The organism is Secundilactobacillus angelensis (assembly GCF_012641075.1).
GTDB lineage: Bacteria > Bacillota > Bacilli > Lactobacillales > Lactobacillaceae > Secundilactobacillus > Secundilactobacillus angelensis.
Genome location: NZ_JAAXLJ010000007.1, coordinates 1 through 57,671 on the forward strand (window position 1 = coordinate 1; position 57,671 = coordinate 57,671).

Annotated in this window: 56 protein-coding genes and 2 tRNA genes; 40 read left to right on the forward strand and 18 right to left on the reverse strand. The window is 43.7% G+C overall.

Annotated elements, in window-relative coordinates; all coding sequences use genetic code 11:
- On the forward strand, positions 1 to 2,017 hold a 2,017-nt coding region (locus HC026_RS05280), incomplete at its 5' end, for an LPXTG cell wall anchor domain-containing protein (protein WP_168924959.1).
- 74 nt (positions 2,018 to 2,091) lie between these two features.
- On the opposite strand, the gene HC026_RS05285 is transcribed toward HC026_RS05280, so the two are convergent.
- Positions 2,092 to 3,096 carry a YeiH family protein gene (locus HC026_RS05285; protein WP_168924960.1) on the reverse strand — a complete coding sequence of 335 codons (1,005 nt, stop codon included), beginning with the start codon at positions 3,094 to 3,096 and terminating at the stop codon, positions 2,092 to 2,094.
- A gap of 115 nt (positions 3,097 to 3,211) precedes the next feature.
- Between HC026_RS05285 and HC026_RS05290 the strand changes: the two genes are divergently transcribed.
- From HC026_RS05290 to whiA, 5 genes are all read left to right on the forward strand, one after another.
- Entirely contained in the window at positions 3,212 to 4,033 is an 822-nt protein-coding gene (locus HC026_RS05290; protein WP_168924961.1) for a LysR family transcriptional regulator, read from the forward strand.
- An 89-nt stretch (positions 4,034 to 4,122) separates the two neighbouring features.
- Complete coding sequence (locus tag HC026_RS05295; RefSeq protein WP_168924962.1) at positions 4,123 to 4,659, forward strand: HdeD family acid-resistance protein; 537 nt, start codon at positions 4,123 to 4,125, stop codon at positions 4,657 to 4,659.
- 130 nt (positions 4,660 to 4,789) lie between these two features.
- On the forward strand, positions 4,790 to 5,668 hold the full coding sequence (gene rapZ, locus HC026_RS05300; RefSeq protein ID WP_168924963.1) for an RNase adapter RapZ: 879 nt from the start codon (positions 4,790 to 4,792) through the stop codon (positions 5,666 to 5,668).
- 2 nt (positions 5,669 to 5,670) lie between these two features.
- On the forward strand, positions 5,671 to 6,681 hold the full coding sequence (locus HC026_RS05305) for a gluconeogenesis factor YvcK family protein (RefSeq protein WP_168924964.1): 1,011 nt from the start codon (positions 5,671 to 5,673) through the stop codon (positions 6,679 to 6,681).
- Positions 6,682 to 6,686: 5 nt separating this feature from the next.
- A complete protein-coding gene (gene whiA / locus HC026_RS05310) occupies positions 6,687 to 7,625 on the forward strand; it encodes a DNA-binding protein WhiA (protein ID WP_168924965.1) in 939 nt (312 codons plus the stop codon).
- A gap of 241 nt (positions 7,626 to 7,866) precedes the next feature.
- On the opposite strand, the gene HC026_RS05315 is transcribed toward whiA, so the two are convergent.
- Together HC026_RS05315 and HC026_RS05320 are read right to left on the reverse strand one after the other, a co-directional pair.
- On the reverse strand, positions 7,867 to 9,249 hold the full coding sequence (locus HC026_RS05315; protein WP_168925086.1) for an amino acid permease: 1,383 nt from the start codon (positions 9,247 to 9,249) through the stop codon (positions 7,867 to 7,869).
- Between the two features lie 190 nt (positions 9,250 to 9,439).
- Positions 9,440 to 10,648, reverse strand: a complete 1,209-nt coding sequence (locus HC026_RS05320) for an RNA-guided endonuclease InsQ/TnpB family protein (RefSeq protein ID WP_240890998.1) — start codon at positions 10,646 to 10,648, stop codon at positions 9,440 to 9,442.
- 252 nt (positions 10,649 to 10,900) lie between these two features.
- Between HC026_RS05320 and mmuM the strand changes: the two genes are divergently transcribed.
- Entirely contained in the window at positions 10,901 to 11,815 is a 915-nt protein-coding gene (gene mmuM / locus HC026_RS05325) for a homocysteine S-methyltransferase (RefSeq protein ID WP_168924966.1), read from the forward strand.
- Between the two features lie 53 nt (positions 11,816 to 11,868).
- On the opposite strand, the gene HC026_RS05330 is transcribed toward mmuM, so the two are convergent.
- Positions 11,869 to 12,462 carry an ATP-dependent Clp protease proteolytic subunit gene (locus HC026_RS05330; protein WP_168924967.1) on the reverse strand — a complete coding sequence of 198 codons (594 nt, stop codon included), beginning with the start codon at positions 12,460 to 12,462 and terminating at the stop codon, positions 11,869 to 11,871.
- A gap of 277 nt (positions 12,463 to 12,739) precedes the next feature.
- On the opposite strand from HC026_RS05330, the gene HC026_RS05335 reads away from it, so the two are divergent.
- Positions 12,740 to 13,456 carry a sulfite exporter TauE/SafE family protein gene (locus HC026_RS05335; RefSeq protein WP_168924968.1) on the forward strand — a complete coding sequence of 239 codons (717 nt, stop codon included), beginning with the start codon at positions 12,740 to 12,742 and terminating at the stop codon, positions 13,454 to 13,456.
- A 62-nt stretch (positions 13,457 to 13,518) separates the two neighbouring features.
- Here the strand turns inward: HC026_RS05335 and HC026_RS05340 are convergent.
- Positions 13,519 to 13,590: transfer RNA gene (locus HC026_RS05340), tRNA-Arg, on the reverse strand.
- 250 nt (positions 13,591 to 13,840) lie between these two features.
- Here HC026_RS05340 and HC026_RS05345 point away from each other — a divergent pair.
- The 11 genes from HC026_RS05345 (at position 13,841) to smpB (ending at position 26,878) form a co-directional block, all read left to right on the forward strand.
- Positions 13,841 to 14,869: a sugar-binding transcriptional regulator gene (locus HC026_RS05345; protein ID WP_168924969.1), complete on the forward strand. Its 1,029-nt coding sequence runs from the start codon at positions 13,841 to 13,843 to the stop codon at positions 14,867 to 14,869.
- Positions 14,870 to 14,935: 66 nt separating this feature from the next.
- On the forward strand, positions 14,936 to 15,946 hold the full coding sequence (gene gap, locus HC026_RS05350; RefSeq protein ID WP_168924970.1) for a type I glyceraldehyde-3-phosphate dehydrogenase: 1,011 nt from the start codon (positions 14,936 to 14,938) through the stop codon (positions 15,944 to 15,946).
- Between the two features lie 118 nt (positions 15,947 to 16,064).
- Positions 16,065 to 17,267 (forward strand): phosphoglycerate kinase, encoded by a 1,203-nt coding sequence (locus HC026_RS05355; RefSeq protein WP_168924971.1) that lies wholly within the window; start codon positions 16,065 to 16,067, stop codon positions 17,265 to 17,267.
- Positions 17,268 to 17,428: 161 nt separating this feature from the next.
- Positions 17,429 to 18,184, forward strand: coding sequence for a triose-phosphate isomerase (gene tpiA, locus HC026_RS05360; RefSeq protein ID WP_168924972.1), 756 nt, complete (start codon positions 17,429 to 17,431; stop codon positions 18,182 to 18,184).
- A gap of 97 nt (positions 18,185 to 18,281) precedes the next feature.
- Complete coding sequence (gene eno / locus HC026_RS05365; RefSeq protein ID WP_168924973.1) at positions 18,282 to 19,601, forward strand: phosphopyruvate hydratase; 1,320 nt, start codon at positions 18,282 to 18,284, stop codon at positions 19,599 to 19,601.
- 147 nt (positions 19,602 to 19,748) lie between these two features.
- Positions 19,749 to 21,155, forward strand: coding sequence for a procyclic acidic repetitive family protein (locus tag HC026_RS12730; protein WP_211089420.1), 1,407 nt, complete (start codon positions 19,749 to 19,751; stop codon positions 21,153 to 21,155).
- 90 nt (positions 21,156 to 21,245) lie between these two features.
- Positions 21,246 to 22,784 carry a ClC family H(+)/Cl(-) exchange transporter gene (locus tag HC026_RS05375; RefSeq protein WP_168924974.1) on the forward strand — a complete coding sequence of 513 codons (1,539 nt, stop codon included), beginning with the start codon at positions 21,246 to 21,248 and terminating at the stop codon, positions 22,782 to 22,784.
- 118 nt (positions 22,785 to 22,902) lie between these two features.
- Complete coding sequence (secG, locus tag HC026_RS05380; protein ID WP_168924975.1) at positions 22,903 to 23,139, forward strand: preprotein translocase subunit SecG; 237 nt, start codon at positions 22,903 to 22,905, stop codon at positions 23,137 to 23,139.
- A gap of 72 nt (positions 23,140 to 23,211) precedes the next feature.
- Complete coding sequence (locus tag HC026_RS05385; protein ID WP_232843655.1) at positions 23,212 to 23,961, forward strand: alpha/beta hydrolase; 750 nt, start codon at positions 23,212 to 23,214, stop codon at positions 23,959 to 23,961.
- 37 nt (positions 23,962 to 23,998) lie between these two features.
- Positions 23,999 to 26,383: a ribonuclease R gene (gene rnr / locus HC026_RS05390; protein ID WP_168924977.1), complete on the forward strand. Its 2,385-nt coding sequence runs from the start codon at positions 23,999 to 24,001 to the stop codon at positions 26,381 to 26,383.
- A gap of 24 nt (positions 26,384 to 26,407) precedes the next feature.
- Positions 26,408 to 26,878, forward strand: coding sequence for an SsrA-binding protein SmpB (smpB, locus tag HC026_RS05395; protein WP_089109553.1), 471 nt, complete (start codon positions 26,408 to 26,410; stop codon positions 26,876 to 26,878).
- A gap of 61 nt (positions 26,879 to 26,939) precedes the next feature.
- Here the strand turns inward: smpB and HC026_RS05400 are convergent, their stop codons facing one another.
- Positions 26,940 to 27,515, reverse strand: a complete 576-nt coding sequence (locus tag HC026_RS05400) for an LURP-one-related/scramblase family protein (RefSeq protein WP_168924978.1) — start codon at positions 27,513 to 27,515, stop codon at positions 26,940 to 26,942.
- Between the two features lie 226 nt (positions 27,516 to 27,741).
- On the opposite strand from HC026_RS05400, the gene HC026_RS05405 reads away from it, so the two are divergent.
- From HC026_RS05405 to HC026_RS05420, 4 genes are all read left to right on the forward strand, one after another.
- Positions 27,742 to 28,464: a uracil-DNA glycosylase gene (locus HC026_RS05405; RefSeq protein WP_168924979.1), complete on the forward strand. Its 723-nt coding sequence runs from the start codon at positions 27,742 to 27,744 to the stop codon at positions 28,462 to 28,464.
- A 34-nt stretch (positions 28,465 to 28,498) separates the two neighbouring features.
- Complete coding sequence (gene pta / locus HC026_RS05410; protein ID WP_168924980.1) at positions 28,499 to 29,473, forward strand: phosphate acetyltransferase; 975 nt, start codon at positions 28,499 to 28,501, stop codon at positions 29,471 to 29,473.
- An 80-nt stretch (positions 29,474 to 29,553) separates the two neighbouring features.
- Positions 29,554 to 30,024: a tRNA (adenosine(37)-N6)-threonylcarbamoyltransferase complex ATPase subunit type 1 TsaE gene (gene tsaE, locus HC026_RS05415; RefSeq protein ID WP_168924981.1), complete on the forward strand. Its 471-nt coding sequence runs from the start codon at positions 29,554 to 29,556 to the stop codon at positions 30,022 to 30,024.
- 1 nt (position 30,025) lies between these two features.
- Positions 30,026 to 30,529: a GNAT family N-acetyltransferase gene (locus HC026_RS05420; protein ID WP_168924982.1), complete on the forward strand. Its 504-nt coding sequence runs from the start codon at positions 30,026 to 30,028 to the stop codon at positions 30,527 to 30,529.
- A 57-nt stretch (positions 30,530 to 30,586) separates the two neighbouring features.
- Here HC026_RS05420 and HC026_RS05425 read toward each other — a convergent pair whose 3' ends face one another.
- Both HC026_RS05425 and HC026_RS05430 read right to left on the reverse strand, forming a co-directional pair.
- Entirely contained in the window at positions 30,587 to 31,120 is a 534-nt protein-coding gene (locus HC026_RS05425) for a 3'-5' exonuclease (protein ID WP_168924983.1), read from the reverse strand.
- Positions 31,121 to 31,148: 28 nt separating this feature from the next.
- Positions 31,149 to 31,913 carry an exodeoxyribonuclease III gene (locus tag HC026_RS05430; protein WP_168924984.1) on the reverse strand — a complete coding sequence of 255 codons (765 nt, stop codon included), beginning with the start codon at positions 31,911 to 31,913 and terminating at the stop codon, positions 31,149 to 31,151.
- Between the two features lie 192 nt (positions 31,914 to 32,105).
- Between HC026_RS05430 and murB the strand changes: the two genes are divergently transcribed.
- Both murB and HC026_RS05440 read left to right on the forward strand, forming a co-directional pair.
- The gene (murB, locus tag HC026_RS05435) at positions 32,106 to 33,014 is read left to right on the forward strand and encodes a UDP-N-acetylmuramate dehydrogenase (RefSeq protein ID WP_168924985.1); all 909 of its coding nucleotides are present in this window, start codon (positions 32,106 to 32,108) and stop codon (positions 33,012 to 33,014) included.
- A 17-nt stretch (positions 33,015 to 33,031) separates the two neighbouring features.
- Positions 33,032 to 35,143: a cation:proton antiporter gene (locus tag HC026_RS05440; protein WP_168924986.1), complete on the forward strand. Its 2,112-nt coding sequence runs from the start codon at positions 33,032 to 33,034 to the stop codon at positions 35,141 to 35,143.
- 63 nt (positions 35,144 to 35,206) lie between these two features.
- Here HC026_RS05440 and HC026_RS05445 read toward each other — a convergent pair whose 3' ends face one another.
- On the reverse strand, positions 35,207 to 35,923 hold the full coding sequence (locus HC026_RS05445) for a DUF1361 domain-containing protein (protein ID WP_168924987.1): 717 nt from the start codon (positions 35,921 to 35,923) through the stop codon (positions 35,207 to 35,209).
- A 198-nt stretch (positions 35,924 to 36,121) separates the two neighbouring features.
- Between HC026_RS05445 and cdaA the strand changes: the two genes are divergently transcribed.
- From cdaA to glmS, 4 genes are all read left to right on the forward strand, one after another.
- Positions 36,122 to 36,976, forward strand: a complete 855-nt coding sequence (gene cdaA, locus HC026_RS05450; protein WP_168924988.1) for a diadenylate cyclase CdaA — start codon at positions 36,122 to 36,124, stop codon at positions 36,974 to 36,976.
- Positions 36,973 to 37,947, forward strand: a complete 975-nt coding sequence (locus tag HC026_RS05455) for a CdaR family protein (RefSeq protein ID WP_168924989.1) — start codon at positions 36,973 to 36,975, stop codon at positions 37,945 to 37,947. Before cdaA ends, HC026_RS05455 begins: the two co-directional genes overlap by 4 nt.
- A 25-nt stretch (positions 37,948 to 37,972) precedes the next feature.
- The gene (gene glmM / locus HC026_RS05460; RefSeq protein WP_168924990.1) at positions 37,973 to 39,322 is read left to right on the forward strand and encodes a phosphoglucosamine mutase; all 1,350 of its coding nucleotides are present in this window, start codon (positions 37,973 to 37,975) and stop codon (positions 39,320 to 39,322) included.
- 217 nt (positions 39,323 to 39,539) lie between these two features.
- Positions 39,540 to 41,357 carry a glutamine--fructose-6-phosphate transaminase (isomerizing) gene (gene glmS, locus HC026_RS05465; RefSeq protein ID WP_168924991.1) on the forward strand — a complete coding sequence of 606 codons (1,818 nt, stop codon included), beginning with the start codon at positions 39,540 to 39,542 and terminating at the stop codon, positions 41,355 to 41,357.
- Between the two features lie 65 nt (positions 41,358 to 41,422).
- Here the strand turns inward: glmS and HC026_RS05470 are convergent, their stop codons facing one another.
- Positions 41,423 to 42,046, reverse strand: a complete 624-nt coding sequence (locus HC026_RS05470) for a flavin reductase family protein (protein ID WP_168924992.1) — start codon at positions 42,044 to 42,046, stop codon at positions 41,423 to 41,425.
- Positions 42,047 to 42,207: 161 nt separating this feature from the next.
- Here HC026_RS05470 and HC026_RS05475 point away from each other — a divergent pair, with 161 nt between their 5' ends.
- The 7 genes from HC026_RS05475 (at position 42,208) to HC026_RS05505 (ending at position 47,478) form a co-directional block, all read left to right on the forward strand.
- Entirely contained in the window at positions 42,208 to 42,354 is a 147-nt protein-coding gene (locus HC026_RS05475; RefSeq protein WP_168924993.1) for a hypothetical protein, read from the forward strand.
- A 104-nt stretch (positions 42,355 to 42,458) separates the two neighbouring features.
- Entirely contained in the window at positions 42,459 to 43,172 is a 714-nt protein-coding gene (locus HC026_RS05480; RefSeq protein ID WP_168925088.1) for a glucosamine-6-phosphate deaminase, read from the forward strand.
- Between the two features lie 209 nt (positions 43,173 to 43,381).
- Complete coding sequence (locus HC026_RS05485) at positions 43,382 to 44,512, forward strand: glycoside hydrolase family 73 protein (RefSeq protein WP_168924994.1); 1,131 nt, start codon at positions 43,382 to 43,384, stop codon at positions 44,510 to 44,512.
- A gap of 154 nt (positions 44,513 to 44,666) precedes the next feature.
- On the forward strand, positions 44,667 to 45,515 hold the full coding sequence (locus HC026_RS05490; protein WP_168924995.1) for a glucosaminidase domain-containing protein: 849 nt from the start codon (positions 44,667 to 44,669) through the stop codon (positions 45,513 to 45,515).
- A 93-nt stretch (positions 45,516 to 45,608) separates the two neighbouring features.
- Positions 45,609 to 46,688 carry an ABC transporter ATP-binding protein gene (locus HC026_RS05495; RefSeq protein WP_168924996.1) on the forward strand — a complete coding sequence of 360 codons (1,080 nt, stop codon included), beginning with the start codon at positions 45,609 to 45,611 and terminating at the stop codon, positions 46,686 to 46,688.
- Between the two features lie 351 nt (positions 46,689 to 47,039).
- Positions 47,040 to 47,348 (forward strand): hypothetical protein, encoded by a 309-nt coding sequence (locus HC026_RS05500; protein ID WP_168924997.1) that lies wholly within the window; start codon positions 47,040 to 47,042, stop codon positions 47,346 to 47,348.
- Between the two features lie 58 nt (positions 47,349 to 47,406).
- Positions 47,407 to 47,478, forward strand: a tRNA-Asn gene (locus tag HC026_RS05505).
- A 125-nt stretch (positions 47,479 to 47,603) separates the two neighbouring features.
- On the opposite strand, the gene HC026_RS05510 is transcribed toward HC026_RS05505, so the two are convergent.
- From HC026_RS05510 to HC026_RS05525, 4 genes are read right to left on the reverse strand one after another with little or no spacing between them, the layout of a single operon-like run.
- Entirely contained in the window at positions 47,604 to 48,587 is a 984-nt protein-coding gene (locus tag HC026_RS05510; protein WP_168924998.1) for a Ppx/GppA family phosphatase, read from the reverse strand.
- Positions 48,587 to 50,758 carry an RNA degradosome polyphosphate kinase gene (locus HC026_RS05515; RefSeq protein ID WP_168924999.1) on the reverse strand — a complete coding sequence of 724 codons (2,172 nt, stop codon included), beginning with the start codon at positions 50,756 to 50,758 and terminating at the stop codon, positions 48,587 to 48,589. Before HC026_RS05515 ends, HC026_RS05510 begins: the two co-directional genes overlap by 1 nt.
- The gene (locus tag HC026_RS05520; protein ID WP_211089421.1) at positions 50,755 to 52,287 is read right to left on the reverse strand and encodes a Ppx/GppA phosphatase family protein; all 1,533 of its coding nucleotides are present in this window, start codon (positions 52,285 to 52,287) and stop codon (positions 50,755 to 50,757) included. Before HC026_RS05520 ends, HC026_RS05515 begins: the two co-directional genes overlap by 4 nt.
- Positions 52,288 to 52,310: 23 nt before the next feature.
- Positions 52,311 to 53,123: a LicD family protein gene (locus HC026_RS05525; protein ID WP_168925090.1), complete on the reverse strand. Its 813-nt coding sequence runs from the start codon at positions 53,121 to 53,123 to the stop codon at positions 52,311 to 52,313.
- A 198-nt stretch (positions 53,124 to 53,321) separates the two neighbouring features.
- Between HC026_RS05525 and HC026_RS05530 the strand changes: the two genes are divergently transcribed.
- Positions 53,322 to 53,774 (forward strand): MarR family winged helix-turn-helix transcriptional regulator, encoded by a 453-nt coding sequence (locus tag HC026_RS05530; protein WP_211089422.1) that lies wholly within the window; start codon positions 53,322 to 53,324, stop codon positions 53,772 to 53,774.
- A gap of 58 nt (positions 53,775 to 53,832) precedes the next feature.
- Here HC026_RS05530 and HC026_RS05535 read toward each other — a convergent pair whose 3' ends face one another.
- Positions 53,833 to 54,261: an OsmC family protein gene (locus HC026_RS05535; RefSeq protein WP_168925001.1), complete on the reverse strand. Its 429-nt coding sequence runs from the start codon at positions 54,259 to 54,261 to the stop codon at positions 53,833 to 53,835.
- 290 nt (positions 54,262 to 54,551) lie between these two features.
- Between HC026_RS05535 and HC026_RS05540 the strand changes: the two genes are divergently transcribed.
- Both HC026_RS05540 and HC026_RS05545 read left to right on the forward strand, forming a co-directional pair.
- On the forward strand, positions 54,552 to 54,728 hold the full coding sequence (locus HC026_RS05540; protein ID WP_168925002.1) for a hypothetical protein: 177 nt from the start codon (positions 54,552 to 54,554) through the stop codon (positions 54,726 to 54,728).
- A gap of 167 nt (positions 54,729 to 54,895) precedes the next feature.
- Positions 54,896 to 55,168 (forward strand): LysR family transcriptional regulator, encoded by a 273-nt coding sequence (locus HC026_RS05545; RefSeq protein ID WP_168925003.1) that lies wholly within the window; start codon positions 54,896 to 54,898, stop codon positions 55,166 to 55,168.
- A 59-nt stretch (positions 55,169 to 55,227) separates the two neighbouring features.
- Here the strand turns inward: HC026_RS05545 and HC026_RS05550 are convergent, their stop codons facing one another.
- The 3 genes from HC026_RS05550 to HC026_RS05560 form a co-directional block, all read right to left on the reverse strand.
- Positions 55,228 to 55,389, reverse strand: coding sequence for a hypothetical protein (locus HC026_RS05550; RefSeq protein WP_168925004.1), 162 nt, complete (start codon positions 55,387 to 55,389; stop codon positions 55,228 to 55,230).
- 131 nt (positions 55,390 to 55,520) lie between these two features.
- Positions 55,521 to 55,673, reverse strand: coding sequence for a hypothetical protein (locus HC026_RS05555; RefSeq protein ID WP_168925005.1), 153 nt, complete (start codon positions 55,671 to 55,673; stop codon positions 55,521 to 55,523).
- A 119-nt stretch (positions 55,674 to 55,792) separates the two neighbouring features.
- Positions 55,793 to 56,980, reverse strand: a complete 1,188-nt coding sequence (locus HC026_RS05560) for a D-alanyl-D-alanine carboxypeptidase family protein (protein ID WP_168925006.1) — start codon at positions 56,978 to 56,980, stop codon at positions 55,793 to 55,795.
- A gap of 281 nt (positions 56,981 to 57,261) precedes the next feature.
- On the opposite strand from HC026_RS05560, the gene HC026_RS05565 reads away from it, so the two are divergent.
- A complete protein-coding gene (locus tag HC026_RS05565; RefSeq protein WP_168925007.1) occupies positions 57,262 to 57,627 on the forward strand; it encodes a hypothetical protein in 366 nt (121 codons plus the stop codon).
- The last annotated feature ends 44 nt before the right edge of the window (positions 57,628 to 57,671 follow it).

Here is a 57,671-nt window from a genome sequence, read left to right on the forward strand (position 1 = left end):
AGCTTCAAGTGCGATTACCGACTTGAAGAAGCAAGCTGACAGTCTGAAGAATTCGGCCATGATCCAGCATGCCGGTGACGACGTCACGAGTGCCGGTTCAAGTGCAACTTCAGCAGCAACCCAAGTTATTGGTGCCAGCTCTACGGCTACGGATGTTTCATCCTTAGCCAAGGATTACACCAGTGATACGGACTTGGGCAGTCTCGCAACGGCAGCTAGTGATTTCGCTCAGCAGGCCAGTGATCAGGCTTCTATAGCCGCAGATCAAGCTAAGACAGCTAGCGACGAAGCCGCTAAGATGAGCGGTTTAGCCGGGTCGGATCAAGCTGGATTCAGTGCAGCCTCAACGGCTGCATCCACCGCATCAGTCGCTGCTTCAACAGCTTCATCGGCAGCTTCCACGGCCATGAAGAGTTTAAACAGCGTGCTGAGTGCAGCTAACAAGCAACACATGACTGATGACACTACCGCTGCCAAAAACTCAGCAACCAGTGCCGGAACGGACAAGACTTCTGCAGCAACCGATAATACCAGTGCTAACAGCACTGCCAATTCAGTTGCCAGTCTTGCCAGCGACTACCCAAGTGATACTAACTTGAGCACCATCGCAAGCACTGCTTCAAGCCTTGCAAGTGATGCTAGTTTAGCAGCAAGTACGGCAAGTTCTGCCGCCAGTGTTGCTTCTAGCGCTGCCTCAGCAGCCAGCTCTGCATCAGTTGCTGGTCAATCAGACCTTGCAAGTTCAGCCTCAACTGCCGCAAATACAGCTAGTGTTGCTGCAAGCACCGCAGCAAAAGCTGCTTCAAGTGCTTCAAGTGCCATCAACAGTCTTGCAAGTTCTGCAGCTGCTGAGCACATGAAGAATGACTTGAGCGTGATTACCGGTGATTCCACTGCAATTTCAAGCATGGCTAATGACTATCCTAGTGATGGCAGTCTTGCTTCTGACAACAGCTTGGCTTCAAGTCTTGCCGGTGATGCAACGGTTGAATCTTCTACAGCAAGTTCAGCATTGACTGACAGTGCAACTTCAGCCTTCAACAGTGCTTCAAGCGCCGTTGCCAGTCTGAAGACCGCAATGGACAGCTTGGCTTCTGCCACAGCATCAACTCATGCAAAGGATGATGCTAGCGCAGCTACTAGCTCAGCCAATGTTGCCAGTTCAGCTGCATCAGCAGGATCAACAGACGCTTCAACTGCATCCAGTGATGCCTCAACTGCTTCTAGTCAAGCAGCCAACCATCCATCTGATGGCAATCTGCAATCCGCTGCTTCTACGGCTTCATCAGCGGCCAGCGTTGCAAGTTCAGCTGCCTCAGTTGCTTCAAGCGCGGCTAGTGTTGCCAGCTCAGCTGCTTCAGTTGCCTCAAGTGCTGCTAGCGCCGGAGATTCTAGTGTTGCAAGCAGTGCCTCGATTGTTGCTTCAAGTGCAGCTAGTGTCGCACTTGAAAATGCTACGACAGCAAGTTCAGCTGCATCAGATGCTTCAAGTGCAACCAGTCTAGCAAGTTCATTGGATGCTAGCGACAGTGCCCACGATGCTTCGGTTAGTGCTTCTGTTGCCGCCAGTGAAGCAGCTGCAAATGCTGCCAACTCAGCAAACTCAAGCAGTACTGATTCGTCTAGTGCAATTTCCGCAAGTAACAGTTCAACCTCGAATGGTGCTAATAATGAGAACAACTCTGAAGGGAACCAGAATTCAAATGCTAGTTCACACAGTACGGCCGTTAAAAAGCCTACTAGACCTTCAAAGACTGGTACTCAAAATAACAGTAACCAATTCGGGACTAACGGAACGGGTTATGATGGAACATCCACTACTGGTCAAAATGCTTCAGTAGATCAGAATCAAAACGATGTAACACCTTCTGATCAAGACAATCTCGCAGGTAACAAGTTGCCACAAACCAGTGACGATAATGACAAGACCGGTGCCGCAATTGGCCTCAGTCTTGCAAGCCTGTTGACCATGCTTGGATTGGCAGGTCGTAAGAAACGTAAGCAAGACGATAAGTAAGTTTTATCGTTAGCAAAAAGCGCTCCAGAATTTTAAATTCTGGAGCGCTTTTTAGATTGTGTAGACATAGCTGGTTAAAGTAAAACGGTAATTAGAATCAACGCACTAGCAACTTGAATGATCAATAAACCACCACCGTATAACGCTAATTTCTTACCGGCTTTAACGAATGCCGCGAAGTTTAAACGCAGTCCAATGGCAGCTAAAGCGGTAACTTCACACCAACCGGATAGGCCATGGGCGAAGCCGGAAATCGCTGGATTAAAGTGGAACCAAGAGTTCAATGCACACAGTACCACGAAACCGACAACGTACCATGGTAACGCTCGCCGCCAACTATTCGAGACGGTGGATTCAATGCCCTTTGCCGATTGATTATGTTGGTGAATCCGGCTAAAGATCACAACCACGGCGACTAACATGATGATCCGCAGAATTTTAAAAAGCGTGGCATAAGTGGTGGTTGGCTGGTTAACCATGGTGGCGCTGGCAATCACTTGACCCACGGATTGAACGGTTCCACCAATCAACGCGCCTCGCAGGAAGTTATTGTGGTGGAAAGCTAATAAACTGATGACTGGCAGAGTCAGCATGAGAACCGTTCCCATGAGATTAACCAGGGTGACTGCCAACCGTTTTTCTTCGTCCTTAGCTTCAATAGCTGGGGTAATAGCAGCAATGGCAGAAGAACCACATACCGCGTTACCGCCGGCCATGAGCAGGGTCATGCCTTCTGAGAAATGGAGTAATTTTCCTAGTAACAGTGCCCCGCAAATCGTGATGGTCATTTGCAATAAAATGAAGCCGACTCCGGTTAAATGCAGTTCACGGATTGTCTGGAAAGTGATAGTGGCCCCTAATAAAAGAACAGAATACTCCAAGAGGCGTTTTTCTGACCAAGCGGTTCCGGATTGCCACATTGGCTGGCGGATGATGGTATTCCCAAGGACAATTCCAATGAGCAACGCCACGGTTGGCGCGCCGATGCCCTTGATGAGGTATGAATTGATCAATTGACTGATAATAGCAATGACGAAGCTTAAAGTGAGTCCTGGTAGGACCGCTCGTTCTGGTTTCATGTAAAGACTTCCTCCCTTATTAATACTTGTTGAAGTATACAGAAATTGGTATCATTAATAAAATATCAATTGGTAATAGTTTCGATTAAGAATATTAATAAATGGGAGTGACGCAATGGATAAACTATTAATGACATTTATGGCAGTCTACGAGACCCGTAACTTTTCACTGGCGGCTAAGCAGCTGTTCATCTCCCAACCCAGCGTTTCGGTTCAGATCAATCAGTTAGAAAAACAGTTGGGAGTGAGCCTGTTTGATCGCAGCGGTCATCGGCAAGTGCAGCCAACGCCAGCCGCGGCCAAACTCTACCAAACCGCTGAACAGTTGCAACGAACCTGGAATCAAGGCTTTGAGCAGCTGAAGCAATCCGTCGAACGACCACAGATCAAGGCGGTGCTGGGCTTTTCGCAAACGACCTCAGTAGAGCTGTTGCCCCGGGTGATCAAAACCATTTTAGCTGATTCCCGGTTCCAATTTGAAATTCAAACCATGAACTCTGAAAATATTCTGCAAGCCGTTGTTGATCGTCAGGTGGCGTATGGCATCATTGAAAAGCCGATTGTGGCCGACTACATTGTGCAGACAGAATTACCCGGTGATCAACTAGTGCTGGCAGGAAAGGATGATGAACGCCTTTGGTTGCTGCGTGAACCCGGTTCAGGTGTGCGCCATTACACCGAGGCATATCTCCATGAACAGGGAATCGTGCCGCAGAAGACCCTGGTAGTGGACAGCAATCAAAGCATTATTGGGTTATTGACCCACGGGATTGGCAAGACGCTGATGTCAGCAGGCATACTGCCGGAAGAAGTTGAACAGCAATCTTTAGGGGAACAGTATCACAGACATTTTTATTTGATTGGTCTGGATCAGCAGCCTAATGTGCAACTGGCGGACTTGAGAGCAGTACTGGCTGAAGCCATGTTGCAACGCTGACTGGAAATTTGTTTCATAGCTTGCCCTGCGGCATCATAATCGCTATGATTGGTGTATATCAAACAGTTTAAAGAGTAGGAGTGACGGATATGTTTAGTATGCGACCTCGATGGGGGTTTGATTGGCACGAATTGATTACGGGGGTTCTAAGCTTAATTGCCGCTTATGTAGTCGTCGGTATGCCACGGGTCAGTTTAACCGCCATGGCCATCATTTTTGGCTTTCTAGCGATACTGAGTGGATTGACCACGCTATCAGGCTTTAGCAAGTTGCGTGACTTTGTTGGTAACTGGGCTAACGCGGCTTTAATTTTTGCCATTATTGATTTATTGATTGGCCTTTTCTTCATTATTAAACCCGCTAGTGGAATTGTTGTACTGGGTTACATGGTGGCCTTCTGGTTCATCATCGATTCCTTTGAGCGATTGGTCGTGGTTGATCATCTACGGGACTTCGGCACTGGCTATTTCATTGTTTCACTCATCTTAGATGTCTTGTCGCTGTTGCTGGGGATTATGTTACTGATTGACCCAATTATTGCCGTGATGTCGATTACTTGGCTGATTGGCTTTTACCTAGTCGTCTTCGGTATCAACGCCATTATTTTGGCCTTTGCACGGAGATAAGCATTAACTTGAAAATCAACTGCCAGTCAATGGCAGTTATTTTTTTGACAAAACACCAGGCTGAAATTAGTAATGACACGCCTGGTGTGTTAGAATGTTTAAATGATTGATTTGATTGGAGATAGAACTTATGAACAATGATGTGCAATTAGTCATTATTTCCGGAATGAGTGGTGCCGGTAAAACGGTTGCCATGCAAGCCTTTGAAGACCTGGGGTATTTTTGTATTGATAATATGCCATCGTCTTTAATGAGCAAGTTCTGGGAGCTGGTTCAAGAAACCGGTAAAATCAAGAAAGTGGCCGTTGTGATCGATTTACGGACAAAAGCTTTCTATGATGAAACAATTCAAATGACGGATGATATTTCAAATCTAAATCGGTCTGACTCGGCCCAAATCGTCTTTTTGGACGCGGATGATGAGACGCTGGTTTCCCGCTATAAGGAAACTCGCCGCTCCCATCCACTAGCACGAAATGGCCGAGTGGTGGATGGCATTAAGGCGGAACGAAAATTACTAGCACCGCTGAAGCAGGCGGCACAATTAGTGATCAACACCACCCAGTTGTCACCACGGAAGTTGCGGGCAGAAATTTTTCATAACTTCGAAGCCGGGGACATTGAGAAGTTTCATATTGAACTGATGTCCTTTGGCTTTAAGTACGGACTGCCGATTGACGCTGATATTGTCATGGACGTTCGTTTCTTGCCCAATCCATACTATTTACCAGAATTAAAGAACTTAACCGGGCTTGATCAACCCGTCTATGATTATGTGATGAAACAGCCTGAAACTGAGTCTTTCTACAACCAGTTTTTAGGCTTACTAAAATCAATTTTGCCCGGGTATAAACGGGAAGGTAAAAATAATTTAACCATTGCCATTGGCTGCACTGGTGGACAGCACCGGTCAGTTGCGTTGGCTGAACGAGTGGGGAATGCCCTGGGGGATAATTACCCGGTACACATCACTCACCGCGATATTTCAAAGCGAAAGGAATCAAATTAACTATGATGGAAGAACGACATCGACCTAAGATCGTCGTGATCGGTGGGGGAACAGGCTTGCCGGTCATCCTGCGTAATCTTAAGGAACAAGATGTAGACATCACTGCCGTGGTCACCGTGGCAGACGATGGTGGCTCATCTGGAATTATTCGCAACTACGTCAACGTGGTGCCACCTGGAGATATCCGAAACGTTGTGGTTTCGCTATCACAGTTGTCGCCAATTGTGTTGCAGCTATTTCAATACCGCTTCGACAGTAAGGATCAATTCTTCGCCGGCCACGCGCTGGGTAACCTCGTCATTGCGGCGTTGTCTGAGATGAAACACGGTATTTTTGATGCGGTCCAAGAACTTAGCGCAATCATGCAAGTCGACGGCCATATTTATCCGGCTGCCAACGAACCATTGGAACTCAATGCTGAGTTCGCTGATGGCACAACCATGACCGGTGAGTCGGAAATTACCGCAGCTCATAAGCTGATCAAACATGTTTGGGTGACTTCCAGCGAGCACAAAGACGCTGCGCCAAAAGCGGTTGATGAAGTCATCGATGCCATCATGGATGCGGACCAAATCGTGTTGGGGCCTGGTAGTTTATTTACCAGTATTCTACCCAACTTGATGATTGAAAACGTTGGCGAGGCACTGCGTAAAACGCAAGCCGAAGTGGTTTATATCTGCAATATCATGACGCAAAAGGGTGAAACAGAAAAATTCACTGATGCGGATCACGTTCGCGTGCTGAATGAACATTTAAAACAAAATTTTATCAATACTGTTTTAGTGAACACGCAAACAGTACCAGACGAATATATTGACTACCAGCGCTGGAACGAAATGTCCCGTCAAGTGGTCCACGATTTTCATGGATTGCGGGAACAGGGCTGTAAGGTAATTTCCGCTGATTTCTTGGAATTACGGGATAACGGCGCCTTTCATAACGGTGAGTTGGTAGTGAACGAACTGATGAACCTGTTGGGACAGGTCACATCGAGGTTTGCTGAGGGGAGGTAGTGCCAATGTCATATGCCAGTGAAGTTAAAAAAGAGCTGACAACACTTGAAGTTCACCGGGACAACGCGAAGGCTGAATTAATTGCGCTGATTCGGATGAACGGTTCCATTGCAATATCTAATCACCATTTCGTACTTAACATTCAAACGGAAAATCCGGCTATTTCTCGTCGCATTTACCAGTTATTGAAACAGTTTTACGATGTGGAAAGTGAACTGATGGTTCGTCGTAAGATGAAACTGAAGAAGAATAATCTCTACATTGTGCGGGTCAACGAGGGGACGGAACGGGTGCTTGCTGATCTGGGTATCTTTAAAGATGGTCAGCTCACTGAAACGGTCTCACCTGAGTTGCTGAAAAATGACGGTCAAGTGCGCTCGTACTTACGGGGAGCCTTTTTAGCTGGCGGTTCCGTGAATAATCCGGAAACCTCCCGTTATCATTTGGAAATCTACTCCGTATACGAGGATCACAACCAAATGATTGCCGAAATGATCAATCATTACGATTTAAACGCCCGGACTACTGCCCGGCGTGGTGGTTTCATTACTTACCTCAAAGAAGGGGAACGGATCGCTGATTTTCTTTCCTTGATTGGGGCTTCCAGCGCCATGCTGAAGTTTGAAGATGTCCGCATTATGCGTGACATGCGGAACTCAGTGAACCGGCTAGTGAACTGTGAAAACGCCAATATGGATAAGGTGGCCAATGCTTCCAGCAAGCAGATTGCTAACATTGAGTTTATTCAATCTACCGTTGGTTTAGATCAGTTACCACCAAAGTTGCGAGAAGTCGCGGAGATTCGGTTGGCCAATCGTGAAGTCAGCTTGAAAGAACTGGGTGCCATGTTGCCTAGTGGTGCGATTTCAAAGTCTGGCATTAATCACCGGCTGCGTAAAATCAGTGATTACGCGGATAGTCTTCGGACGGCTAAGGCTGTGTAAGAGCAACAAAAAGAGTGAGTGACAAAACTCGGTCGATTCCAGAGTGTAACACAAATAAGACTAATCCCGGTGCACTTTATCGGGATTAGTCTTATTTGTGTTACATGGCCGGAATCTGAGTTTTGACACTCGATTAGGCTATATTGAAGTCGAGAGCAAAGAGAAAATGATAACTCGTTTAATCTAATTGATTGGTTTAAATACTTACCAATCTTGACTTAAGTCTCAGCCTCTTTTTTGGTTACAGATTATCTTCCTGACGGTCTTCTGCTTTTGCGCGGGCATGCCGCTTACTCCAGGCTTCTTTACCGTAATAAACCACATAGCAGAGAATCAAAAACGGTACCATGTAGAATAGTGCCGGCCGCTGAGTGGGGTCGAACACAATCAACACGCAAGAAAGCAAGCACATGATAAATGCAATCCACGGTATCACAGGATACCACGGCGTTTTGAACTTTAGTTCGGCCACAGTATGGCCATCTTTCAGCCATTGTTTTCGAAAATTAATTTCAGATACGGTAATTGCCATCCAAACGATGACGACGGCTAAGCCTGAGATGGAAACTAAGACCAAGTAGACGGTGGAAGCCGCTACGACGCTAGAAATCAAGGCTAAGATGCCGCCCACCATACTGAGACACAGTGCCAGCATCGGTACGCCACGCCGGTTGGTTTGAGCAACCTTCAGGGGAATAGTCCCTTCATTTGCCAGCGACCACAGCATTCTCGTCGACGCGTATAGGCCTGAATTGGCAGCTGAGAGAATAGCAGTCAAGACCACGAAGTTCATTAAATCGCCCGCGAATGGTAAGCCAATACTGTTGAAAACTAAGACGAAGGGACTCTGATTAACGCCGGCTTTCTGCCACGGAATTAATGCAGACATTACAGTGATGCTACCAATAAAGAAGATGATTAACCGAAACAGCGTGGTGTGGATGGCTTTAGGCAAGGTGACTTCAGGGTCTTTGGTTTCACCAGCAGTCACCCCGATCAGTTCGGTTCCAGAAAAGGCGAAGTTGACGGTAAGCATGGTGGTGAAGACGGCTTTAAAACCGTTGGGAAAAAGACCGTCTTTGAAGAGGTTAGAAAAATAGGGTGCATGCTGGTAGCCCTTGATGTGAATAACGCCGAAGATGGCTAAACCACCTAAAATAATAAATAAAATGATGGCAATCACTTTGATACTTGAGAACCAAAATTCTGTATTGGCAAAGAACTTTACCGACAAGGCATTGGAGGTGAAGATAACGATCATGAATAAGGCGCTCCAGATCCAAGTGGGGGAGTTGGGAAACCACTTGCTCATGATGAGACCGGCTGCGGTGAATTCAGATCCCAACGCCACCGTCCAGGTCAACCAGTATAGAATGGCAACGGTGAATCCCGTGCCGTGGCCGATAAAACGGTCAGCGTAGACGTGAAAGGAACCGGTCTGCGGCATAGCAACCGATAGTTCGCCCAGACAGAGCATGACCAAGTAAACAACTACCGCACCGATTCCATAGGCCAAGATTGTCCCAATTGGTCCTGCTTCATGAATCGTATAACCGGAACTTAAGAAGAGTCCGGTTCCAATGACGCCACCCAGTGAAATCATAAATAAATGGCGAGCTGTCATTTTACGTTCCAGGGTAGTATGTGTCTTATTCTCCAATTTGTGATACCTGCTACTGATAACTTATAAAAAGTTATAGATTGTTCTTGCTTCTCCCTATCCTGCCTCGCACAAAGCTCGCTAATACAGTTGATATGATAGTCCACAAGCGTTAATTCCCGGCTAGCCACCGGTACATACTTTGAAGCCTGTTTTAGTAGGCTAATTCAAAGTTTTTAGTATCCCTAGTATTCAGGGCCGCATTAATATCACGATCTGCGGTATAACAACATTTAGGACATTGATAGGTTCGCTCACTTAGCTTTAAATCAATTTTTTTATAGCCACATTGGTGACATAACTTAGAAGTTGGCTCAAAACGATTGGTTAAGTGCACCGGAATGCCTAATTGCCGGCATTTAGCAATCAGTTTAACCCGAAAGTTGTAGAAGCCTAGGTAACTAACTGCTTTAGCTAAATGCCGATTTTTCATCATACCTTTAACATTCAAATCTTCTAAGGCTACCCACTGTGGCTTGGTTCTCACCACGGTGGCGATAATCTTATTTTGATAGTCTGACTGGATGTTGGTTAATCGTTGATACAAGCGTTGCACCTTCCGCTGAGTTTTAGCTAGATTTAAATCAGTAGCAGATTTCCCTTCCTTCTGTCTTTTAGCTTCCAGTGCGTAATACTGACGGGACATTTTTCTTTGCAGACGTCTAAGACGTTTTCTGATCTGTCTTCCCCGACTGCTTTTATTCTGATTAGGATACAAAGTGCCATCATTTAGAATGGCAAATTTTTTTAGGCCAAGATCAATACCAATTGGGTCGCCGGTTAATTCTAAACTGGGCAGTTCGGCCTGTTCCACTAAACAGGTCAAATAATAACGACCAGCCTTAAATTTGATTCGGCCTTGTTTAATCACAAAATGCTCGGCATCAGTGGGAATATAACCGAATTCTTTGAGGCGTACCCAACCAAGCTTTGGTAGCTTGATTCGATGACGTTCGCAGGTAATCACTTGTAATTTACCATTCTTCACAAAATAATAACTACCTTGACCGCGCTTAAACGAACGCCAATGCGGGAAACCACTCAGTTTCTTAAAGAAACGTTTCATAGCTGTATCCGCATCGATAAAAGCCTCTTTAACCGATTTGGCATATAAATCCTTAACCCACAGGTCATCAGGATTTCCCTCAAGGTACTCATGATTAAACCACTTGCCGAACTCATAAGCGCCCCTATAGTGGTAACCGCATTCGTAACGTTGCCGGTTGATATCCAAAAATAGGTTATAGGCCCAACGACTACCACTGATGTGAGAATCAATCTGCCAAGCCTGTTTTTTAGTCGGCTTAATTTCGACTTTATAGGTGAGTAACATCAGTTGTTCCGCCTTATTGAATTTAATCACCAAGGTGAGGTGCCCCTCATATTATACGGGATGGCTTTATCCCAAAAGCCCTTTTAATGAAATTCATATAAATCACTACTTATAAGCTATCAGCCAAAATGGAATAAGATAGAAGCACCACTTTACAAATATTTATATGCTTTTACAGCAAAACAGTTACCGTTCATTCCTCCATAATTGCAAATCAACGAGAATTAGAATAACATTAAAAATTATGAGTATGCAAGTCTAAATATGAGAGGATTATCATAAATGAGTAGAATTAACTTTGATCAGCCGATGGTTGTTGATGGCGCCATGGCAACGGAACTTGAGAAACGGGGTGTCGAAACCGATAATGCATTGTGGTCGGCCATGGCCCTAATTCATGATCCGGATGCAGTGGTAGCAGTACATAAAAGCTACTTCGAAGCGGGGGCTAGCATCGCTATTACGGACAGTTATCAAGCTAATTTGCCTGCCTTTGAAGCTGCTGGATTAACAGTTACGGAAGGGAGTCGGTTGATTTCCGAATCGGTGAAATTGGCCCAGCAAGCGAGGGATGAGTATCTAAAAAAATCCCAATCGCAGCGGCCGCTATACGTTGCCGGCAGTGTTGGCCCGTATGGTGCATACTTGGCTGATGGCAGTGAGTACACGGGAAACTACCATTTAACTGAAAAGCAGTATCAAGACTTTCACCGGGAACGGATGCAGTTATTGGCGACAGCCGGTGTCGACTTATTTGCCTTCGAGACCCAACCTAATTTTGAAGAGACCAAAGCGTTGGTGGCCTTATTAGAAAATGAGTTTCCAGAGCTTTCCGCCTGGGTATCCTTTAGCGTGAATCAACACGGCGAACTCTGTGATGGTACACCGTTGACTGAAGCCGTGGCGTACTTTGAAAACCATTCTCAAGTGATTGCGATTGGAGTAAACTGCACCGCAATGACGAATATTGAAGGGTTAGTTGAGACGGTGGCCGAAGCAACCACCAAGCCCATTATTGTTTATCCTAATAATGGGGATACCTACGATCCAGTGACTAAAACCTGGCAAACAGTTCCAGACGCGCCAGCATTCAGTGATTTGGCACCTAAGTGGCTTGCAGCTGGAGCCCGTTTAATTGGGGGCTGCTGTCGGACAACACCAGCAGACATCCGAGAGATTGCGACAGCTCTGAATTAGTCAAAAAAAGACGAACTCGTTTTGGAGTTCGTCTTTTTGATACAGTTTAACTATTATTTACGGTCTTTAGAGCTAGTCATGATTGAATCAATCAAGCCATAATCAACAGCTTCTTGAGCCGTTAAGTAATGGTCACGTTCAGTATCAGTGTTAACCCGTTCGATTGGTTGACCCGAGTTATCTGATAAGATTTGGTTGATCATCTTACGTGCCTTTAAGATTTCTTCAGCCGCAATTTCAATTTCAGTTTGTTGACCTTGTGCACCACCTGATGGTTGGTGAATCAAGACTTGTGAGTGTGGCAATGCGAAACGCTTGCCCTTGGTACCAGAAGATGCCAAAACACTAGCCATTGAAGCAGCCATACCAGTAACGATGGTTTGGACATCAGATTGGATGAAGTTCATGGTATCGTAAATGGCCATACCTGAAGTAATCACACCACCTGGTGAGTTGATGTAAAGATAAATGTCTTTAGTTGAATCTTGCGCATCCAGGAACAAGAGCTGAGCGATAATCGCGTTAGCCATATCGTCTTCGATTGGACCGGAAAGCATGATGATTCTATCCTTTAATAGGCGAGAGTAAATATCATAAGCACGTTCGCCACGGGAAGATTGTTCAATAACCGTTGGGACTAAGTTCATAGCTTTGCAGCCTCCTTATGATCTATAGTGTATTAGTCTGTTTGACTAACTGATTTGTAGTTTAACCTAAAGGTCAAAAAAGGTCAAACAAAATCACTTGGTTTGAAAAAGTTATCTATTTGGGCGTTATACCCACGTTTTAGAATAACATATTTTGGGCAGTGATACCGCCTGAAGGTTCCAATGGGGATATCGTTAATCATATAACGCTTATTGACACCGACCGGATAGGTTATCATACTTAGTGGTAAATCTTCAATTTTATTGGGGGAAGTCTATGACGTGGATACTGGTCTTTTTTCCAGCTTTACTTGCTGGTTTAATTCAAGGTTTAACGGGTTTTGGTGCCGTTATTATTATGATGATCTTTTTCCCGTCCATTTTGCCCATGGCGCAGGCTGCCGGAATCGGCGGCGTTATTATGTTATTGAGTGAAATTTCTTTAGTCATTCACTATCACAGTGAATTTAAACCTAAGCGGGTGTTGTCAGCCTTTGTTGTGTACGCTGCAGTGGCGACGTGGTCGGTTCACTTAGGTCTAGTGCTGGATACCCATCTTTTGCGACTGATGTTGGGCGTATTGCTAATTGCACTGAGTCTCTATTTTTTGTTTTCCAAGAGCGCTGGTGACCGACGCTACCCATTGTACGTTGCGTTGCTCTTCATGATCATCTCAGGTTTTTTCAATGGGTTATTTGGCATTGGCGGACCGTTAATGGCTCTTTACTTTCTGTCGTTATCGAAATCAATGCCAGAGTACATCGCCAATATTCAGGGCTTTTTCTTGATTGATGGCTTCTATATTACTACCGTGCGAGTTGCTACCGGAATTCTTAATGCCCATGTGGTACCATACATTTTACTGGGCATCGTCGGAGCGACGGTGGGTACCATTATCGCTTCCCGGTTATCAACTCGGTGGGACTTAGCCACCGTTAAGCCCTGGATTTACCGGTTCATTGGATTGGCTGGCTTTTATTATTTGCTATTTTAATTATGGAACTAAAAAACAGGGTACCGAGCAATCGGTATCCTGTCTGTCGTTATTCTCATTGATGCGCCCGGAGGGAATCGAACCCCCATTTCAAGAACCGGAATCTTACGTGCGATCCATTACACTACGGGCGCAGTCTTACTGCTTTTCAACACTAGAATACTATACCTGAATTTGCATATAAATACAAGGGGAAATCTTGGAAGTCACTGGATGAACTTGCCTGAAATAGTCGTGAGTCTGTTTGCATTTCAATAGTGCCCCTGCTATAATCTAATTTGTGGGTAGCAATAAGCACCCATTAATTTTTGACCTGAATGGGTCACATTACGTCACTATGGGACATAACCTGTCCCATAGCGGTGGAGAGAGTTGGTTGAGACTATGGATCTCGAGTGGAGATGGGTGAACGCGGTTGTACCGAAGATGACCCAGAAGCTGCTCAGACGGTATTCATTGCTGTCAACAATCAGGCAGACACAACCAGTTGGCCGCCGTTCACTAGCTGAAAAAATGGCGTTAACTGAACGGACGGTTCGAACTGATTTGGATAGTCTGGTTGATACTGGCTTGGTCTCGATGCAGACTAATGGTGTTTGGCTGACGGATGATGGTCAAAAGGCAATTCTCAACTTGCAGCCGTTAGTAGCGGATTTGACGGGTCTTCGTAAGAAGGAAACTCTGCTTAAAAAACGCCTCGGATTACAGAATTGTTTGATCGTTTCTGGCGATTCAGATAGTCGCCCAGACGTTAAGCAAGCAATGGGCAAAGCCGCTAATGACTTGTTGCAACAACGATTGCCAACCGGTGAAAGCATTATTGCTGTCATGGGTGGAACAACAATGGCGGCAGTTGCCAGTACGCTATCATCAGCAATCGCTGATGACAGACAGTTGACTTTTGTGCCAGCTCGAGGCGGCATGGGCGAATCACCCAAGATTCAGGCGAACACGGTTTGCGCCAGAATGGCCGAAGCAACGGATGGTCATTTTCAAGCGTTGTATTTACCTGAGTTGAGTTCAGAAGCAGCATCAAGTTCACTACGTCATGAACCAGCAATTGCGAAAACCCTTGATTTGATTGACCACGCTAACGTGGCAATTCACTGTGTGGGTGACGCAATGGCAATGGCGAAACGGCGTCAAATGTCCGACGAGGTAACAGCAACGTTGGTGAAGCGACAAGCAGTAGGGGAAGCCTTTGGTGATTTCTTTGATCAAAATGGTCAAATTGTTTACCGGGTACCTAAGTTAGGCTTGTCAATCGCTGACTTAGATCGAATGGATCTAGTTGTTGCCGTTGCGGGTGGTCACAGTAAGGCTGCCGCAGTTGAGGCATATTTCAAAATTCCTCCGACCAAGACATTTTTGATCACGGACGAAGGATTAGCTGACATGATTTTAAAGAAGTGATACTATGTATTAGTGTCGCTGTTTAAAATAATTATTTTTTACTTCCTAAAGGAGGAAAACACAGTTATGACTGTAAAAATTGGTATTAACGGTTTTGGCCGTATTGGACGTTTAGCATTCAAACGGATCCACGAACTTCATTCTGACGACATCGAAGTGGCAGCTATCAATGATTTAACTACCCCTTCAATGTTAGCTTACTTATTAAAGTATGATTCAACACATGGTCGTTTCCCTGGCGAAGTTTCAGCAACTGATAAAGGTATCGTTGTTGATGGCAAGGAAATCCCTGTATATGCAGAACCAAAGGCTCAAAACATTCCTTGGGTTAAGAACGACGGTGTTGACTTTGTTCTTGAATGTACTGGTTTTTACACTTCAGAAGAAAAGTCACAAGCTCACTTGGACGCTGGCGCAAAGCGGGTTTTAATTTCAGCTCCTGCTGGTGCCGTTCGTACTGTTGTTCCTGGTGTTAACTTGGATACTTTACAAGCTGACGACAAGATCGTTTCAGCTGGTTCATGCACAACCAACTGTTTAGCACCATTAGCATACTTCATGAACGAAGAATTTGGTATCAAGGCTGGTACTATGACTACTATCCACGCCTTCACGTCAACTCAACAAATTCTTGATGGCCCTCGCGGCAAGAAGATGCGTAACAACCGTACTGCAAGCATTAACACTATTCCTCATTCAACTGGTGCTGCTAAGGCTATTGGCTTAGTTATCCCAGAATTGAATGGTAAGTTACAAGGCCACGCACAACGTGTTGCTGTTGTTGATGGTTCATTAACTGAATTAGTTGCTGTCTTAGACAAGAAGGTTACAGCTGACCAAGTTAACGAAACTATCAAGAAGCACACTGTTAACAACGACGCCTTTGGTTACAACGATGACGAAATCGTTTCAACTGATATCATTGACGACCCTCATGGCTCAGTATTTGACCCAACTCAAACTGAAGTTACGACTGCCGGTGATACTCAAATCGTTAAGACTGTTGCTTGGTACGACAACGAATGGGGCTTCACTTGCAACATGGTACGTACATTGTTGCACTTTGCTTCACTTTAATATTTAATTCGTAAAAAACTAGAAGGCGGAGGAGGGAGACTTTCTCCGCCTTTTATAACAATTGACTTGTACCATGGGTCACAATGATCAACTTGATATAAATCAGGAGGACTTTAAATTGGCTAAATTAACAGTTTCAGATTTAGATGTAAAGGGTAAAAAAGTCTTAATGCGTGTGGACTTTAATGTTCCTATTAAAGACGGTGTGATTGGTAACGATAACCGGATTGTGGCTGCATTGCCAACGATCAAATACGTGATCGAACACGGTGGTAAAGCAATCTTGCTTTCTCACTTAGGTCGGATCAAGTCTGAAGACGACAAGCCGGGCTTATCAATGCGTCCAGTTGCAGAACGTCTTTCAAACCTGTTGAACAAGCCCGTTACCTTTGTTCCTGCTACTGAAGGTGCGCAGCTTGAAGATGCCATCAACAAGATGAACGATGGCGATGTCTTAGTGATGGAAAACACCCGTTATGAAGACGTTAAGAACGGTGAACAAGTTAAGCGCGAATCAAAGAATGATCCAGCTTTGGGCAAGTACTGGGCATCACTTGGTGATCTTTTCATCAACGATGCTTTCGGTACTGCTCACCGTCAACATGCTTCAAACGTCGGGATTGCTTCTAACATGGCACAAACTGCTGCCGGTTTCTTAATGGAAAAGGAAATCAAGTTTATCGGTGGTGCGGTTTCACATCCAGCTCATCCATTCGTTGCCATCTTAGGTGGTGCCAAGGTTTCTGATAAGATCGGTGTTATCGATAACTTATTAGACAAAGCCGACAAAGTGATTATCGGTGGTGGTATGACTTATACTTTCTATGCTGCTAAAGGCATGAAGATTGGTAACTCATTAGTCGAAAAGGACAAGATCGATTTGGCTAAAGAAATCATGGACAAGGCTGGCGACAAGTTAGTTTTGCCTATCGATTCCGTAGTTGCTGAAAAGTTTGACAACGATGCCGCCCACAAGACTGTCGATGGTGAGATTCCTGACGGTTACATGGCCTTGGATATCGGACCTAAGTCAGTTGCTTTATTTAAAGATGTTTTGAAGGATGCCAAGTTAGTTGTTTGGAACGGCCCAATGGGTGTGTTTGAAATGAGTAACTACGCCGAAGGAACACTTGAAATCGGTAAGTTCTTGGGTACTTTGAGCGATGCAACAACCATTGTTGGTGGTGGTGACTCAACTGCTGCGGTTCAACAATTGGGTGTTGGCGATAAGTTAACTCATATTTCTACCGGTGGTGGTGCTTCATTGGAATACCTTGAAGGTAAGACTTTACCTGGTATTGCTGCTATCAGCGAAAAGTAAATTGGCAATGGAAGCTGGGATGATCTCCTGGCTTCTTTGCACATTTCCGGTGATTATGAGAGCAATTTTAAAATTGTTAGTGAACTTCACTGGCTAAAACGTTTTCATTCCGATAGAATGGTGTTGTGATTTTAAATGACTGAACAAAAGGAGCGTTTACTGTGCGGATACCACTGATTGCGGGTAATTGGAAGATGAATAAGTCTGTTGATGACGCCCGCTCGTTTATGCAAATTGTTTCAGATCAGCTGCCAGAACCAGATCAAGTGGAGACGGCGATTGCAGCACCTGCTATTTTATTGGAGACAATGCTGGAGGCTAATAAAGCTGACCGGTTAAGAATTGGTGCTGAAAACTGCTACTATGAAGATGCGGGGGCTTTCACTGGTGAAACTTCACCACTAGCGCTTGCAGAAATGGGCATTCCCTATGTGATCGTTGGCCATTCTGAACGGCGGAGTTATTTTAACGAAACCGATGACGTGATTAATCGGAAAGTTCATGCGGTCTATCGGAATCACATGACACCAATTCTGTGTTGTGATGAAACCATGGGTCGTTTGGAAGCCGGCGAGAAAATTCATTGGGTGGTTAGTCAAGTCACTGGTGCATTAAAGGGCATCAGTGAGGACCTGGCTCGTCAACTGGTGATTGCCTATGAACCAAGTTGGGCAATTGGTAGTGGTAAATCCGCTTCAGCCGATCAAGCTGAAGAGGGCTGCTACTTGATTCGCCAGACCGTCGCTGATTTATATGGCGATGATATCGCTAACGAAATGCGGGTTCTATATGGTGGCAGTGTCAATCCAGAAAACATTTCACAGATCATGGCTAAGCAAAATATCGACGGTGTTTTGGCCGGTGGCGCCAGTCTTGACGCAGAAACCTTTTTACAATTGGTACACTACCAAAAATAAACTCAAATAGTAATTGCAAGTTCAAAGGTAAACTAATAAAATAGACTGCGGGGAAACTGTTTCCCGCTAGGTTAAACATTCATAAGGAGAGAATATAATGTCAATTATTTCTGATATTTACGCCCGCGAAGTCTTAGACTCACGTGGTAACCCAACTGTTGAAGTTGAAGTTTACACAGAAGCCGGTGCAGTTGGCCGTGGAATCGTGCCTTCAGGTGCATCTACTGGTGAACACGAAGCTGTTGAATTACGTGACGGTGACAAGAGCCGTTTCGGTGGCAAGGGTGTTACTAAGGCTGTCGACAACGTTAACAACATCATTGCTAAAGAAATCGTTGGCTACGATGTAACTGACCAAATTTCAATCGACAAGGCTATGATCAAGTTAGACGGTACGCCTAACAAGGGCAAGCTGGGTGCAAACGCCATTTTAGGTGTTTCATTAGCTGCTGCTCGTGCTGCTGCTGACGAACTTGAAGTTCCGCTATACAACTACTTAGGCGGCTTCAATGGTCACGTACTTCCTACTCCAATGATGAACGTTATCAATGGTGGGAAGCATGCCAACAACAAGGTTGACTTCCAAGAATTCATGATCATGCCCGTTGGTGCGCCAAGTGTTAAAGAAGCTATCCGGATGGGTGCTGAAACATTCCATGCTTTGAAAGCTATCTTAAACGACCGCGGTTACTCTACTGCCGTTGGTGACGAAGGTGGTTTCGCTCCTGACTTGAAGAACAACGAAGAACCATTCGAAATCTTAGTTGAAGCTATCAAGAAGGCTGGTTACAAGCCAGGCAAGGATGTCGCAATTGCCTTTGACTGTGCCTCATCAGAATTCTACAACACTGAAACTAAGACTTACGACCTTAAGGGTGACGGTAAGTCATACACCGCTGAAGAATTTGTTAGCTTGCTTGAAGGCATCGTTGACAAGTACCCAGTTGTTTCAATCGAAGACCCATTGGACGAAAACGAATGGGAAGACTGGCAAATGGCTACTTCTCGCTTAGGCAAGAAGGTCCAAATCGTTGGTGATGACTTATTCGTTACGAACACTGATTACCTTGCAAAGGGTATCAAGATGGGCGTTGCCAACTCAATCTTAATCAAGCTGAACCAAATCGGTACTTTAACTGAAACTGTTGAAGCCGTTGAAATGGCTAAAGAAGCAGGTTACACTGCTATCATTTCACACCGTTCAGGTGAAACTGAAGATACTACAATTGCTGACTTAGTTGTTGCATTGAATGCTGGTCAAATTAAGACTGGTTCAATGAGCCGTGGCGAACGAATCGCTAAGTACAACCAATTAATGCGTATCGAAGATCAACTTGGCGAAGTTTCAGAATACAAGGGCATCCACTCATTCTACAACTTGAGTGAACAAGCTCGCGAAGCTATCCAAAACAAGTAATTATAAAACGCTGTTTACTTTAACAGCTTAATATTGAAGGTTTCAAATGATGCTCGTCATCGTTTGAAACCTTTTTTATTTTTAGCAATTTTTGTTGGCCAATCTTGCGTAGTTAATTGCATAACAAGAAGGGAGCAAGATTGGCAAATGAAATTTAATCGATTATTGTTAGGATTAGTTGTTGCAACGGGGGTGGGACTTCCTGGTATTAAGGCACAAGCGGCAGAGAATGTTTTTTCACCTTATATTTTGACATATAAGATGACTAGGTATGTCCAAAATGGTGATTCAAAAAATTGGATCACTTTAACAGATGAGGCTAACACTATCACTGTTAAGGAACCAATACCTGATGTGACGGGATTTAATAGCAATGGAGACATGACGTATGATTTAAGCACTGAATTTCCGGATTATCTTGATTGGAATAAGCAAGTTTTATCTCCTGTGCTGATTCCCAAGAATGAGAAAGAGGTGCATTATGAGGCCAAATTACAGGCAAGGTATAACAAGCCTGCACTACATTACGTTCTCGAAAACCCTGATACTACACGAAGCTCAAAGAATTTTGAAGATTATCATTATCTTCACGGTACTATTGACGGGACGTTTAAGCTGCACTTATCAAATGACGTAAAATCTGACTATGATTTAGTGGGCGATGAAAATAAAAAAACGACGATTACTCGTAGTACGAAACCAATTGAAACCCTTATTCATCGGAAAACAGTTGATTTTCAGGCAACGTATGTTGATCATGACGGCGAAAAAGTAAGTGGTAATGATTTGCCAGCAGAGTTTACAGTTCCCTTTAATCAAGTGGATGAAAAGTTGTTAGGTCTCTCAAAACAGCTGAGTGATCAAGGTTATAAGGTTGCAACCCCAGAGGCTGTTTACGATGAAGACGGCAATGGTAAGGTTCAATTTTCAGTTGAAAACAATGCTAACAATACACCGAAACCAGATCCGGAACCTGAAACGAAGCCCGAGGGAGAAAACAATCCGGACCCCGAGACAAAACCGGAAGAGGGGACTAAGCCAGAACCAGGAACTGAGCCGGACACGAAGCCGGATACAAAGCCAGATACGAAGCCGGACACAAAGCCAGATACGAAGCCGGATACAAAGCCAGATACGAAACCAGATACGAAGCCGGATACAAAACCAGACACAAAACCAGATACAAAGCCAGATACAAAACCTGATAGCAAACCAGATCCTGAACCCGCTCCAGAGCCAAACCCCGTACCAGAAATTATACAAAAGCCGATTTATATCGAAAATCACCCTTCTGTGTCCCAGTCACCAGAATTCAAGGCATTGTTAGATCGATTCATGAAGTTGATGGACCGTTATACTAACTTATTGGAAAAGCAGAAGAATCAGCATCCCCAAAAATCCCAACATAAAAAAGTTAAAACTAAGCACCATAAAAATAAGATTCATAAGTCACATAAAAAACATAAGAAAACTGCTAAATCAAAGAAGCATCATCGCAGTTCTAGAAAGCACGCAAAAACTAATTACTCTCGTAAGTTAAAACATGTTGCTTAGATGAAATACTGGTAAGAACCTGATTTAGCGTCAGGTTCTTGCTTACATATGATAGAATAATACCCGAACGAAAATGTGAGGAGTATATGTATGAAGGATATACAGCGTAAAAAAATTGATTTTTCCCGAATTAACGCAGTGGCACAAGGTATCTTAATTGGGTTAATTGCGGGAACGATTGTGAGTGTTTTTCGCTTGTTGATCAGTCATGGGCTACTGTTAGTGCAGTGGTATTTTCGACAAGCCAATCATCATGTGTGGTTATTGGGCGTTTGGATCCTCATCAGCGTTTTACTGACGTTATTGATTGGTCGATGGATTAAGCAAACACCCGAGATCAAGGGATCAGGAATCCCACAAGTTGAGGGCCAGCTGATGGGTGAAGTTGAATATCAATGGTGGCCAGTGCTGTGGAAAAAGTTTTTCGGCGGTGTCCTAGCCATTGGCAGCGGTCTGTTTCTTGGACGCGAAGGGCCGTCAATCCAACTCGGTGCAACCGTTGGGCAAGGCTTTGCTGCTAGCCGAAAAATCTCGGGAAATAAGCGACGAATTTTGATTGCTAGTGGTGCTTCTGCTGGTCTTTCAGCAGCATTTAACGCACCGATTGCCAGTTCCTTATTTATTTTGGAAGAAGTTTACCATAACTTTTCAACTATGGTTTGGATCACTGCACTTGCTAGTGCAATCGCGGCCGATTTCGTTTCAACCTTCTTCTTTGGTTTAACCCCCGTTTTACATATCACGTATGTCCATGCTTTACCACTGGCACAATATGGGTGGTTAATTTTACTGGGACTATTGCTAGGACTATTTGGCCGGCTCTACCAACTGGTTGTGTTGAGAGTAAGTAGTTGGTATCACAAGTTCAAATGGTTGCCAGATCAATATAATAGTTTAATTGCATTTCTTTTGCTGATTCCCGTTGGTTTATTTCTACCTCAAATTTTAGGTGGTGGTAACCAGCTGATTGTTTCAATTGGTGGTCAAGCACCTGGCATCATCGTCTTGTTGATCGTCTTTGTCGTTAGGTTTGTTTATTCAATGATGGCTTATGGGACTGGTCTGCCAGGTGGTATTTTTCTGCCGATCTTAACGTTAGGGGCAGTTTTAGGCGCTTTGTTTGGCCAAATTCTTGTAGCGATGCATCTAGCCAGCGCTAACTTGGTACCGATTTTTACAATTACAGCTATGGCTGGGTATTTTGCTGGGATCAGTAAGGCACCGTTCACGTCAATCTTGCTGATTACTGAAATGGTAGGGACATTACACCATCTGATGCCATTAGCAGTTGTTTCACTGATTGCTTATTTAACCGTGGATGTGTTAGGTGGTACGCCGGTGTATGCCGCAATGCTCGAAAACTCACTTCACAAGGCTCATCAAGGATCATCCCTGCCGGTGACCCAACTCGAGTTTCCGGTGTTTGAGAATGCGATTATGGACGGCAAGCAGATTCGTGATATTGAATGGCCGGATGGGACGTTGTTAGTTGAAATCAAGCGTGGCGAAAGAGTTATCGTACCCCATGGTGATACTGTGATCCATTTGGGGGATACCTTGTTACTCAACGTTCCACAAAGTAAGCTTTCTCATATCAGACACAAAATGAAAAATCTGACCGGCGAATAATTAAACCTGCTGAATACCTTAAATTTCAATTTGAGCCACGGGCTAGTAATCTATCCTTTTTTATGATAAATTGTATAGAGGTATTGTCGGAGATAAAGTAGTAATAGGAGGCAATTTCTTGTACAATTTACTGTTAACATTACTGATGATCGATAGTGTATTAATTATACTTGCTGTGTTAATGCAGCCCTCAAAGCAGGATGATGCAATGTCTGCCTTAAGTGGTGGCGGTACAGATTTAACTTCCCATCAAAAAGCTCGGGGCTTCGAAGCATTTATGCAAAAAGTAACTGTAGTTTTGGGAGTTATATTCTTTGCGCTGGCGTTAGCATTAGCCTATCTATCTTCACACTAGCAATAGATCCTCCTGTGATGACCACAGGGGGATTTTTGGCTTTTACCACCACTGACCGGAGGTGAATAATTGATGATACAACTACCCAAACCCTTCTTCTTCGAGGGTGGTTCAAATGCGGTGATTTTGTTACACGCCTATGCCAGCAATTCTAACGACGTGCGGATGCTTGGTCGCTACTTGCAAAGACAGGGGTATACGGTACTTGGGCCGATGTTCACTGGTCATGGAACAGGTGAACCGGCTGACATCTTAACTAAGGGCTCACCTGATGCCTGGTGGCACGATACGCAACAGGCAATTCAGTTTCTGAGAGATAAGCAGTATGAAAACATGGGCATTTTCGGTCTGTCGCTTGGTGGTATCTTTGCCATGCATGCTCTAGAGGAAGATTCGACGTTGCTGGGTGGCGGTTCGTTTAGTTCACCAATTTTCACCTCGCAGAAAAATAATCTGAGTCCAGAATTTGTAAAACTAGCCAAGGCAACTTACAAGTATATGAACGTTGATGGTGAGACAGAGCAACGACAATTGAACTGGCTCTCTGCGCATTTGCCCGCTCAACTGACACAGATCAATCAATTTGCCGAGGTGGTGGCACGAAACCTTAATCGGGTCCAACAAGCTACTTTTGTTGCACAAGGCGGTCAAGATGAATTGATCGATTCACAAAAGGTGTATGAGCTGCGGGATGCTTTGGTCAATAGTCAAGTTAGTTTTCACTACTATGAGGATGCGGGTCACGTGATTACGGTTAATGAAGCGCATCATCAACTAGAACAGGATTTAACAGTTTACTTAAAACAGATTTTTAATGACTAACAACTAATCAAAATTTAAAAATAATGAGGAATAAATCGTGGAAGATAACAATTTAAAGCAACAGATAACGGATTTACTTCGTGCAAATCCCACAAAACGATTCAGGGTAGAGGATGTTTCCGATGCCCTTGGTTATCACGGGTCGGCAGCGTTCAAGCTGATTGTTCAAGAGTTCGCACGTTTGGAACGAGAACAAATTGCCGTAGTAACCAGTGAAGGTGAGTTTCAATTAAATGAGAAGGAACGGACACTCAATGGTGTTTTTCACGCTAACGACAAAGGTTTTGGGTTCGTTGCGTACGATGACGAATTGCCGGATGCTTACATTGCACCGGACAATACGCTGCTTGCTCTAAACGGCGATGAAGTGGATATGGAAATCGTTCGGGCAGCTGATCCACATTCTGATCGTGGACCAGAAGGTAAGGTCACGGGGATCGATGTGCACCATTATACCCACGTGGTTGGTGCCTTTATTCAAACCGATGATGACATGGGTTATTACGGCCAGGTCCGGTTGACTGATAAGAAACTATCTCGCTACAAGTTCTACGTGGTGGATACAGGCTTAAAACCAACCCCTGGTGAAGTAGTCACAGCCGAAATTACTGAATATCCTAATCCCGATCATCCATTAGCGATGGTCGGCATTGCCAAGCAAGTTATTGGTAGTGTGGATGATCCTGGTATTGATATTCTGCAAATCGTGTATGCTCATGATATTCCATCAGAATTTCCTGAGGACGTTTTGCAGGAAGCTGATGCGATTCCAGATCACGTTACGGAAGCCGAAATGGCTGGTCGTGAAGACATTACGGATCAAGATCTAGTGACTATTGATGGCGAGTCTTCAAAAGATTTAGATGATGCGGTTACTGTCTGGAAGATGGATAATGGTAACTATCATTTAGGTGTGCACATTGCTGATGTTTCCCATTATGTCAAAGAGGGTTCACTGCTGGACCAAGAAGCTTATAAGCGTGGTACCAGTGTTTACTTGACTGATCGGGTAATTCCAATGTTGCCTCGTCGTCTATCAAACGGCATCTGTTCTCTTAACGAGGGCGTTTTACGGCTATGTATGAGCTGTGAAATGGAAATTGATCCTGAAGGTAACGTCGTCAATCACCGGATTCACCCTAGCGTGATGAAATCGACTGCACGGATGACTTATACTGACGTGAACAAGATTTTGGAATCTCATGATGATGCCACCCGTGAACGATACGACCGCTTGGTACCAATGTTTGAAACCATGGGCGAATTGCACAAGATTTTATATAAGCAACGTAAGCGCCGTGGCGCCATTGATTTTGATGATCACGAAGCAGAAATCATTGTTGATGAAACCGGCCATGCCATTGATATTAAGCTTCGGGTTCGAGGATTAGCCGAAAGAATGATCGAATCATTCATGTTAGCTGCCAACGAAACCGTTGCTGAACATTATAATAAAGCCAAAGCACCATTTATTTACCGGGTCCACGAAACACCAGATGGTGAACGAGTAAAGAGCTTCTTCGAGTTCTTAACTGCCTTCGGTGTCAACGTCAAGGGTGACCCTGATCATTTACGACCAAAGATGCTTCAAAACGTGTTGAAGTCAGTCGCTGGCAAACCAGAAGAAGCCGTTGTATCTGTTATGATGCTGAGAAGCTTAAAACAAGCCAAGTACACGGATCAGTCGCTAGGTCACTTTGGACTAGCCGCCAAGTACTATACCCACTTTACGTCACCAATTCGGCGTTATCCTGATACGATGGTGCACCGTTTGATTCACTTCTATGAAGAAAACGGCATTAATTCCAAGAGTAAGGAGCGCTACGCTGATTTACTTGAAGAAATCGGTGTTCACTCATCTGAGATGGAACGTCGGGCAATCGACGCTGAACGTGATACTGATTCCATGAAGAAGGCTGAATACATGGCCGACCATCTTGGCGAAGAATTTGATGCAACTGTCAGTTCTGTGATGAAGTTTGGGATGTTCATTGAGTTACCTAACACGGTTGAAGGTTTGATTCACATTAGTCGCTTAACGGATGACTATTATGAATACGTCGAAAAGTATTTGGCACTGGTTGGCCGTAAGACTCACCGGACGTACCGGATCGGACAGGCGGTGAAGGTCAAAGTTGTCAACGTCGATAAGGAGCAAAGCCAGATCGACTTTGCGCTAGTTGATCCTTCAGCCGCACCAACGTCTGATTTATTACCAAAGCGTGAACACCATTCCAATTACGGTGGCAATCGCAACCACGGCAACGGTCGACCAAATGACCATCGTCGTTCCCAAAATGGTGGCAGCCGTAATCACAGCAACCAAAGTGGCAACCGGAATGGTGGTCGGAACAATAACGTCCACCATACGCGTAACCAGACTCAATCTGGCAATCGCCAGAATCATAAACCAAGTCATTAATATCTAAAAGTGAGGTGAGGACTGTTGGCAAAGAAAAAAACACCAACTGACAAAAATGTCATGGCACAAAATAAAAAGGCTCGGCATGATTACTCGATCCTCAACACTTACGAAGCTGGTCTTGTTTTGACTGGGACCGAAATTAAATCTATTCGAGCTAAACGGGTCAATTTAACGGATGGATTCGCTCAAGTTCGTAACGGTGAAGCTTGGCTGATGAACATTCATATCAGTGAGTACACCCAGGGGAACCGGTTCAACCATGATCCGCTGCGAAACCGAAAGCTGCTGTTGCACAAGAAAGAAATTGCTAAGCTGCAAGGCGAGACGCAGGACAAGGGGATTACAATCGTTCCCTTGCGGATCTACATCAAAAACGGTGTGGCAAAAGTCTTACTTGGCGTGGCAAAAGGAAAGCACGAGTACGATAAGCGTGAGACCCTTAAACGACGCGAACAAGACCGCCAGATTGCACGGGTCATGAAGCACTACTAGAACAACTCAAAAACCGGCTAATCAGATTCCTGATTAGCCGGTTTTTAGTATCGTTAATGAGTTAGTGTAACAGTCGGTGCCAAACCTGATTATTCGCATAGTGCCATGCTCGGTTGCCTCGCAGCCCAATCTGTCGTTTTAGTGATGCATGCCATGCTTGCGCGGGATTCTTCATCTGATTGTGACCACTAGCCCAGTGATCCAGGGTGGCCGCGATGCAGATACAAATGGGCTCGAGTTCCTCAGAAATGACCTTCATCTCTCGCAGATCGCCATCGCTGCGAGAATTCATGATGGTGGTGGTACCGTGATAAATTTTATAGTTACCAGTGACAAAATTACCCACAATGATCCAGTGCAGATTACTAATGTAAATCATTTCGTTAAAGAAGCCCAGATGCTTGGAAATGGCCCCCACCTTATCACCTTGAGAGTAAATGTCAAAGTGCGGCAGCAGGCCTAATGAGGTTTGGCGAAGTTCAGCCAGCAAGTCACCGCTAATCTGGTACAGCGAAAGCGCGTCTTGATGACGCCCCCATTTGCCAATAAGAAGGTAAATGGAACGTCGATCAGCGTCACGAACAACACTGGCCCCCTTGGCAGCCAAACTGTCTTGTCGAATATACAGTGCGCGCATGGGAACCCTCCATTCATTTAGTCGTAATGATGTTATTTACCATTCATTCTAACATGGATGGCACCTAAATTGAGCTTAAAGCGTTGGCTAATTTTTTTACTTCACTGATTTAAGTCCTGAAAAATAAAGTTGAAAACAGCTTGTAGACAGCTGACCCAGCAATTTTCATCCTTATGACTAATAATTCATGAAAATCTATGATAGAATGAACGTTGAGGTGTTGGGAATGAAACCGTTTATTCATAATGACTGGTGGCCGGTTTTGGAGCCTGAGTTCAAGAAGGCATATTACCAAAATTTGCACACTTTTCTGGTTCATGAGTATCAGACGCAAAACATCCATCCGGATATGTTTCATATTTTTGAGGCATTCCAGTGGACACCATTTTCAGAAGTTAAAGTGGTTATCTTAGGCCAAGATCCTTATCATGAGCCTAATCAAGCCCACGGACTGAGCTTTTCAGTTCTGCCGGGGGTTCAGATTCCACCAAGTCTGAGAAATATTTACAAGGAATTGCAGTCTGATCTTGGCATTAAGCCAGTGAATCATGGCTATCTTGAAAAGTGGGCAAAACAAGGTGTATTGTTGCTGAACTCGGTTTTGACCGTCCGCAATGGTCAGGCTTTTTCTCATAAGGGGAAGGGCTGGGAACAATTGACGGATGCTGCGATTCAAAAGTTATCGGAACGGCCGACTCCCGTAGTCTTCATTCTATGGGGGAGGGCGGCGCAGAGTAAGATCAGTCTGATTGATACCAAGGCTAACATTGTGATTCAATCGGCTCATCCCAGTCCGCTGTCAGCCAACCGGGGCTTCTTTGGTTCTAAGCCGTTTTCAAAAACCAACATCGCACTGGAATCACTGGGAGAAACACCGATTGACTGGCAGTTACCTGAGCACGTTACTGCTGAGCCAACACCTACGCATGAGGCGTCAAGAGAGAATTGACTAGTTGGAATTTCAAAATCTGGAGGTCTATATTGTGGAACTTTTTGATAGTTTAAAGCAAAAGATTAGTGGTTTAAATAAGACGGTTGTCTTACCTGAAGGCGAAGACATCAGAATTATTGGTGCAGCAAGCCGACTTGCTTCAGAGAAATTACTGCAGCCAGTTCTTCTTGGCGATATCGACAAGATTAAAGCAACAGCTAGCGAAAAAGGGTTTGATTTGACCGGTGTTAAACTGGAAGATCCAAACGGTGCTTCTGCAGCTGAAAAGCAGAAAATGTTGGATGCCTTAGTTGAACGTCGTAAGGGTAAGAACACCCCTGAACAAGCTGCTAAAATGCTTGAAGATCCTAACTATTGGGGCACAATGATGGTTTACCTTGGTGAAGCTGATGCTATGGTTTCTGGTGCCATTCACCCAACTGGTGATACGATCCGTCCAGCATTACAAATTATCAAGACTAAGCCCGGTGTTAAGCGAATTAGTGGCTACTTTATCCTTCTAAAGGGTGACGAGCGCTTACTCTTCGCTGACTGTGCCATCAATATTGATTTGGATGCCGCTGGAATGGCCGAAGTGGCCGTTGAAAGTGCGCAAACCGCTAAGAAGTACGGTATTGATCCAAAAGTTGCAATGCTGAGCTTTTCAACTAAGGGTTCTGCAAAGGCTGATCAAGTGACTAAAGTTCAAGAAGCCACCAAGTTAGCTCAAGAACAAGCACCAGAGGTACCAATCGATGGTGAATTACAATTTGATGCCGCTGTGGTACCAGAAGTTGCTGCAAGTAAAGCACCTGGCTCAAAAGTAGCCGGTCACGCAAACGTCTTTATCTTCCCAGAACTTGAAGCCGGTAACATTGGTTACAAGATTGCTCAACGGTTAGGCGGCTACGAAGCCATCGGGCCATTGCTGCAAGGAATGAACGCACCAGTTTCAGATTTATCACGTGGTGCCAACGAAGAAGACGTTTATAAAGTTGCGATTATCACCGCAGCTCAAGCAGTTTAAACTAAATTTTAGAATTAACAAAATTTTGGAGCTGTCGGCAGCATCATTGCCCCGGCTCCTTTTGATTTAAGGAGTAGATTATGACAGTTACACTTAAAGTTTCAACACCTGAAGAGACCATGGCAATTGGTCAGAAGTTGGCGCCATTATTGGCAGCCAAAGACATTATTCTCCTGGATGGGGATCTTGGTGCCGGCAAGACGACCTTTACTAAGGGGTTAGCTGCTGGATTAGGGGTTAAACGTAACGTCAAAAGTCCAACGTTTACCATTATTCGTGAGTACCAGGACGGCCGTCTTCCCCTGTATCATATGGATGTCTACCGATTAGAAGATGGTAGTGGTGACGAATTAGGCTTGGACGAATATTTCAACGGCGATGGTGTCAGCGTTGTGGAATGGTCTAAATTTGTCGCTGATGAACTACCTGACGACTATTTACGCATTGCCTTTAAACGATTAGATGATGAGGGCGAAAATCAGCGAGAATTGGTTTTTGAGCCCCATGGCGAGCGGTTTGAAGCGATGGTCGCAAAGTTACGGGAGAAATAACATGGCACAGGAACCCGAATTAGTGATTCGTCAAGCAGTGGCATCTGATGCTCAAGCCGTTTTGAACTTGTTGAAGATGCTCAAAACGGAATCGACCACCTTTGAAGACAGCAGTGATGAGGTTGATCCAGCTGCTGAGAGCGAACAAATAAAACAAATCAGCACGTCAAAACAGCAGGTTATTTTATTAGCATTACTGGATAACGAATTAGTGGGATTGGTAACAGTCCTGCCAACTGCGGAGCATCAAATCGGTGAAATCGGTGTGGCCGTCCTCAAAAAGTTCTGGCATCAAGGAATCGGCCGGGAGTTAATGCTAAGTGGTCTTGATTGGGCTGCGTTAGAAAGTGATTTTGATATCATCACGTTAACTGTTCAAATACGCAATCAGCCTGCAGTAAGACTTTATCAGGATATCGGTTTTCAGACGATTCAGACGCTGAAAGTCACGACTGCCACTGATGAAGTTGTCGAAGCTTTAGAGATGCAGTTAGCTGTTAAGTAAATAAATAGACCTCATTACCGAAGTTAAAAGGGTAATGAGGTCTATTTCATATTTGTACTAAGCCATTTTAATAAATGGTTTAATGGCTTCTTGACCAAAAGTTTTGGTTTCGGTCAGCAAAATATTTGCGCAAGCTAAACTGTCATCTAGCGCATTATGGTGATGTTCAAGTGAAATTCCTAAAGCGTCGGCAACCGTGTTAAGCTTATGATTTTCAAGCATGGGCAAGAATTGCCGACTCGTTTTAACCGTGTCCAAAGTTAAATAAGCTGGTGAAGTCATACCGTAATGATTAAGTGTTTGACGTAAGACACTATTATCAAATTGGGCATTGTGGGCAATCACCAGTTGTTCTGGTGTAAACAGCGTCTGAATATGCGGCCAGACCGTCGGAAAATCAGGGGCGTCTGAAACATCAGATTCATGAATACCGTGAATTTGGGTATTACGCCAGAAAAAATCAGTGTCAGGTTTGATCAGTGTATAGAACTCATCAGCTACCTGATTGTTTCGTACGATTGTCAGAGCCAAAGAACAGGCAGAATAACGCTTACCATTGGCAGTTTCGAAGTCCATTGCAACAAAGTTCAAATCGGCCACTCCTTTCAAGTCATACAAATTATACGTGAAGGCCGGTAGTTGTCAAGGAGATTGGACAGTGGTCTGAGCCAAAAATGGTATCTTTAATGTCAGCTGATTCTAGTTTGGACTGGATGGCATTACTCGTCACAAAGTAGTCGATCCGCCAACCAGCATTACGATCGCGAGCACTGAACCGATAACTCCACCATGAGTAGCGATCGGTAGCATCCGGATAGAAGTAACGGAAGGTATCCGTATAGCCACGATTAAGAAAGCGGGTAAAGGCCTCTCTTTCCTGATCCGTGAAGCCGGCGTTCTTATGATTAGTTTTGGGATTTTTAATATCGATTTCTTCGTGGGCAACGTTAAGATCACCGCACAAAATAACCGGTTTGTTTGCATTAAGTTGATCGATGTAGTCTTGGAAAGCGTCCTCCCAGCCCATCCTGAAATCTAAGCGTTTAAGACCGGTTCCTGAATTTGGTGTGTAACAAGTCACCAAATAGAAATCCGTATATTCCAGTGTGATGACTCGGCCTTCGTGATCAAACTCATCGGTGCCAATATCATAAGTCACGTTGAGGGGCTGGTGTTTAGTAAAAATGGCGGTGCCAGAATACCCTTTACGGTCAGCAGAGTTGAAGTATTGATGATAGCCCGGCAGATCTAATTTGAGCTGGTCTGGTTGCATCTTCGTTTCTTGGACACAGAAAAAATCGGCATCTAAATTGTTAAAACTCGTCATAAAATCATGTTTAACAGCGGCCCTTAGACCGTTGACGTTCCAACTAATAAATTTCAAGACAGACAACATCCCTTCTTGGTGAAATGGTTCATCTTTAGTTTATCATTTTTGAGGGATTGGGGAAGTCATGCAGTACTTATCAGAAGAAAATAAGGGTTGATGTGACTAACCTTTTGTTTGGGATAGTTAGCATGGTATTATATTAATAGTTAATCATACGAATTATTGTGTATTGAAAGGAACCTGACCATGACGGCAGATATCATCGCAGCTTTTCCCAAGGTTAAGCTGATGCAAAACGAACCATTATCAAACTATACAAATACTAAAACTGGCGGAAAAGCTGATTTCTTAGCATTTCCGGCCGATTTGGCAGAAGTCAAAGCCTTAGTTCTTTATGCCAACGAGCAGAAACTACCCATCACGGTCATCGGCAACGCTAGTAATCTGATCGTTAAGGATGGTGGCATTCGTGGACTTGTCATGATTTTGACCGAAATGAATCACATCGAAGTGGCGGATAACCAAATTACGGCTGAGTCAGGTGCCTCAATCATTGAGGTAACCAAAGTTGCGCAAGCTGCCAGTTTAACCGGTCTTGAATTTGCTGCAGGAATTCCTGGAAGTGTTGGTGGGGCTATCTTTATGAACGCCGGTGCTTATGGCGGTGAGATTAGTTTGGTTGCTGATTCGGTAACAGTACTAACTCCAGAAGCTAAGCTAAAAACCATTCAACGGACAGATTTAGATTTCGGTTATCGGCACAGCCGGGTGCAAGATGAGGGTGACATTGTGATTACAGCAACCTTCAGACTGCAACCGGGTGATGCAACCAAAATTCAAGCTAAAATGGATGATTTAAACGCCCGCAGAGCAGCACGTCAACCACTGGAGTTGCCATCTTGTGGCAGCGTATTTAAACGGCCTACTGGCTACTTTGCCGGTAAATTGATCCATGATGCTGGACTTCAGGGTTATCAATCGGGTGGCGCACAGGTTTCAACGAAACATGCCGGTTTTATTGTTAACGTTGATCACGCCACAGCTTCGGATTACTTGGCAGTAATCCAGCACGTGCAAGCAACGGTTTTAGCCAAGGCTGGTGTCAAATTGGAAACTGAAGTTCGAATCATTGGGGAAGATCCCGTGTTGAATTAGTGAGAGGAGGGGTGTAGGTGCTGATAGTTGAAGCAGTTATTTTACTGGTTGTACTTGTTTTAATTTCAAATGTCATCAGCCACTACCTAACCTTCATCCCGGTTAGTTTAATTCAAATTGCACTTGGATTGGTTATGGCGTTGTTTTGGGAAATGCAGATTCCACTGGACACGGATTGGTTCTTACTCCTGTTCATCGCGCCGCTGCTATTTAATGATGGCCGCCGATTTCCTAAACGGGAACTCTGGCAGCTTCGGGGACCGATATTTGCCAATTCCATTTTGTTAGTCTTTTTAACTACGGTGGTTGGCGGGTATCTCATTTATCTTATGATTCCAAGGTTATCGTTATCGGTAAGCTTTGCGTTGGCAGCTATCTTGTCGCCGACTGATCCCGTGGCGGTGCAATCAATCTCAAAACGAGTTAAGTTGCCAGACCGCATTTTGCACTTAGTCAGCGGTGAAAGCTTAGTTAATGATGCCTCAGGTTTGATTGCGTTTAAATATGCCGTGGCAGCAACCGTTACTGGTGCCTTTTCTTTGAGCCATGCAGTTGGCGATTTTCTCTATATTAGCATCATGGGTTTTCTAGCTGGTTTTGTTTTAATCTGGCTGATTGAGTTCGCACGGAATTTTTTAAGGCGACAGGGGATTAATGATGTTGTTTTTAACACGGTGCTGCAACTCATGACACCGTTTGTGATTTACGTGCTGTCAGAGGAGATGCTCCACGCTTCTGGCGTAATCGCAGTTGTGACAGCCGGTGTCGTTTCTCACCTCCAATCCAACCACATTGTTGAAGATTCACCAGAGCTTAAGCTGGTTAGTGAGAAGACTTGGGATGTCATTGTTTATCTACTAAACGGGATTGTGTTTCTGATTTTAGGTGATGAACTGCCTCTAGCCACCACCAAACTGATTCACGATGTACACTTCAATACGTTTCAAGCAGTCGGCTATGCCTTTGGTGCCTGGGTTATTTTGTTATTGATTCGAGTGATTTGGATTTACTTGTATCAAGGCATTACCAAGCCACGTCGCCCCAGTTTTCGGGTAGCGTTATTGGCCGGGTTGTCTGGGGTTCGCGGGGCAGTTACCATGGCTGGTGTGCTGTCATTGCCACTACTGACCGCCACCGGGCAAGCCTTTCCCCAACGGTCCTTAGTGTTGTTTGTGGCTGCTGGCGTGATTATTATTAGTTTGGTTGCGGCAGTGATCACCTTACCGTTGGTTGCCCCTGATAATCCCGTACCGCTTCAAACCAGAGCCAGTTTTAGCGATGAGGACGATGAGGAACCAGCTGAGGATGAAAATAGCCCTGAGACACTCAATCAGCGGTATTTGATGAGTGAAGCGGAGGCCAGAATTTACATTATGCGTCTCGCTGTCAGTGCTGTCGAGGAGCATCGACGAATCGAAAATCAGCGTGCAGCGTACGATTTAATTTTAGATTATCAATTTATTATTCGAAAGTTAGAGTTACAGACCCGTGATGACGAGGATAGGCGGCAAGTGGTTGACGATGAGGTCACCTTACGAAAGATTGGCCTCCAAGGTGAACAGTCGGCATTAGACCGGCTATACACACATCATCAGATCTCTGCCCAGGCCTATCGTTCTGCCACCCGGGCCATCAAACGGGCCATGCGGCGAATCGACCACCCTAATCGTCAGCTGGATCTGACAATTCTAAAAAACTGGTCAACCTTTTTGCATCGGACTTGGTTACGAATTAAGATGGTCATTCACCACGCAAAAAGCCCATCTTCTGATAACGAATGGCTGTTGATAGACAGAGAAAGTGCTAAGTCTGCTATTAAAGCCTTGTCGAAGTATTTGGGTGCTGATGAGGTTGATCCGCAAGCACTAGACAAACAGGCGATTTATCACTTGGTTGTTTTCTATCGTAATCGGGTTGAACGTGCTCGAAAAGATCAGCGGGTATCGAGATCGGTGTACGCACAGCAGCTTAATCAGTTGAGAGTCATTGCATTAGGTGCTGAAAGAACCGGGGTTCAAACATTACTTGAGTCAGGTAATATTACTTGGCAGATGGCCGGTCGTTTACGCCAATACATCAACTACTCTGAAAATGTGTTGATGATGGCGGTCAATGATGAACTTGATTGAGTTAAGAAAAAAGCGTCTAGTTAATGGCTGATTGACCATTAACTAGACGCTTTTTAGATCCGTTTATTTTTGCTGGTCATTTTGATCAGCTTCTTTTTTTACGGTTTTTGTGTTTTGAAGTGCGCGTTCGTTTGCTATTTGGCTATGATAGGCCAAGTAAACCAACCAGTAAGCCAGCAGTTGAAGCAAGGTCATTAAGCCCACAAAAAATAACATGGTGGGTGTCCACATGTGTAGTAGACGCTCAGTGATCAGCTCTGGTGAAATGAAAAGATAGACTGTATGAATTCTCATGAAGCGACCAACGTAGATACCAACTGACGAGAGAAAAGTCAGTAACAGCACCACCCCAGTTTGCAGCCACGAGTTACCCTTTAAATAGCGTTGAGTAATAGTATTTGCCACGTAATTAAGACTCCAGAAGCCTAAAATGACGCAGAAGAGAACACTAATCAACAGGTAAGTAAAATAAATCCACACGTGTAGGTTAAGCTGAAGGAGACCGTCAGCACCGTAAGGCTCAAGGAGCGACAGATGAAAGAGGTCCGTTAGCAGGTAGGGTGCATTGGGGTAGAACACAAGCCACAAAAGAACAATCAACCAGAAAAACAGACCGCTTTTAGGCCGTTCCTTGCTCAGGTGGAAACTGATTTCGATGGGTAGATAACCCAAAAAGGTATTCAAAATTAAAAAAGTAAAAGGCTCATGTGCGAACTGCCACAGAAATAACAGCCACAGCACAACAAAAATCCGGATTTGCCAGCGTGCGTGACCCGCCAAGAGATCATCTCCCTGTTCAAAATATCACTACTCAAATAATAACAGATTACTTGAGTAGTCGCATGAAATTTCAGAGGGTTTCCAAAAAAAATGGCATTTTACTTGTCGTGACCCTTAGAAATATAGTTGTGTTTCTAAAAAATAGGAGTTGGCGTGCTATAATGTTACCTGAATAGATTTTTGGAGGGAAATTATCTAATGAATCTTGATTGGAGTAGCTTTTTGACGTGGCATAACATCGTAAACCTCCTCGATATTCTCGTCGTCTGGTTTGTTTTTTACGAACTGATTATGCTGCTGCGAGGAACCAAAGCGGTTCAGCTCTTGCGTGGAATTATCGTGATTGTCGTCGTCAAGATAATTGCGGTTTACGTAGGGTTTGGAACGGTATCATGGTTAATGGACCAGGTAATCAACTGGGGTGTCATCGCCATGATCATTATTTTCCAACCAGAGATTCGACGCGGGTTGGAACATCTTGGGCGTGGATCGGTATTCGTTCGTAATCGACAGGTGAATGAGGCCGAAAAACAGATGATTGCCGCCTTAGATAAAGCTATCCAGTACATGTCCAAGCGACGGATCGGTGCTTTGATGACCATTCAAATGGATACTGGACTGGAAGACTATATTGAAACGGGAATTGAATTAGATGCTAAGGTTACCGGTGAGCTGCTGATTAATATTTTTATTCCTAATACACCATTGCACGATGGGGCAGTTATTATTAGGGATAATAAGGTGTCAGTAGCTGCAGCTTACTTACCACTTTCAGACAGCAATCTGATTCCTAAAGAATTAGGAACTCGGCACCGTGCCGCAGTCGGTATCTCGGAAGTAACGGATGCGTTGACAATCGTTATTTCTGAGGAAACAGGTGAAGTCTCGATTACTAAGAATAATGAATTGCTCCGGAACATGGATCAAAACGATTATTTGAAGTTCTTGAATAATGAACTGATCAAGGATCAAGAGCCTGAACAACCGAAAAATCCACTTACCTGGCTGATTGATGCCCTTAGCCAGTTCTTTGGGGGAGGTAATCGGTCATGAAAAAAATCTTCAATAGTCGTTGGACCTACCGGCTAGTGTCGTTATTCTTGGCGGTTTGTCTGTTCTTATACGTGAACAGCACCAAAAGTGCGACTAACCAACAAACCAATAACGCCACTGGAACTAATTCAACAACCTTAACAGCTACTGAGCAAAAAACAGTTTCGGTTCAGCTTAGATTAGATGTCGATTCTGATAAGTATTTTGTAACCGGTTATCCCGAGAAGGTCAAGGTTCATTTGCGAGGACCAGCTGCTTTAGTTACAGCAACGGCCAACACACAGAACTTTCGCGTTTTCGCTGATCTGACCAGTTTTAAACCTGGCGAACATTCCGTGAAATTAAAACAGAGCGGGTTGAACCGCGACCTGAGCTATCAAATTGCTCCTGCTAGCATTAAAGTTAATATTCAGCCTCGTCAGACTGTTAGTTTCCCGGTTAGCGTTCAATATGACAAATCTCGGATTGCTAAAAACTATGTTGCAGGCAGTCCCAACAGTGATGTGACAAGCGTTAAGGCAACGGGTGCTGAGAGCGAAATTGATCGAATCAGTAAGGTCGTAGCACAACTGAATTTGGCTCAAAACACGAAGAAGTCCGTTAATAATGAAGCGGTCATTGAAGCACTTGATAAAAATGGTCGGACAGTGAATGTCATTTTGACGCCCGCTACTACTCAAGTCAACTTACCGGTTACTGGCAAAGGGAACTCCAAGACGGTACCACTGAACTTTAAAGCGAAGAGTGGCAACAGTGACGAAACGTATAGCTTTGAAAGTAATACGAAGTCAATTAAGGTATTTGGTTCTGCATCAGAATTAAAGGCGATTTCAGAGTTCAATGCAGACGTTGACGTGAGTGATGTAAAGAATGAAAAAACCAAAACAATTAGTTTAGACGCAAGCGCTAATAAGGTGACGGGAACTGATCCGGAGAGCGTTAAAGTAACGATTACAGCTGAATCTAAATGATAACTGGAAATGAGGAAATTTAAACATGAAGTATTTTGGAACTGATGGTGTACGTGGTATTGCTAACCAAGAATTAACCCCAGAGTTGGCTTTTCGACTTGGCCGTGCAGGTGGGTATGTCTTAACTGAACACGCAACTGATCGCGAGCAGCCACAAGTGTTAGTTGCTCGAGATACCCGAATTTCAGGGCAGATGTTAGAAGAAGCAATCGTTGCTGGCCTTCTTTCAGTGGGGATTGAAGTCTTACGTTTAGGCGTAATCACTACGCCTGCAGTTGCTTATCTTGTTCGGACACAGGGTGCAGATGCCGGTGTTATGCTGACGGCTTCTCACAACCCAGTCGAAGACAACGGCATCAAGTTCTTCGGTGCGGATGGCTATAAGCTCTCTGATGATCTGGAGGATGAAATCGAAAAGTTGCTGGAACAAACGGATACCTTGCCAAGACCAGCAGCTAAAGGATTAGGAACTGTTGAAGATTATCAAGAAGGCAGCCAAAAATACATTCAATTTTTGGAACAAACCATTGATGACGATTTAACTGGCATGCACATTGCCGTCGATTCAGCTAATGGCGCCACCAGTAATTTGGTTTCAAGATTATACGCTGATCTGGGTGCTGAATTTGATACGATTGCGACGACACCTAATGGCTTGAACATCAATGATCAGGTGGGCTCAACTCATCCAGAACAGCTCCAGAAGTTTACTGTCGAAAAAGGTGCCACGATTGGCCTCGCCTTTGATGGTGATGGCGATCGTTGCATCGCTGTTGATGAGGAAGGCAACGTGATCAACGGTGACAAGATTATGTATATTTGTGGGAAATACATGTCAGAGCACGGCCGTCTTAAGAAGGACACCATCGTCACCACGGTGATGAGTAATCTCGGGATGTATAAGGCTATGGAAGCACATGGCTTGACCAGTGTTAAGACCAAAGTTGGCGACCGCTATGTGGTGGAAGAAATGCTTGCTAACGGTTATAACCTGGGTGGCGAACAGTCAGGTCACATCGTTTTCTTGGACTTTAATACCACTGGTGATGGCATGCTGACAAGCTTGCAGCTGTTGCACATCATGAAAGAAACGGGTAAGAAATTATCAGAGTTAGCTGAAGACGTTCAAGATTACCCACAACAGCTAGTTAATGTTAAAGTTGCTGACAAGAAGGCAGCCTTAGATAATCCTGCTATTAAGGGGATCATTGACACTGTTGAAAAGGAAATGTCTGGTGATGGTCGCGTTTTGGTACGGCCTAGCGGGACTGAACCATTATTGCGGGTCATGGCTGAAGCACCTACGCAAGAAGCCGTTGACGGCTACGTTAACCGCATTGTAGAAGTCGTTAAGAGTGAAGTGGGCATCAACTAGTTTTCTGAAACTATAAAAGCGGTTTTCAAACTTTGCTGTTTGAAAACCGCTTTTTATACGTTTCCTCAAAAACGGGGTGGTTTTCATCTATACCACTTTTTACTTTATTATTGACATATCATTTAAAAGACTGTAGAGTATACATGTCTTTAGATGATAGAAATATTATTGAGTCTATACCAATTACAATATTATGAAAATTAGAGGATGAAATATTATGTGTGGAATTGTTGGTGTTACAGGTAGCGATAATGCAGTAAAAATCTTACTTGACGGCCTACAAAAGCTTGAATACCGTGGTTACGATTCAGCTGGAATTTATGTAAACGACCAGAATGGTCAAGATTACCTCGTGAAAGAAAAGGGCCGTATCGCCGACTTACGCCGTGAAGTTGGCCCCGAAGTTCACGGGACAACCGGGATCGGTCATACGCGTTGGGCAACTCATGGTGTTGTCAGCGTGGCTAACGCACACCCACAGGTCTCAAAAGATGACCGTTTCTATTTAGTTCATAACGGTGTCATCGACAACTTCCAGGAACTCAAGAGTGATTATTTGAGCGACGTTCCTTTCACTAGTCAAACCGATACTGAAGTCATGGTTCAACTGGTTGATAAGTTTGCTGTGGAAGATGGTCTAAACGCCCATGATGCCTTTACTAAAGCATTGAGCTTACTCAAGGGTTCTTCATACGCCTTTTTGCTGATGGATCGTGAGGATCCGGAGACACTTTACGTTGCTAAGAACAAGAGTCCACTATTGATTGGTGTCGGCGACGGCTTTAACGTTGTTTGCTCGGATGCCTTAGCGATGTTACGTGAGACTCATGACTTCCTGGAATTAATGGATGGCGAAGTGGTTACCATTAAGCCTGATGAAGTTAAAATTGAAGACCGAGATGGCAAACCAGTCGAACGGAAGACCTTCCACGTTGATATGGATGCCAACGAAACCGATAAGGGCACTTATCCATTCTACATGTTGAAAGAAATTGATGAGCAGCCAAACGTCATGCGTCGTCTAGCTCAGGTGTATTTATCTGAAACTGGGGAACCGGTCATCAGTGATAAATTACTGAATTCAATGAAGCAAGCTGACCGGATCTACATTGTAGGTGCCGGTACCAGCTACCACGCTGGTTTGGTTGGTAAGCGATTGTTTGAAAGTCTGACCCAGACACCTACGGAAGTACACGTTTCATCTGAATTTGCCTACGAACAACCTATTTTATCTAAAAAACCATTCTTCATTTTCTTGTCACAAAGTGGTGAAACAGCTGATTCTCGTGAAGTGTTAGTTAACGTTAATGCCGGTGGTCACGAGAGTTTAACCATCACTAACGTCCAAAATTCAACTTTATCACGTGAAGCAACTTATACCCTGTTACTCCATGCGGGTCCAGAAATCGCAGTGGCATCCACTAAAGCTTATACTGCACAGATTGCGCTTGAAGCAATTTTGGCTAAGGCTTTGGGCGAGGCTGATAATCAGATCGTTGCACAACGGTTTGACGTTCGTCACCAATTAGGCCTAGTTGCAACAGGTATTCAGGCGATTGTGGACGAGAAGAACAAGATTGAAGAGTTAGCTAAATCAACCTTCTTAGATACTCCGAACGCCTTTTATATCGGTCGTGGAATCGATCAGAATGTTTCCCTTGAAGCCGCTTTGAAGTTGAAGGAAATTTCATACGTTCAAGCGGAGGGCTTTGCTTCTGGTGAATTAAAGCATGGTACGATTGCTCTGATTGAAAAGGGTACACCAGTTATCGGTATCATTACTCAAGAGAAGACAGCTGGCTTAACTCGCTCAAACTTACAAGAAACGATGGCTCGGGGCGCACATATTCTGACCATCGTTTCGGAAAACTTGGCTAAGCCTGGTGATGACATCGTTCTGCCAGACGTTGACGAGTTAATGACGCCACTATTGAGTGTTGTCCCAACGCAGCTAATCGCTTATTATACGAGTCTTAACAAGGGCTTAGACGTTGATAAGCCACGTAATTTAGCTAAGAGTGTTACCGTTGAATAGCTTTTAACAACAAAAAAAATCATCATCAGTCGTAATAGGCTGATGATGATTTTTTTGATATTGACTCAAAGTGGCCGCTTCATTTCAAATAAGCCGTCCACTGTACCATAAACTGATCCCGCGAGTCTGGCTAACGGATCCAGCTTAGCAGCGTCAACGTGGAAGGTCTGGGTATCTAATACCTCGTCTGCAAAGTAAAAGTCGTTGACTTCCAGAATGAAGAGGTCGCTTTGCACTTGAGCTTGATTATCAGTTATGGGTACGTATTGATAGAGCGTTGTTTCAAAACGAACTTTAGGTGCCACAAGTGCAGGAACAGAGATTGTCTGACTTGGGGTAGTAGCAAGCTGGGTGAGATCAAGTTCACTTTGATCACGAGGTAAACTTGCAGCTGTTTGGTTCATTTCGGTGGCTAACGATTGGCTGACGAGGTGGACGACAGCTTCCTGGTTGTCTAATAGATTAGCTGCTGTGTCTTTGAGCTGATTTTGTTTACGACCAATGGCGAGTGTCATTAGGGGTAACTCACTGGAAATGGCTGAAAAGAAGCTGAAGGGAGCGATGTTTAACCTCTGCTTGGGCTTCGGACCTAAAGTGGTCACCCAGGCGATTGGCCGTGGGATAATGCTGCCAGACAGTAATTTATAACGTTTCAGGGCTGTTAGCGAGTTACTTGAGAAATGCTGCATGATAGACCTCCTCAAAGGATTTGCCCTCATTATAGCGCAAGGTGTGATGGCTGGTGTAATGAATAATTGTGAAACAAATAATTTGACGTTTTCAAGCATCTCCGTGGACGTTGAAAGCTCACCGTGGTACAATTCCGCAGTAGAGAAAAGGAGCGACAAACATGAAATTTACAAAAAAACGTAGTCAAAATAGACAAGCAGAAGAGAAACGAGACGCCACATGGAAAAAGTTCAAGACGCAGCAGAATACCCTTGCAGCGAATAAGCGTGGCGATAGGCAGCGAGGCAGTCGAAAAGTAAATTACTAAGCAGAATTGGTCGTTTTTCTTGCAATATTGGTCTAGATGACTTATCATTGGGCTATACCAGCAAAAGGGAGTGGCGAATCATGTCAGAATATACAAAAGCAAAAATGAATGTGATTATCGTTAAAGATCGTACAGAAGGCGGACGGAAAGGATTTGAAGTTTTCCAAAATGCTTACCGGAATGGTGCCAAGGTATTTGGACTAGCAACTGGTAGTACACCAGTGACGACCTATGAAGAACTTACCAAGAGTGACCTTGATTTCAGTCAAATGACGTCGGTTAACCTGGATGAATACGTTGGTTTAGCTCCTGATCATCCACAGAGCTATCACTACTTTATGCAAAAACATTTATTTGATCAAAAACCATTTGCACACTCATATGTTCCGGATGGTTTGAACAGTGATGCAGAAGCTGAGATGAAGCGTTATGATCAAGTAATTGCGGACAATCCAATTGATTTACAGATTTTAGGACTTGGTCAAAACGGTCACATCGGGTTTAATGAACCCGGCACTGATCCTGCACTGGGTACTCATAAAGTTGCCTTGACTGAATCAACGATCAAAGCTAATGCCCGTTTCTTTAAGAATGAAGATGAAGTACCGCGTTATGCTTATTCAATGGGTATTGCCTCGATTTTAACCAGTAAGCATATTCTATTGGAAGCGTTTGGTCCTGAAAAGGCTGAAGCTGTCAAAGCAATGATTGAAGGCCCAATCACGACTGACGTTCCGGCTAGCTTCCTGCAACAACATAATCAAGTGACGATTATTATTGATGAAGCGGCGGCAAGTCAATTAAGTGAAGAATACTAATTCAATTTAGAGAGAATTGAAGGTAGCATGAGAGAGAAGAGCGGCGATGAAGTCGGTCTTCTTTTTATTTTTAGGGGGATGGTTTGGTTGGTCAGCTTTAGTTTTGCTTGTGACAGTGAGTTGTTTAAGAGAAGGTCGACCAAGCTTGTTTTCGCATCATATTCCAATTATAATAAGAATAAATTGTTGTATCTGAGGGGGACATACACATGCGGAAACAATGGATGGTGGGCTTGCTCACTGTTGGCTTAGTCGTATGCGGTTTAACTGGTGTGGGGCACACCAGAGCTGAAGCGAGCACAACGGCTGACACTTTTATCAGCAACATGTCATCGCCGGTAAAAAAGGTTGCTGATCAATACAAACTGTATCCATCAGTCATGATGGCACAGGCTGCGTTGGAAAGTGGTTGGGGAACAAGCCAGCTCACAATCAATGCAAATAATTATTTTGGTATCAAAGGGTCGTATAATGGCGCTTCGGTGACCATGAGTACGGCAGAATACAATGCTAATGGTCAACTTTACTATACGCAGGCGGCCTTTAAAAAATATCCAGATGCAGCAGCTTCCATGACAGATAATGCCCAGCTGTTACGCAATGGGACAGCTTGGAATCCCAATTATTATTCAGGTACTTGGCGAGAAAACGCGCCGACTTACGAATCTGCAGCCAATGCGCTTACAGGGACTTACGCTACTGCACCGAACTATGGTAGTTCCCTGATCAACCTCATTCAGACTTACAAGTTTTATACGCTAGATGGCTCAACTAGTTCAGCGGAGTCCGCAACGCCATCTCAAAAACCCGTAGTTGATACGACCAAGGTCAATTATTACATTGGGTCGAATAGCCAAACGGCAACTTTGGGATCAAAGTATAAGGGGTATGCACTTTATAATCATGTGAAGGGCAGCAAGTACAAAACGACTAAGTACAGTTGGTCCCAGATTGGTGGCTGGCAGGGACGGCCGGTCTGGATTGATGCCCGTGGGTATAAAGTCAGCACGAAGACGAATTGGTATCGAGTCCGGTTTAGCAAACAGACAACCTCAAAGAAATATTGGGTTTACTCAAAAGCGCTTAGTTTTCCTAAGACCACTTACAAGGCTGATAAGAAATCGGTCACTTTGAATGGAACCATTTATCCCGTATATGATCACGTGTTTAATTCAACGTACATTGCCAAACAGTTGACGACCACTAAAGCACTCACAAACCATTCAGTAACAATCGACAAGAAAGCAACTCACGTTCAAAATGGCGTTACCACAACCTGGTATCGAATCCATAGTAGTTCACTAACCGGCTGGGTCAGCTCTCTAGCCATTAAAAAATAAATAAATACTTCAAGATAAAGGCCTTGGTACCGTTCTGGTATCAGGTCTTTTTCAAAGGTTAAGATTTTAATTTATTAGTAAACATTAACTTGTGAAATAATCAGAAACCGGTATAATATTCTCGGTTTAGTATTTAGATAGGAGATTTATGACGATGAAGGTCTGGAAAAAGCTGACAATTTTACTGGTTTCTGCACTGGGACTTGGTGCATTGACAACAGAGACTGTGCAAGCAGACACACACACCGATTTTATTAACCAAATGAGCCAACCAGTACTAAAAGTGAGTCGCCAGAATCATCTATATGGTTCGGTTATGATGGCACAGGCAGCACTGGAAAGCGATTGGGGAACTAGTCAGCTATCCGTTAGCGCGCATAACTATTTTGGCGTTAAGGGCAGTTATGATGGGCACTCGATTACAATGTCCACGGCTGAGGCCAACGCTAGCGGGTCAATGTATAACACGTTAGCTCAGTTTAAGGTTTACCCTTCCGCACAAGCGTCTTTAAATGACTATGCGAAAGTGTTACGTGGTGGGACGACTTGGAATCCGTTTCTCTATGAGGGTGCTTGGCGGGAAAACGCGAGCTCCTACATGACAGCTACGAACATTGTTGCGGAAAACTACGCTACTGACAATGATTATGCGGAGAAGCTTAATAAAATCATTGCTGACTATGATTTGCACGATCGCTTTGATCGCAGCACCGCCAATAGTACGGATGCGGATACCAGCACTCGGGTGACACCTGGTGTGGCTTATGCCAGCTACGACGGGACGGCCACCATCAAAACAGGGTCTATCAAATTTTATAATGGCGTTCCTACGACCAGCGATAAGGCCAAAGTCATTCGAACTAAGGCGTTGGCCAACAAAAAAGTTAAAGTGTTATCGCGTGGCATCGTGACTAAGAACCAAACAATCTGGTATCAGGTTAAAAGCGGTTCGGTAACCGGCTGGGTTCAGATCACTGATATCTTGGGCCTTAAGAGTAACTAGGACCAAACAAGCAAGACAGGGTTCATGTTCTCTGATATAATGACGTTCATAGTGTTATAAACCGAAAAATGATGTTAGGAAGATTTTAATAAAATGGCAACTGATTATAAAATTATGGTGCAAAATGTCACCAAAGAATATGATTTATTTAAAACGCAATCAGAGAAACTACGGGCGTTCTTCGCGTTGAACCGTAAACCGGTACCGCATTTCTGGTCTTTGATGGGCGTTTCACTCAAGGTGATGCCTGGTGAGACTTTAGGACTGATTGGTGTTAACGGCTCTGGAAAGTCCACCTTATCGAATATTATCTCGGGCATTATTCCGCAGACCACGGGCATTGTTGACGTTCGCGGTGAAACCTCGATTATTGCCATTGGTGCAGGGTTACGGGGCAACCTTACCGGACTTGAAAATATTCGCTTAAAGGCTCTGATGCAGGGATTAACCAATGAAGAAATCGACGGTTTAATGGATGACATCGTTAGCTTCGCTGATATTGGTGATTTTCTGTATCAACCGGTTAAGAGTTATTCTAGCGGGATGAAATCTCGACTTGGCTTTTCGATTGCTGTCCATGTGAACCCAGATATTCTCATTATTGATGAGGCTCTTTCGGTTGGTGATGATACTTTCTATCAAAAGTGCGTGGATAAGATCACTGAATTTAAGGCTGAGGGGAAGACGATTATCTTTGTCAGTCACTCTTTGAAGCAGGTTGAAATGCTTTGTGACCGCGTTGCTTGGATCCATTACGGTAACTTAAAAGAAGTCGGCGATACTGCGCCAATCGTTTCGGACTACCGTGAATTTGTGAAATGGTTTAAGAACTTAAGTAAAAAAGAAAAGAAACAGTTTCAGTTAAGAATGAAAGAGGCTCAAAAAGCTTTTGATATTGATGCGTTTCAGGCTTCGGTGGTGGAAGAACGGCAGAAACAAAATCCGACTGAACAAAACGTGGCTGGCAAGGTTAAGAAAGACTTTTATGGGTCCGTTATCAGTGAAAAGATGACTCTGAGTAGCCGGCTTTTGACGTTGGCGGTGGTGTTACTGCTGGTGTTTACGTGTTGGACAAACCTATCGGGTCATTCACTGTCAGAAGTTGTTTCTAACCCAACCACTTTAGTTCATCCCACAGCTCACGTGGATAAGACGGGGAGCTTGGATAAATAAATGAGCATTTAATTAGAAAAATGTGAGTATTCTCATAAAAAGTGTTATACTATAAATAACCATTTATTTACCCCCTGATTAGTTTTAACGAAAAGGGATATCTCACTAGTTTCTTGGGCCCCAATCGTTCTTTTGGACGGTTGGGGCTTTTTTAGCTCAAAGTCAACATGATAGGAATTTTTTAAAAAAGGTTGACAGCGCTTTCATAGTGCCTTATAGTATTCATTGTAAGGTATGAATTAATTACCTTCTAATCAATTCTCTTTCTCTCTTATGCCGCCACTATCTTTGATAGTGGCTTTTTGTGTTATATTATATGTGATAGTTACAGATGGAGGGAGCCCTTTACAATTGAAGAGTCACGAAACGTTTACACTCATTGAAGAGATTACTCGATTAGACGGTACCAAGTATATGGAAATCAGTAATATGGTGCAAAATGGTCGAGCTGAGTTGGCTGCTGAACGAGGTTTCATCAAGCAAGTTCGAATTTTACAGTTAAATATTCCCCATTCACCACACGTTGAAGCGTATGAGAACTACGTCAACGAAAACTATGAAATGCCAACTGAAGAGATGGATCATTTTGAGGAGTGGCAGAAGCCAGAAAAGATCCAGCACGAAGTTGATATGGTTTTAAAAGAAAATCACATTGGCTAATGAAAAAGGTTTGCACGTCAAGAATATTTATGGTATAAATAATTCATGGCGTTTTTATTGCCCCGTAGTTCAGTGGTAGAATAATTGACTGTTAATCAAGAGGTCGCTGGTTCGAGCCCAGCCGGGGCAGTCACAATAAAGAGCGGTTTTTAGTTTAAACATATTAAAATCTGGCAATCAGTTGATTTCACTGATTGCCAGATTTTTTGGTTCATGGTGTTAAGACTTAGGGTTGAAAGCAATTGATGTGAGATACTATGCTTCATCAGTTGTAAAGCGATTCAAAGTCATTTCTGCTTTTGCATGAACGTTGTGGAGCTGTAATTCTTTTAGATGTTCAAATAGAATTCCCTCACGCAAACCACTATTAGAAAAAGTAATGCGATCAGAGTCCAGATAACGCATCAATAAGGTCAATGGCGTCAAACCCCCGACTATGATGTCAGCACGGTCTTTACTGAGCCCAGGGATTGCTTTTCGGCCTTCTAAGTCTTGGCTAACAATTCTGGAGAAAGTGTCATCGACTGAATGCCGACTTAATCGATAACCATGGATATTCTCAAAATCAAGGATATTATTGAAACGTCGGTTGATTTTAGCCATTGTCCGATTACTTCCACCAAGGCCAATAACTGGTAAATTAAGCCCGTTACGCAACCACCAGATGCTGCTATAAACGTCGTTAACAAACGTCATGAGTTTAAACAAGCTGGCAGCGGTAATCTGATCGGTAGGTAGGTATTCCTGTGTTAGGTTAACACTGCCTAGGGGAATACTAATCAGATGACTAATAGCACTGTTTTGCACCAGCACAATTTCGGAGCTGGCGCCACCAGTATCTAAAATGACTGCGTTGGTTGCTGGTAAGGTTTCGCTCACACCAAGATAGTCATAGTAGGCTTCCATGGTGCCAGGCAAGACGACAAGTTTAATGTCTAGCTCAGTTTCAACCCGTTTTAGAAACTTTTTTTGATTCGTAGCTTGACGGGTGGCAGCTGTTGCAACTGCTTTGAGACGGACGTTGTTCATCTTTGAATAAACATCTTTGAATTCCTGCAAGGCTACCATTGTTCGGTCAATGGCTTCGGGTTGTAGGAGCTTTTTTTCACCCATATTTTCGGAAAGCCGAACGTATTCTTTCATCTGTTTAACCGTAGAGTAAGTGCCATCATCATCGATTTGGGTAATCGTCATTCGAGCTGAGTTGGAACCCAGATCAATCACTGCAAAATTTTCCATTAGTCAGATTCACTCCCATCATCGTAATTTAAAGGATTGGGTTGATTTTCGGGACTCAACATGGGTTGAAATTCGGTAGGGGCCGCCTTAGCTGCTGCAGTTTGATCACGTTGGACACGTTCAGCAGCCGCTTTAGCGAAGACAGCTTGTGATTCCAGCGGTACCAACCCTCGACGGTCAATGTGTACGTACGAATTGTCTGGTTGCAGTACCCGTGTCTTAACGTTATCATGCCACATCGTGTCGTAAATTTGAAGTACGCGATCGGCCAAATCGGGTTGTAGAATTGGGAAAAGTAATTCTACTCGGCGATTCAAGTTACGGGTCATCAGGTCAGCACTAGAAAGATAAACACTTTGCTGACCGTCAATATCGAAACTGTAGATCCGGCTATGTTCTAGAAAACGACCAACAATGGAGTGAACAGTGATATTGTCACTCACATCTGGGATCCCCGTTTTCAGGCAACAGATTCCGCGAATAATCAGCTGAATATTGACACCACAATGAGATGCTTTATATAAATGTTCAATCATCTTTTGATCTGACAAGGAATTCATTTTCATCCGAACAGTTACTTTAGCGCCCTCTTTAGCAGCATCACACGCTTGAGTCAGTTTGTCGTATATAAATTCGCGAATACCATCTGGGCTAATGTGGAGCTGGTGAAAGTAGGGCGGCTTGGAATAGCCGGATAGCATATTGAAGATATTGGTAGCATCGATACCCATGTCATTATTGACAGTGAACAAGCCCATATCCGTGTAGAAGTGTGCAGTAACGTCGTTATAGTTACCGGTACCCATATGCATGTATCGACGAATACCGCCTTGTTCTCGGCGGACAACCAGTGATAATTTACAGTGCGTTTTCAGCCCAATTAACCCATATATCACGTGGCAGCCCATTTTTTCAAGTTGTTTGGCCCAGTGAACGTTGTTTTGCTCATCAAAGCGGGCTTTAACCTCCACCAGTACGGTTACTTGCTTGCCATTTTGAGCAGCCCGGCCAAGATAGCGGATAATTGGTGAGTCGCCAGACACCCGGTAAAGCGTCATTTTAATGGCTAAGGTATCGGGATCGGATGCAGACTGACGGATGAATTCTACCACAGGGTCAAACTTGTCGTAGGGATGTTGCATTAACCAGTCATGGGAACGAATAGCCGCAAAAATATCATGGTTATGGTCTAATTTCTTTGACTGGTAAGCAGGAAAGCTGGCGTATTTCAAATCATCATGATTAATGATTTGGCTGACCAGTTTGCTCAAATAAGTTAAATCGACTGGACCGCTGGCTTCATAAACGGCGAAGTCGGGAGTACCCAACTCTTTATTCAACCGTTTTAACAACTTTTTGCTGATGGTGTTTTCAACTTCGAGGCGAATCACATTTCCGTGTTCGCGCAGTTTCAATTGCTGCTGAACGTCCTTGAGTAGATCGGATGTATCTTCTTCAGCAACGTCCAAATCCATATCGCGAATGACACGGAAGACGACGCTCTCTTTCACGTTATAGTTAACGAAGAGTTGTCCGACAAAGGTTTTAATAATCTCTTCAATAAGAATAAAGGTATTTTCTTCACCGGGTAACCGGACTACACGCGGGAAAACGTCTGGAATCTGCAAGGTTGCATATAAGTGACCGCTGCCATCGTTAGGTGTGAGTTGAACGGCCAGGTTTAACGTGTCATTAGCGATGAATGGGAAAGGTCTGGAACTGTCATCAGCCATTGGCGTTAGTACCGGATAAAGTTCGTCGTGGAAATAACTTTTGATAAACTGAAATTGTTCGGCTGTTAAATTAGTCGCTTTTTTGACGTGGACGCCAATTTGCTGCACAGCAGGAATCAGTGAGCGGTTCAACGTATTGTATTGCTTGATCAGCATTTCGTGGGCGCGAACGTTAACGGCTCGTAATTGTTCTTCAGCGGTTAAGCCCGAGGCATCTGGTTTAGGATAATTGACTGCGGCTAATTTTGCTAAAGAAGCCACCCGAACCATGAAGAATTCATCGAGATTGCTTTGAGTGATACTTAAGAACTTTAATCGTTCAAGGAGTGGATTGCCCTTATCTCGTGATTCCTCTAACACACGGTCGTTAAAATCGAGCCAGCTTAATTCACGGTTGGTGAAGTATTCAGGGTTACTGTAATTCTTTTTATCACTCATTTTGAACTCACACTCCTTTGCTTCAACCTTGGTTTCAAACCAAACGTTTCTTCAAAAAACTGACTCTTATACGCGAACTCCCAATTTTCAAAGGATAAGTTGTCATTACTATAAACCGTAATGACGAGTGCCGGTGTTTTTATTGAAACAGAGATTCGACTTATTTTTTGTTGCCGATCGTCATCTAACGCATCAGCTAGACGAAGAATCGCAGCAAGCTTTGCAACCAATAACCGCTCACCAGTGTCCAACTTCTGGAAATGACTCAGATCTTCACTTGGGGTTGTAGAACTATGATATCTGGCAATGGCGGCGATAATTTGCCGTTCGTGAATCGACAACCCAATAATACTTGTATGCCGAATGATGTAGTCAGAGTGCAGATAGTGTTCATGAGCAGCAACGTAAGCGCCAACGTCATGCAAAATTGAAGCAACTTGGAGTAACAAGCGGTCTCGGGACGTAAGCTGGTGGATTGGTTTTAATTGATCAAAGAGGTGTAAGGCAAACTTCGTGACCAGTTCACGATGGACGGGCTCAACACGGTAATGGTTCGCCATATTGGAGGCAGCGGTGATGGTCTGTTCAGAGAAATCATACTTACTGTAGCCGTTGCTGACCGCTTCGTTAATGGCTAAGCCATCCAGCACGGTATTTCGAGAAAAATGCAGTGAACCAGCTTGGGTTAAGTGCATCAGTTTGCGAACTAATAATAGTTCCGGTAGTAATAAAGGAATTTCAGTCTCTTTAACGCCGTATTGTTCAATCAAAAATTGGTCAGAGGCATCCACAACACGATCAAAAATTTCTTCAAATTGGTCTGCAGTGAGTGTATGATTCTGTTCATTTTCTACGGTTAGCTGGCTCAGGGGCATCGAACTGAGTAAAATTAATTCACTTGGACCATCAACACTTTCCTGAGGTAATAATCGTTTATAGTCTGACAATTTACTATCAATATAATCACTAAGAACTTCAACAGAATTAGGGGCGCTTTGGCGGAGGCTTTGCAGATCTTCAGCGATTCGAACTGGACCCAAAGAATAGTAACTGGAATACACAAACGACAGCTTATTAAATTGCGTAATGGTGGTGTTCCCTGAGTTAATGCCCACCAAATAAGTTAAGTCCTGGCTGGAAGCGATTTTCTTCTGACGCAGGTCAACGAGTACAGCCTGGTTACGATAGTAGGTTTCTTCGCTGATCGATAACCAGTTAAGCTTGATCCCGGTTTTTAAAAACACTTGGTCAGCGATAAAATCGGCGTTGATCGCCTTGGAAAGCGCCTCACTTCCCCAAAGCCGGTAATCCTCAATTTGGTAGTCGTTGAGCAATTGTAAAAAGCCCCGTAACGATGTCGCCATTTGATCCACTAAATCAAATTTAATCGGCTGATGTCGGTATAAGTCATCGCCGACTGGGAGCTCTTTGTGAACCCGTTCAATTGTTTTAAGTGATTTCAGGTCAACAATGAGTAGCTCCAATCCTTGAACGGAGATAATCATTGTCCCAAAGTAATGGTTTGCCAAATTAGTCGCCTCCAAAATAAAATTTAATAGAACACTTGATTATCCATAATTAAACGACTGATGTGTTTTTCAGTTTGCTGATTTTCGGGTGGCAAGGTCATATAATCACCGTACATTCGGGTAAGAATGTCATCGTAGGATGTCGGCACATTCACTTGCAGATATTCAAAAGGTACCGTGGTTAAATTATTGATTTCACTGCCAGAAAGAATTTCGCGATCGTAACTATACTGTGAGGCCAGATTTTTGTAGAAGTTAAAGCCTTGGTTATCATACTGGCGCATAATATTTTCACGTTCATGTTTCAGCTGGTTAAGATCCTCTAGTTTTTCTGGCTTAGGGTCTGACTTAAACTTGCGTAGCGGTGTCTCAATCACGTTGTAGCCAGCCTTTAAAATAATCCAACTGTCGAGGAGCTTAAAGTGCGTCATTTGGCTGCGTCTTTTAGCTGGTTCATCTGGAATCTGATCAAAGGGGAAAATGTCAATGAAGACGCCTTTTCGAGCGTTATTCACGTTTCCCTTTTCTTCGATGTAGGTGTGTCTATCCAGTAATTTCATATAACTAAATCCGTACGCGTCATCTGAGTAGGGAGTTTGCAGGAAGTAGTGGTCACCCCGTAGCTTGTTTGGTGCCAGTTTGGCAAATTTTTCGTAGTCGCCTCGGGTCATACCAATATCCATATCATCGTCCCACGGAATGAACCCCTGATGCCGGATTGCGCCTAATAGGGAGCCTCCGATTAAAAAATAATTAAGGGATAGCTCCTTACAGAGTGAAATAATTTTTGCTAAGTTTCCCAGTTCAATTTTATGAATGTGATCAACGAGTTCGATAAGCTTAGCCTTCTTTTTGAATTTACCTTAATTTTACACTCTTTTTATTACGGATTAAACTTCTACGAGTCGCTGATTGGAGTTGTTTACTTTCAAAATAAAGTCTTGAAAACTACAGTGTTTTTGCTTTCATATGGTAATCTTTTTAAGAAAATGATAAGCTACACATAGGAATGATATTAGATTAGGGTGAGTGAAATGGATCGATCAAAATTACTGGATGAGTACATTGATGTTTACATGAAGTCGCTTAAATATCTGGATTCTTTTGTTTCAGAACCGGCGATGAAGTTTAATTTGTCATTTGAACAGTACCTGATTATGCATGATATTGCGCAACAAGCCCAAGTTACTCTGGCACGTATCGCGGACAAACGGGGGGTTACGCGGAGTGCCATTTCTCGGCAGATCAAAGTGTTATTAAAGTTGAATTATATTTTTCAGCAGCGTGATGAAAAGGATCATCGCAGACAATTTTTGCGTCTAACACCTTTGGGAAGCAAAATTGAGGCTGTGTTGGCGCAGGCGGCTGAAGATCGGTTCAGCGGCTGGGTTGATATTTTTGGTGAGGATCGCGCCAATGATTTACTGCAGTTTATTCGTGAGTTTAGCGAAGCAGCTAATTTGGAGAATAACTCAAGGAATCAGTAAATTGATAGAAAAAAGCACCTTTTGAACTGTAGACAAAATGCGGTTCGAAGGGTGCTTTTTAATCATCAAAATTATCAACAACCTCAACGGTGTAGTTACCGCTGTTACGCAATAGTTTTGAAACGGGACAGCGACGTTCAGCTTGGTGGACAAAATCCACAGCCTGACTGTGGGTGACGTTGGGAACCCGAATTCGGGCAGTGACTAGAAAGTCCAGACCATCAGTACTTTTCACCATACTGACATGAACGTGAACCGATGCGAGATGAGGCAAACCATTTTCCTTCTCGATTGCTTCTAAAGTAGCTGACATGCATGTACTTAGTGAAAGGCCGAGTAACTGTTCGGGGTTGGTTCCTGGCGTGTCTTCTAGCGGATGACTGACGGCCACTGCTAAACCGTTCGGAATATAAGCAACGCCTTGAACACCATCGTTATTAATGGCTTCTGTTTCATATTTATGGATGTAGTGTTTTTCTTCTGTCAAAATTAAGCACTCCTTTCGTTCTTATTTTAGAGGTTTAAATCTGAAAACACAACGTTGCCGACTCAACTATACCAATTATGATATTTTTGATTAAAAGGTTTTTAATTGATGCGTTTATGAAAACAATGTTTGACTAATCATGCTTTCAAAATGGGAAAATACATGTTGGGGAAATCTAATTGATAATTTGAAATTTCGACTTTAAAACTAGACCAATTACACCTAATGAGCTATAATTACCTTGTTGTAGGAGTTGGTTTGGTAGTCCTGAAGCTTTGGAGGTCTCACTAATGAGTGTGATAAACTTTTCAGGCCACCCCGTAGTGCGAGAAGCCTTGGTTAAGCAGTTCAATCAACAAGGGAAATCGATTGATGCAGAGACGATGGCACACTTTCGGTCGATGGTACTCACCCATACCGAGCTGTTTGGGGAGCAGAACGGTACGCGGGGACAAACGGATATCTAGCAATTTGATTTGGGATAGTTACAATAAGCGGGATGATATTTTGTCATCCCGCTTATTGTGTGTTGGTACGTTGTTAACTTGAATTTAATTTCTAAAATGCTTGGCAAGTTGCCATCAGGTAATTAATCGTGGTTTAATAACAGTAAGGTGAAGAAGGGGCGATTAGTTTGTACAAAGTTATGGTAGTCTTACACGATAATGACGACTACATTCGCATGAACAAGGTTTACTTTGAGACCATGCCGGTTGCGGGACAATACATTATCCATTCTGACGGTTTGGCATATATGGTTGAGGAGGTCACCACTTTTGCAGGCTACGTTAGCAGCAAGGGAGCGACGACCATCTTGATCGTGCATCAAGCGCCTCGTGATGCCGCAGTCAACAAGTTGTACGGAATTGATATTGAACGGGATTTGGATGACCCTGAGAGTGAGTAAAATTATTTCTATTAAAAAGGCCAGATTACTTTGAATTTCAAGGTAATCTGGCCGATTTTTTATACTAATTTGTTGGTATGAAGCTCGATACCGTAGTGATGAGTCTGCATGTAACTGCGTTCGGCTGCATTAAATTGTTGCAGATCTTTTTCCGTTATTGGCCGAAGATGGTTGTAATCAAAGTGACAACCCCTAGTATCAGTCGTTTGAGTTGCGTTCATTCTATTAACACTCCCTTGTCTTAAGTTGCCATCATTATACACAGAAAGCGGTTTGGAAGCTATCAATAGGCTTCTTTATTAAATATTCATACATAAATTATAAACGAATTGATTTACAGATTACTGGTGTTTCAGGAAACACGCTGTTCAATATATTCGGTAGAATGCATCATTTGTGGCTGAGTAGACTTGGATTTTCCTGGTTGATGAAACTGAGTCATGCCAATTAAAAGTAATAGAATTGTTAATAACAATACGAACAGTTCAACGAGAACTTGTTTCATAGCGATTCTCCCTCCCAATGTGTGACTTGTTTCATTCATGATAACACGCTCGTAAATTGACAAAAACCTGGTTACCCAAAATGATGGGCAACCAGGTTTTGTCAGACAATCAATTTTGATTAAATGAGGTTCTTAGCATAAACGTACTGCATAAGTGAACGGGTTTCTGTAAATTCGTCTTCATCATGCAGAACCACTGTAATGAGACGATCATGTCCCGACTTTTGGCCGGTTCCGACGAAGCAATAGCCGGCAAGATCGGTATAACCAGTCTTTAGACCATCTACCTTGAGAGAGGAATCATAATACTTACGACCAGGTAAGAGGTTATTATAGTTGTAACAAAGCTGACCGGCAACGGTTAAACTACCGCGACTACTGTCTTCCAAGACAGCAGGATAGTCAGTGACTAAATGTTTGGCAATCAAGGCGACATCCTTTGCGGAAACCATGTTGGCGTTACTACCACTCACTGAGTAGCCGTAGCCACGCAGAGCAGATTGTTCCATCCCGTTAGCTGAAACATAAGTTGCGTGCCCTAAGTTCCACTTCTTTGCTTGGGCGTTCATCATGGAAATGAATTTGGTGTTGTAGGATGGTGTTGAACCACCGGCAACCCATTGTCCAAGGGCAATTGCGGCGTTATTTGAAGATTCAATTAAGGCAGCTTGATACAGCTGTTTAACGGTATAGCTGTTTTGCTTAAATTTGAAACCACCGTACACACTAGAATTACCCATTCGTTTCAGCCCAGAGTATGATGTGTTGACTTTAGAATCCCAGGTTGATCCGGTATTAGCAACCTTTTGCTCAACTAAGTAAAGTGTCATCAACTTGGTAACGCTGGCGATTGGCCGCGCGGTATTAGCACTCTTTGAGTATAAGACTTTGTCAGTTTTGGCGTTCATAGCAACGGCTGATTTAGCATACTTAAGGGATAGGGGTGCCTTTCCCTTTGTTAAGTAACTGTGCCATACATAGCCTGAAACGGTACCGGCTCCGTTCTTAACGGCATAGTAAATTGCTTTGGTGGAGCCATGTTTTAAGGTGACTTTTTTCGTTGCATACCAAGTGGTATTAGGATACTTGCTCAAGCTCGCCAACTTTTTAGTATGGGTAATGTTGTACACGGCCCCCTTACTTGAAGCACGGTGATAGGCAGTTTTGGTCATGTTAGAACTGCTGACGACACTGTAACTAGCTGCTGAAGCCGCAGCGGGTTTTAACGACATGAGACTAAATAAACTTAACAAAGCCGCAATCGTCATCAAAACAACGCGGGTGAATCGATTAAATGTTGTTGTCATAATTTCCTCCCTTTTACTCTTTACATTCAAGTTAGCATGATAAACATTGCCTGACAACGGCATCTCTTGAATTGTAATTAAACTGTGTAGTTGCGGTCACTTGATTGTAATGGTTCAGAACACGAACGTGAAACAATGTACAAACTGGGGTTCAATCTGTGTGTTGACAAATGAAGCGAAACTCATTAATCTGAAGCATAGGTACTAATGAAGCCCGTCGAATGTTGACGGGCCTTGATTGGTTTATATACCAGTTTTTATTTCAGGTTAGAAGGGATAACATGTCAAAGTTTCCAACGTATAATTCACAGCAATGGGCAGACGCCAGGGATGCTGTGATGCAAGAGTATCAAGATTTCGTTGAGGATTTGAGAACTCAAGGGGTAGACTACACGATTAAAAATGCTCGTAAGTTGCTGATTTTTCAAGATTTAATTGCTGAATGGCAACATCACTTACCAACCGTTATTTCGGATCTGGAAGAAAACACTTTCGCCTTATCAGTTTTTGATGAACTTAAGAAACATAAAAAATGTACATTATTAGAGCGTGCATATAATGATATGTCATCTTGGTCGAACTTTAATCCTTTGGCACTAACATTGTGGCTGGAGTTGTCGGAAGACGAAGCTATTACCGAGTTTTAGAGGTTGAAACTACAGTCAATTAGCTTTCTAAGTCGCGATTAATA

What these genes read in the sequence shown, in the direction of transcription:
- HC026_RS05295 (WP_168924962.1), top strand. Translation starts at nt 4,123, where the DNA reads ATGTTTAGTATGCGACCTCGATGGGGGTTTGATTGGCACGAATTGATT.
- HC026_RS05560 (WP_168925006.1), bottom strand. Translation starts at nt 56,980, where the DNA reads ATGACAACAACATTTAATCGATTCACCCGCGTTGTTTTGATGACGATT.
- HC026_RS05405 (WP_168924979.1), top strand. Translation starts at nt 27,742, where the DNA reads ATGAAACCGTTTATTCATAATGACTGGTGGCCGGTTTTGGAGCCTGAG.
- murB (WP_168924985.1), top strand. Translation starts at nt 32,106, where the DNA reads ATGACGGCAGATATCATCGCAGCTTTTCCCAAGGTTAAGCTGATGCAA.
- eno (WP_168924973.1), top strand. Translation starts at nt 18,282, where the DNA reads ATGTCAATTATTTCTGATATTTACGCCCGCGAAGTCTTAGACTCACGT.
- HC026_RS05550 (WP_168925004.1), bottom strand. Translation starts at nt 55,389, where the DNA reads ATGAACGCAACTCAAACGACTGATACTAGGGGTTGTCACTTTGATTAC.
- HC026_RS05455 (WP_168924989.1), top strand. Translation starts at nt 36,973, where the DNA reads ATGAAAAAAATCTTCAATAGTCGTTGGACCTACCGGCTAGTGTCGTTA.
- HC026_RS05490 (WP_168924995.1), top strand. Translation starts at nt 44,667, where the DNA reads ATGAAGGTCTGGAAAAAGCTGACAATTTTACTGGTTTCTGCACTGGGA.
- HC026_RS05385 (WP_232843655.1), top strand. Translation starts at nt 23,212, where the DNA reads ATGATACAACTACCCAAACCCTTCTTCTTCGAGGGTGGTTCAAATGCG.
- HC026_RS05375 (WP_168924974.1), top strand. Translation starts at nt 21,246, where the DNA reads ATGAAGGATATACAGCGTAAAAAAATTGATTTTTCCCGAATTAACGCA.
- HC026_RS05315 (WP_168925086.1), bottom strand. Translation starts at nt 9,249, where the DNA reads ATGACAGCTCGCCATTTATTTATGATTTCACTGGGTGGCGTCATTGGA.
- HC026_RS05475 (WP_168924993.1), top strand. Translation starts at nt 42,208, where the DNA reads ATGAAATTTACAAAAAAACGTAGTCAAAATAGACAAGCAGAAGAGAAA.
- mmuM (WP_168924966.1), top strand. Translation starts at nt 10,901, where the DNA reads ATGAGTAGAATTAACTTTGATCAGCCGATGGTTGTTGATGGCGCCATG.
- HC026_RS05480 (WP_168925088.1), top strand. Translation starts at nt 42,459, where the DNA reads ATGAATGTGATTATCGTTAAAGATCGTACAGAAGGCGGACGGAAAGGA.
- whiA (WP_168924965.1), top strand. Translation starts at nt 6,687, where the DNA reads ATGTCATATGCCAGTGAAGTTAAAAAAGAGCTGACAACACTTGAAGTT.
- HC026_RS12730 (WP_211089420.1), top strand. Translation starts at nt 19,749, where the DNA reads ATGAAATTTAATCGATTATTGTTAGGATTAGTTGTTGCAACGGGGGTG.
- HC026_RS05555 (WP_168925005.1), bottom strand. Translation starts at nt 55,673, where the DNA reads ATGAAACAAGTTCTCGTTGAACTGTTCGTATTGTTATTAACAATTCTA.
- HC026_RS05335 (WP_168924968.1), top strand. Translation starts at nt 12,740, where the DNA reads ATGACGTGGATACTGGTCTTTTTTCCAGCTTTACTTGCTGGTTTAATT.
- tsaE (WP_168924981.1), top strand. Translation starts at nt 29,554, where the DNA reads ATGACAGTTACACTTAAAGTTTCAACACCTGAAGAGACCATGGCAATT.
- HC026_RS05540 (WP_168925002.1), top strand. Translation starts at nt 54,552, where the DNA reads ATGAGTGTGATAAACTTTTCAGGCCACCCCGTAGTGCGAGAAGCCTTG.
- HC026_RS05470 (WP_168924992.1), bottom strand. Translation starts at nt 42,046, where the DNA reads ATGCAGCATTTCTCAAGTAACTCGCTAACAGCCCTGAAACGTTATAAA.
- HC026_RS05510 (WP_168924998.1), bottom strand. Translation starts at nt 48,587, where the DNA reads ATGGAAAATTTTGCAGTGATTGATCTGGGTTCCAACTCAGCTCGAATG.
- HC026_RS05285 (WP_168924960.1), bottom strand. Translation starts at nt 3,096, where the DNA reads ATGAAACCAGAACGAGCGGTCCTACCAGGACTCACTTTAAGCTTCGTC.
- rapZ (WP_168924963.1), top strand. Translation starts at nt 4,790, where the DNA reads ATGAACAATGATGTGCAATTAGTCATTATTTCCGGAATGAGTGGTGCC.
- cdaA (WP_168924988.1), top strand. Translation starts at nt 36,122, where the DNA reads ATGAATCTTGATTGGAGTAGCTTTTTGACGTGGCATAACATCGTAAAC.
- HC026_RS05330 (WP_168924967.1), bottom strand. Translation starts at nt 12,462, where the DNA reads ATGAACTTAGTCCCAACGGTTATTGAACAATCTTCCCGTGGCGAACGT.
- HC026_RS05495 (WP_168924996.1), top strand. Translation starts at nt 45,609, where the DNA reads ATGGCAACTGATTATAAAATTATGGTGCAAAATGTCACCAAAGAATAT.
- HC026_RS05515 (WP_168924999.1), bottom strand. Translation starts at nt 50,758, where the DNA reads ATGAGTGATAAAAAGAATTACAGTAACCCTGAATACTTCACCAACCGT.
- HC026_RS05400 (WP_168924978.1), bottom strand. Translation starts at nt 27,515, where the DNA reads ATGCGCGCACTGTATATTCGACAAGACAGTTTGGCTGCCAAGGGGGCC.
- gap (WP_168924970.1), top strand. Translation starts at nt 14,936, where the DNA reads ATGACTGTAAAAATTGGTATTAACGGTTTTGGCCGTATTGGACGTTTA.
- HC026_RS05345 (WP_168924969.1), top strand. Translation starts at nt 13,841, where the DNA reads ATGGATCTCGAGTGGAGATGGGTGAACGCGGTTGTACCGAAGATGACC.
- HC026_RS05565 (WP_168925007.1), top strand. Translation starts at nt 57,262, where the DNA reads ATGTCAAAGTTTCCAACGTATAATTCACAGCAATGGGCAGACGCCAGG.
- HC026_RS05305 (WP_168924964.1), top strand. Translation starts at nt 5,671, where the DNA reads ATGATGGAAGAACGACATCGACCTAAGATCGTCGTGATCGGTGGGGGA.
- glmS (WP_168924991.1), top strand. Translation starts at nt 39,540, where the DNA reads ATGTGTGGAATTGTTGGTGTTACAGGTAGCGATAATGCAGTAAAAATC.
- HC026_RS05420 (WP_168924982.1), top strand. Translation starts at nt 30,026, where the DNA reads ATGGCACAGGAACCCGAATTAGTGATTCGTCAAGCAGTGGCATCTGAT.
- HC026_RS05530 (WP_211089422.1), top strand. Translation starts at nt 53,322, where the DNA reads ATGGATCGATCAAAATTACTGGATGAGTACATTGATGTTTACATGAAG.
- HC026_RS05485 (WP_168924994.1), top strand. Translation starts at nt 43,382, where the DNA reads ATGCGGAAACAATGGATGGTGGGCTTGCTCACTGTTGGCTTAGTCGTA.
- HC026_RS05290 (WP_168924961.1), top strand. Translation starts at nt 3,212, where the DNA reads ATGGATAAACTATTAATGACATTTATGGCAGTCTACGAGACCCGTAAC.
- glmM (WP_168924990.1), top strand. Translation starts at nt 37,973, where the DNA reads ATGAAGTATTTTGGAACTGATGGTGTACGTGGTATTGCTAACCAAGAA.